The 57,671-nt window shown below is 50.3% G+C and carries 47 protein-coding genes (1 of these 47 running past the window's edge); 24 read left to right on the forward strand and 23 right to left on the reverse strand.

Features of this window, described 5'->3' with window-relative positions; translation table 11 throughout:
* Positions 1-63 precede the first annotated feature (63 nt).
* Complete coding sequence (locus tag P0Y67_RS06565) at positions 64-1,278, forward strand: penicillin-binding transpeptidase domain-containing protein (protein WP_342391225.1); 1,215 nt, start codon at positions 64-66, stop codon at positions 1,276-1,278.
* 79 nt (positions 1,279-1,357) lie between these two features.
* Here the strand turns inward: P0Y67_RS06565 and P0Y67_RS06570 are convergent, their stop codons facing one another.
* The 5 genes from P0Y67_RS06570 to P0Y67_RS06590 form a co-directional block, all read right to left on the reverse strand.
* Positions 1,358-2,254 carry a glycosyltransferase family A protein gene (locus tag P0Y67_RS06570; protein ID WP_342391226.1) on the reverse strand — a complete coding sequence of 299 codons (897 nt, stop codon included), beginning with the start codon at positions 2,252-2,254 and terminating at the stop codon, positions 1,358-1,360.
* A gap of 636 nt (positions 2,255-2,890) precedes the next feature.
* Positions 2,891-3,880, reverse strand: coding sequence for a hypothetical protein (locus P0Y67_RS06575; RefSeq protein ID WP_342391227.1), 990 nt, complete (start codon positions 3,878-3,880; stop codon positions 2,891-2,893).
* 296 nt (positions 3,881-4,176) lie between these two features.
* Positions 4,177-5,448 carry an ABC transporter substrate-binding protein gene (locus P0Y67_RS06580; protein WP_342391228.1) on the reverse strand — a complete coding sequence of 424 codons (1,272 nt, stop codon included), beginning with the start codon at positions 5,446-5,448 and terminating at the stop codon, positions 4,177-4,179.
* Positions 5,445-6,908 carry a HAMP domain-containing sensor histidine kinase gene (locus P0Y67_RS06585; RefSeq protein ID WP_342391229.1) on the reverse strand — a complete coding sequence of 488 codons (1,464 nt, stop codon included), beginning with the start codon at positions 6,906-6,908 and terminating at the stop codon, positions 5,445-5,447. Before P0Y67_RS06585 ends, P0Y67_RS06580 begins: the two co-directional genes overlap by 4 nt.
* A complete protein-coding gene (locus P0Y67_RS06590) occupies positions 6,905-7,618 on the reverse strand; it encodes a response regulator transcription factor (protein WP_342391230.1) in 714 nt (237 codons plus the stop codon). Before P0Y67_RS06590 ends, P0Y67_RS06585 begins: the two co-directional genes overlap by 4 nt.
* Positions 7,619-7,826: 208 nt before the next feature.
* On the opposite strand from P0Y67_RS06590, the gene ptsG reads away from it, so the two are divergent.
* Positions 7,827-9,269 (forward strand): glucose-specific PTS transporter subunit IIBC, encoded by a 1,443-nt coding sequence (gene ptsG, locus P0Y67_RS06595; RefSeq protein ID WP_342391231.1) that lies wholly within the window; start codon positions 7,827-7,829, stop codon positions 9,267-9,269.
* 64 nt (positions 9,270-9,333) lie between these two features.
* Positions 9,334-10,251, forward strand: coding sequence for a PIG-L family deacetylase (locus P0Y67_RS06600; protein WP_342391232.1), 918 nt, complete (start codon positions 9,334-9,336; stop codon positions 10,249-10,251).
* 123 nt (positions 10,252-10,374) lie between these two features.
* Here the strand turns inward: P0Y67_RS06600 and P0Y67_RS06605 are convergent, their stop codons facing one another.
* Positions 10,375-12,690, reverse strand: a complete 2,316-nt coding sequence (locus P0Y67_RS06605; RefSeq protein WP_342391233.1) for an FdhF/YdeP family oxidoreductase — start codon at positions 12,688-12,690, stop codon at positions 10,375-10,377.
* 369 nt (positions 12,691-13,059) lie between these two features.
* Here P0Y67_RS06605 and P0Y67_RS06610 point away from each other — a divergent pair, with 369 nt between their 5' ends.
* The 4 genes from P0Y67_RS06610 to P0Y67_RS06625 all read left to right on the forward strand — a co-directional run bounded on the left by P0Y67_RS06610 (position 13,060) and on the right by P0Y67_RS06625 (position 17,209).
* Positions 13,060-13,797, forward strand: coding sequence for a response regulator (locus tag P0Y67_RS06610; protein ID WP_192016420.1), 738 nt, complete (start codon positions 13,060-13,062; stop codon positions 13,795-13,797).
* A gap of 19 nt (positions 13,798-13,816) precedes the next feature.
* A complete protein-coding gene (locus P0Y67_RS06615; protein WP_342391304.1) occupies positions 13,817-15,256 on the forward strand; it encodes an ATP-binding protein in 1,440 nt (479 codons plus the stop codon).
* A 147-nt stretch (positions 15,257-15,403) separates the two neighbouring features.
* Positions 15,404-16,621: an ABC transporter substrate-binding protein gene (locus tag P0Y67_RS06620; RefSeq protein ID WP_342391305.1), complete on the forward strand. Its 1,218-nt coding sequence runs from the start codon at positions 15,404-15,406 to the stop codon at positions 16,619-16,621.
* 93 nt (positions 16,622-16,714) lie between these two features.
* On the forward strand, positions 16,715-17,209 hold the full coding sequence (locus tag P0Y67_RS06625) for a SixA phosphatase family protein (RefSeq protein WP_161444924.1): 495 nt from the start codon (positions 16,715-16,717) through the stop codon (positions 17,207-17,209).
* A gap of 126 nt (positions 17,210-17,335) precedes the next feature.
* Here the strand turns inward: P0Y67_RS06625 and P0Y67_RS06630 are convergent, their stop codons facing one another.
* From P0Y67_RS06630 to P0Y67_RS06655, 6 genes are all read right to left on the reverse strand, one after another.
* Positions 17,336-18,652 (reverse strand): methyl-accepting chemotaxis protein, encoded by a 1,317-nt coding sequence (locus P0Y67_RS06630; RefSeq protein ID WP_342391234.1) that lies wholly within the window; start codon positions 18,650-18,652, stop codon positions 17,336-17,338.
* Positions 18,653-19,195: 543 nt separating this feature from the next.
* Positions 19,196-20,347, reverse strand: a complete 1,152-nt coding sequence (locus tag P0Y67_RS06635) for a hypothetical protein (protein ID WP_342391235.1) — start codon at positions 20,345-20,347, stop codon at positions 19,196-19,198.
* An 18-nt stretch (positions 20,348-20,365) separates the two neighbouring features.
* On the reverse strand, positions 20,366-21,130 hold the full coding sequence (locus P0Y67_RS06640) for an outer membrane lipoprotein-sorting protein (RefSeq protein ID WP_342391306.1): 765 nt from the start codon (positions 21,128-21,130) through the stop codon (positions 20,366-20,368).
* 78 nt (positions 21,131-21,208) lie between these two features.
* Complete coding sequence (locus P0Y67_RS06645) at positions 21,209-23,563, reverse strand: efflux RND transporter permease subunit (RefSeq protein WP_342391236.1); 2,355 nt, start codon at positions 23,561-23,563, stop codon at positions 21,209-21,211.
* Between the two features lie 221 nt (positions 23,564-23,784).
* Positions 23,785-24,573 (reverse strand): TetR/AcrR family transcriptional regulator, encoded by a 789-nt coding sequence (locus P0Y67_RS06650; RefSeq protein ID WP_342391237.1) that lies wholly within the window; start codon positions 24,571-24,573, stop codon positions 23,785-23,787.
* 315 nt (positions 24,574-24,888) lie between these two features.
* Positions 24,889-26,040 carry an iron-containing alcohol dehydrogenase gene (locus P0Y67_RS06655; RefSeq protein ID WP_342391307.1) on the reverse strand — a complete coding sequence of 384 codons (1,152 nt, stop codon included), beginning with the start codon at positions 26,038-26,040 and terminating at the stop codon, positions 24,889-24,891.
* Positions 26,041-26,210: 170 nt separating this feature from the next.
* Between P0Y67_RS06655 and P0Y67_RS06660 the strand changes: the two genes are divergently transcribed.
* Positions 26,211-27,092, forward strand: a complete 882-nt coding sequence (locus tag P0Y67_RS06660) for an AraC family transcriptional regulator (RefSeq protein WP_342391238.1) — start codon at positions 26,211-26,213, stop codon at positions 27,090-27,092.
* Positions 27,093-27,103: 11 nt separating this feature from the next.
* On the opposite strand, the gene murQ is transcribed toward P0Y67_RS06660, so the two are convergent.
* Positions 27,104-28,012, reverse strand: a complete 909-nt coding sequence (gene murQ, locus P0Y67_RS06665) for an N-acetylmuramic acid 6-phosphate etherase (RefSeq protein WP_342391240.1) — start codon at positions 28,010-28,012, stop codon at positions 27,104-27,106.
* Between the two features lie 238 nt (positions 28,013-28,250).
* On the opposite strand from murQ, the gene P0Y67_RS06670 reads away from it, so the two are divergent.
* From P0Y67_RS06670 to P0Y67_RS06685, 4 genes are all read left to right on the forward strand, one after another.
* On the forward strand, positions 28,251-28,619 hold the full coding sequence (locus tag P0Y67_RS06670; protein WP_237582813.1) for a hypothetical protein: 369 nt from the start codon (positions 28,251-28,253) through the stop codon (positions 28,617-28,619).
* 88 nt (positions 28,620-28,707) lie between these two features.
* Positions 28,708-29,364 carry a DsbA family oxidoreductase gene (locus tag P0Y67_RS06675; RefSeq protein ID WP_342391242.1) on the forward strand — a complete coding sequence of 219 codons (657 nt, stop codon included), beginning with the start codon at positions 28,708-28,710 and terminating at the stop codon, positions 29,362-29,364.
* Between the two features lie 298 nt (positions 29,365-29,662).
* A complete protein-coding gene (locus P0Y67_RS06680; RefSeq protein ID WP_027250893.1) occupies positions 29,663-30,409 on the forward strand; it encodes a metallophosphoesterase family protein in 747 nt (248 codons plus the stop codon).
* Between the two features lie 100 nt (positions 30,410-30,509).
* Positions 30,510-30,992 (forward strand): VOC family protein, encoded by a 483-nt coding sequence (locus P0Y67_RS06685; RefSeq protein ID WP_342391243.1) that lies wholly within the window; start codon positions 30,510-30,512, stop codon positions 30,990-30,992.
* A gap of 72 nt (positions 30,993-31,064) precedes the next feature.
* Here the strand turns inward: P0Y67_RS06685 and P0Y67_RS06690 are convergent, their stop codons facing one another.
* Complete coding sequence (locus P0Y67_RS06690; RefSeq protein ID WP_051287734.1) at positions 31,065-31,979, reverse strand: DMT family transporter; 915 nt, start codon at positions 31,977-31,979, stop codon at positions 31,065-31,067.
* Positions 31,980-32,107: 128 nt separating this feature from the next.
* Between P0Y67_RS06690 and P0Y67_RS06695 the strand changes: the two genes are divergently transcribed.
* Complete coding sequence (locus P0Y67_RS06695; RefSeq protein WP_342391244.1) at positions 32,108-33,028, forward strand: LysR substrate-binding domain-containing protein; 921 nt, start codon at positions 32,108-32,110, stop codon at positions 33,026-33,028.
* Here the strand turns inward: P0Y67_RS06695 and P0Y67_RS06700 are convergent.
* The 5 genes from P0Y67_RS06700 to P0Y67_RS06720 form a co-directional block, all read right to left on the reverse strand.
* The gene (locus P0Y67_RS06700; protein ID WP_342391245.1) at positions 33,019-34,578 is read right to left on the reverse strand and encodes a cryptochrome/photolyase family protein; all 1,560 of its coding nucleotides are present in this window, start codon (positions 34,576-34,578) and stop codon (positions 33,019-33,021) included. The two genes, P0Y67_RS06695 and P0Y67_RS06700, sit on opposite strands and share 10 nt — an antisense overlap.
* Entirely contained in the window at positions 34,559-35,869 is a 1,311-nt protein-coding gene (locus tag P0Y67_RS06705) for a DASH family cryptochrome (RefSeq protein WP_036758549.1), read from the reverse strand. The genes P0Y67_RS06700 and P0Y67_RS06705 overlap by 20 nt, the downstream gene beginning before the upstream one ends.
* 132 nt (positions 35,870-36,001) lie before the next feature.
* On the reverse strand, positions 36,002-36,994 hold the full coding sequence (araH, locus tag P0Y67_RS06710) for an L-arabinose ABC transporter permease AraH (RefSeq protein ID WP_161455325.1): 993 nt from the start codon (positions 36,992-36,994) through the stop codon (positions 36,002-36,004).
* Positions 36,995-37,011: 17 nt separating this feature from the next.
* Entirely contained in the window at positions 37,012-38,526 is a 1,515-nt protein-coding gene (gene araG / locus P0Y67_RS06715; RefSeq protein ID WP_342391246.1) for an L-arabinose ABC transporter ATP-binding protein AraG, read from the reverse strand.
* A gap of 58 nt (positions 38,527-38,584) precedes the next feature.
* Positions 38,585-39,589, reverse strand: a complete 1,005-nt coding sequence (locus P0Y67_RS06720; protein WP_342391247.1) for an arabinose ABC transporter substrate-binding protein — start codon at positions 39,587-39,589, stop codon at positions 38,585-38,587.
* Positions 39,590-39,961: 372 nt separating this feature from the next.
* Between P0Y67_RS06720 and P0Y67_RS06725 the strand changes: the two genes are divergently transcribed.
* From P0Y67_RS06725 to araC, 5 genes are read left to right on the forward strand one after another with little or no spacing between them, the layout of a single operon-like run.
* The gene (locus P0Y67_RS06725) at positions 39,962-41,668 is read left to right on the forward strand and encodes a ribulokinase (protein ID WP_342391248.1); all 1,707 of its coding nucleotides are present in this window, start codon (positions 39,962-39,964) and stop codon (positions 41,666-41,668) included.
* Positions 41,658-42,416, forward strand: coding sequence for an L-ribulose-5-phosphate 4-epimerase (locus P0Y67_RS06730; protein ID WP_342391249.1), 759 nt, complete (start codon positions 41,658-41,660; stop codon positions 42,414-42,416). The genes P0Y67_RS06725 and P0Y67_RS06730 overlap by 11 nt, the downstream gene beginning before the upstream one ends.
* A 9-nt stretch (positions 42,417-42,425) precedes the next feature.
* Positions 42,426-43,928, forward strand: a complete 1,503-nt coding sequence (araA, locus tag P0Y67_RS06735) for an L-arabinose isomerase (protein ID WP_342391250.1) — start codon at positions 42,426-42,428, stop codon at positions 43,926-43,928.
* Positions 43,929-43,978: 50 nt separating this feature from the next.
* Entirely contained in the window at positions 43,979-44,512 is a 534-nt protein-coding gene (locus tag P0Y67_RS06740; protein WP_342391251.1) for a hypothetical protein, read from the forward strand.
* A 51-nt stretch (positions 44,513-44,563) separates the two neighbouring features.
* Positions 44,564-45,403: an arabinose operon transcriptional regulator AraC gene (gene araC, locus P0Y67_RS06745; RefSeq protein ID WP_446728803.1), complete on the forward strand. Its 840-nt coding sequence runs from the start codon at positions 44,564-44,566 to the stop codon at positions 45,401-45,403.
* A gap of 4 nt (positions 45,404-45,407) precedes the next feature.
* Here araC and P0Y67_RS06750 read toward each other — a convergent pair whose 3' ends face one another.
* The gene (locus P0Y67_RS06750; protein WP_342391252.1) at positions 45,408-46,388 is read right to left on the reverse strand and encodes a LysR family transcriptional regulator; all 981 of its coding nucleotides are present in this window, start codon (positions 46,386-46,388) and stop codon (positions 45,408-45,410) included.
* Positions 46,389-46,490: 102 nt separating this feature from the next.
* Between P0Y67_RS06750 and P0Y67_RS06755 the strand changes: the two genes are divergently transcribed.
* From P0Y67_RS06755 to P0Y67_RS06770, 4 genes are all read left to right on the forward strand, one after another.
* A complete protein-coding gene (locus P0Y67_RS06755) occupies positions 46,491-47,747 on the forward strand; it encodes an MFS transporter (RefSeq protein ID WP_342391253.1) in 1,257 nt (418 codons plus the stop codon).
* 299 nt (positions 47,748-48,046) lie between these two features.
* The gene (gene cspE, locus P0Y67_RS06760; protein WP_027250907.1) at positions 48,047-48,259 is read left to right on the forward strand and encodes a transcription antiterminator/RNA stability regulator CspE; all 213 of its coding nucleotides are present in this window, start codon (positions 48,047-48,049) and stop codon (positions 48,257-48,259) included.
* 952 nt (positions 48,260-49,211) lie between these two features.
* Positions 49,212-49,673 carry a carboxymuconolactone decarboxylase family protein gene (locus P0Y67_RS06765; RefSeq protein WP_342391254.1) on the forward strand — a complete coding sequence of 154 codons (462 nt, stop codon included), beginning with the start codon at positions 49,212-49,214 and terminating at the stop codon, positions 49,671-49,673.
* Between the two features lie 15 nt (positions 49,674-49,688).
* The gene (locus P0Y67_RS06770; protein WP_342391255.1) at positions 49,689-50,459 is read left to right on the forward strand and encodes a helix-turn-helix domain-containing protein; all 771 of its coding nucleotides are present in this window, start codon (positions 49,689-49,691) and stop codon (positions 50,457-50,459) included.
* A 114-nt stretch (positions 50,460-50,573) separates the two neighbouring features.
* Here P0Y67_RS06770 and P0Y67_RS06775 read toward each other — a convergent pair whose 3' ends face one another.
* The 3 genes from P0Y67_RS06775 to P0Y67_RS06785 form a co-directional block, all read right to left on the reverse strand.
* On the reverse strand, positions 50,574-51,488 hold the full coding sequence (locus P0Y67_RS06775) for a pirin family protein (RefSeq protein WP_342391256.1): 915 nt from the start codon (positions 51,486-51,488) through the stop codon (positions 50,574-50,576).
* A gap of 283 nt (positions 51,489-51,771) precedes the next feature.
* Positions 51,772-54,201 carry a M9 family metallopeptidase gene (locus tag P0Y67_RS06780; protein WP_342391257.1) on the reverse strand — a complete coding sequence of 810 codons (2,430 nt, stop codon included), beginning with the start codon at positions 54,199-54,201 and terminating at the stop codon, positions 51,772-51,774.
* Positions 54,202-54,471: 270 nt separating this feature from the next.
* Positions 54,472-54,789, reverse strand: coding sequence for a hypothetical protein (locus P0Y67_RS06785; protein WP_342391258.1), 318 nt, complete (start codon positions 54,787-54,789; stop codon positions 54,472-54,474).
* A gap of 191 nt (positions 54,790-54,980) precedes the next feature.
* Here P0Y67_RS06785 and P0Y67_RS06790 point away from each other — a divergent pair, with 191 nt between their 5' ends.
* Both P0Y67_RS06790 and P0Y67_RS06795 read left to right on the forward strand, forming a co-directional pair.
* Positions 54,981-55,460 (forward strand): GNAT family N-acetyltransferase, encoded by a 480-nt coding sequence (locus P0Y67_RS06790; RefSeq protein ID WP_342391259.1) that lies wholly within the window; start codon positions 54,981-54,983, stop codon positions 55,458-55,460.
* 417 nt (positions 55,461-55,877) lie between these two features.
* Positions 55,878-57,671 carry the 5' portion of a 3-dehydroquinate synthase gene (locus P0Y67_RS06795; protein WP_342391260.1) on the forward strand. Its footprint extends 123 nt past the window's final position, so 1,794 of the gene's 1,917 nt are visible here — the first part of the coding sequence; its start codon is at positions 55,878-55,880; its stop codon lies beyond the right edge, outside the window.

Here is a 57,671-nt window from a genome sequence, read left to right on the forward strand (position 1 = left end):
ACGCTGTCGCATTCTCTGGCAGGCCGGCAGAAACTGTATTAAAGCCGCTTTGCCCATGTTGACATGACTCAGGCAGTCCGGTCTCCAGGTTCAACACTCAAGCCCTTTATCTATGGCATGGCGATCGATCGCGGCATCATTCATACCGAAAGTCTGCTGAGTGATATCCCAACCCACTTTTCTGATTACAAGCCGCAGAATTTGAATGAGCGGTTTCAGGGCGCCATCAGTGTGAGTGATGCGCTGAAGCAATCACTGAATGTACCTTTGATTCAGGTATTTAATGCGCTGACGCCAGCTGTCTTTGAGCAGGGTTTACATCAGGCAGGGGTGCAGTTGCATCACCAGCAGGCCAATCTGACGGTAGGATTAGGCGGGACAGGAACTAACCTGCAGACACTGGCTGAAATGTATCGCTCTCTGGCCACAGAGGGAAAATTCAGAGCGCTGAATATGGTGAGAGATCAGCAGAGAGCGCCAGAGCCCGATAAAATGCTCCTCAGTGCTGAAAGCAGCTGGATGGTATTTAACACCCTGAGCGCGATCAGCGCGTCGGACAGGGTAGTACCGCGGGTGCGCCGTGAAATCGCCTGGAAAACAGGCACCAGTTATGGATACCGCGATTTTTGGTCGGTCGGCGTCAGCGCCGATTACACAGTGGCGGTGTGGGTCGGTCGCCCGGATTCATCGCCTGTGGTTGGTTATCTGGGGGCCACACAGGCCGCGCCGATCATGTTTGATGTGTTTGATCAGTTACCTGAGGACGCCAGTCGGGTCCATCAGCCGGCAACGGTGAAGCGGCAGTTGATCTGCTGGCCCGGAGGCCGGGCCAAATCAGTATCAGACGATGCCAGCTGTGCTTATCAGAAATATGCCTATACCCGTAATGGCCTGACGCCGCCTACCCTGGAAAGTGATGGTGATTTTGTCGTAACGGATAACTGGCCCGAAGCGCTTAGTGTATGGCAGCAACAGCAGCATATGACGAGTCAGGGGCAAGCTGAGCAGGGACGATCTGATCAGGAGCAGTCTGAGCATAAGCAGCCAGAGGCCGGCATTAGGATTTTGTCTGTCAACAATGGCCAGCACTATTACCTGTCACAAATAGACTCTATCGCACTGAAAAGTAACAAAAAACCGTCTGAGGTATTCTGGTATGTCAATCACCAGCCGTTTCATGGCCGCCAGCTCGATCTTACGCACTATCAGGGAGAGCTGACTCTGACCGCATGCCAGGGGCTGCAATGTGACAAGAGGGTGATAGTGGTTCATCGTTGAGAAGCGTAGATATGACATATGGACTGTGAGCGGATGGTTCAGACGCTGGCCGGCAGTTCATTGCGAGGTAAACCGACGGTTAGCTGAGAGACTTACTGGTATTATCTGACTCCGGGTGTAATCGCATTTTTTGTCTGTCGATCATCCATTTGGAGATCAGGTCAAAAATCAGATTACTGCTTCGCCAGCGAACCTGATGCAGGGATGCAGACGTACCATGAATGGCGACTGCCGGCATGGCGGAAATACCTTGCTGTTTGAGATCACTGACAATACTGAGTTGTTGAAAGTAACGCAGCGAGTAGCGAACCCGGCGTCTGAAATAGAGCTTGTAGTCTTGCCAGCGTAGCGGGCTGAGATGGGAGTAAATGAACACGGCTTTGACGCAAACGCCAATGCGTTGTTTGGGCAAATCAGTACCGCTGCAAATATTGGTTGCTGAGAGAAACCCCAGCATGCTGTCGTCACCGATCAATCCGACGGGCAATTTGACGTGATTGTTTGTTAATGTCCGAATAAATAAAGGTGAAAGCAGGTATAAACCACCGGCCAGGTCATGATTCTGCTGCATCCTGTTTTGCATCTGCTTACTGCTTCTTCCCCGATCACAAGGAAAACCTGTAATGGCATTGTAGTGCGGCTGTGAGATGTGGCAGTCAACAATATGTTTAAAGGCGTTGTGACCAAATGTCAGATCACCATCGGCAAAAACGGCGACTGAACGGCCATCATAATATTGGTAGATAAAGGTATTCCAGGCGTTTGATTTGTCACCAATCTCAATCAAAACCGGGTGAAGATTGGGATGTGTATCAGCGATACCAGACACAATGTCATATGTCAGATCGGTACAGCCGTTTATCATGACAAACAGTTCATACTGATAACTGCCGCAGTTTTCCATCACGCTTTCAATACAGCTGGCAATGCTTTCCTCCAGGTTGTATGCAAAAAGACAAATTTGAACATTGATCATCTTACCATTCCCGGCAACGGCTATCCCTTATTGGAATAACTATATACGGGTTTTTGAACACAGCCCAAATCCCAGGGCGTGATTATGCTTTCTCGTTCTGTCTTTTATCACCAGACTCCACCCAAAAAACATCTCCATTCGGAAGTCGTCACTCCAGCAGGAAGACTTTATTTTTCGGCGTTTGCTGATTGCTTTCGGGTATAGTGGCTGGTCAATCCTTCTCCATCACATGCCCTGTAAGGCTCAAATTGTTGCTGGATTGCCGTGAGCAACTGCTCACTAAGGAATGAATACCGATCAGATCGCTGTAAAATCAGAAAGCTCCATTAAAATTCAAAGTATGATCCCTCCCTGTGTGAAAGACGGGAGTGAACAGGCTGAGAAAGTCATCGTTCAGGCAGAACAGGAATCGAGCGCTTCAGCAATCGCTGGAGAGTTAAGATGTAAAGCAGAGATTTCATCTTCTTTAGAAGACACATAAGAATAAAACATCCGAGTACATTGAATGGACTCGGATGTTGACTCGCTGAGAAGATCTTTTAATCGATCAATCAAGACTTAATTGATTGGTACTACCTAATTTCTATCTTCATTCACATGAACATGAATAACAGTGAAAACACGATATTTCATCCTTTATTCGTTAAGGAAAACCTTCATAGCTTTGTCATTTTCTAACAGAATTGATCGAATGTCGATAAACGATGTTACATTTTCTTCGATAAACGGCTTTGATAGTACTTGGTCATAATTAATTGTGAAAATATAGAGTTTGTTTTCATTTTCATTTATTACAAGAAAGTCTTCATTTTTATCCCCGTTTATATCTACATTCTGAGTTGAAAAATTATCGCTGTGTAAATCAATACCAAAATCTAATAATGAAGAGTAATGATAATTTAAAAAGTCTGACTGAAGATTAGATGAACGTACGATTTGAGCATTTTCCTTCGATGAGAATCTAGCATTTGGTCTAGGTACGTACAGGCTCTTTCTTGCTGTCATAGTACCTTTGCTACAAGCCAAATTGAAGGTAGCGCCATTGGAAGGAATGGTCACAGGATAACCGATAGCATTCGATTTAAGGACGCTTTCTGTTTTACCCTTTGACTCCAAAGTACAACGGTCGACATTTCTGGTGCCCCAGTAGAGCTTTGTCGCACCGTTTATAACATTGCTGTTCATGAATGATGTGATAGTTGGATTATTATTGCCTGACGTTCGCTTAAGCACTGAAAAGTTGTGAGTTATTGTCGTTGCTCCTGCGCTTCCATTGCAAGTCACTTTTGCCTGATATGACGTCGGATTCTGATTCTGTCTTATAAAGAATGTGGCACCTTTGATCGTATAGTTACCGGTGAAAGTTATTGGGGATGTGGCATACTGTGTGATCCATAATTTACATTGGTTGGCGTATTTAGTTGTAATTTTAAAATCGCGTGAGTCTCCATGATATACACCGCTTGGAAAATTAATTGAAATCTGAGGTTTTGCTGCACTAATTGCACTGATTCCTATTTTTGTATCTGTACTTGTATTTATCTCTTTATCAATGGTTACTTCTGCGTTAGATTTAAGTGATAGAAGTAATAATGGAAGTGTGAAAAGTGTTAATCTGCGAAGCATAATATATGTATTCCCATGAAAAATTATTAGTAAAGTGCAAGGTCAGAAAGATAATGTTTTCTATGGGAAAGGAAAGTGTTTTTCTTATAATTTATTATTATTTGCGATTGACATTGATTATCATTTTTATTTATTGCAGAGGTATACATGGTTTGTGTAAACATGAACTACTTTGGAAAGAAATGTTAATATTGTCATTTATAATTTGATTGCTCGGGATAACCATTATTGTTGGTTGTTATCCTGAATCGTTTATTTTTCATAATATTAGTTCAGTAGCTGAGCAGTTGTATTATTTACTCACCGCGCGGAATATTCTGCAGGTGAAGGATAAAATCTTCCGGTGCCATTGTTTCGTCATTAAAGAAGCGAAAAATTTCGCTGGATGTGGCGCGCTGGGCTATTGGGCTGACGGCCATAGAATCTACGATGCTGGGAATTAACTGACCAGATTTTGACGCTTTCTCCATGTCGGCTTTGGCATTGACTGAGCAGCTGTTGTAGCCCTTAAGGCTGATATCGTGTCGTGCCGGAATGGCACCTTTCAGTGCATTAAAGGATTGCTGAAATTCCGGTGAAGACAGTGTTTTGCTGACGATTTGAGCTGTGTCGGCATTGGTGCGCGGGCTGTCGAACAGTGCGAAGCTGTCCATATTATAAATAAAGCCTGTCTGTTTTGATGGGGTCGGGTAGCAGCCAATGGCGGAAGGCACTGCGATGTTATTGGCCAGCAAATCACCCAGAACCCAGTCACCAGAGATCTGGAACGCCCGCTCGCCTTCTATGAGTAATTGTGTTCCCTCATCCCAGCGCATGTGAGACATGCCAGGTTTGACCAATTGGCTGATAGCGCGGAAACGCGCAAGGATGTCGTATGTGGTCTGGCTGTTGAGTGCCTGCGGATCCATCTTGATAAAGGCGCGCCGGTAGTAATCCGCTCCGCCATAGCCAAAGGCGAGATTCTCAAACAGCAGTGCAACCTGCCACTGGTCTTTACCGAGCGCCAGTGGCTCTACGCCGTTTTGTTTTAACCGGCTGAATACGTCAATCAATGCATCCCAGCTGGTGGGAACGGCTAAACCGTATTGGCGCAGCACTTTGCGATTTATCCACATCCAGTTCAGCCGGTGGACTGTGATGGGAATCGCCACATAGTGTCCCTGATACTGGTTGATGTCTTGTGCAATGGGCAGCAGGTTTTGCTGCCAGTTTTCGTCAACAGCCACCTGGTCCAGTTTATGGAGAAACCCCAACGCGGCCCAGGATTTAATCGACGGGCCTTCTAACTGCACGATATCGGGTGGGGTGCCTGCAATCGCACGGGCCTGGAGGATAGACATTGCCGTGTCCCCCCCACCACCTTGTACGGGCAGATCCAGAATAGACACGCCGGCATCTTGCAGTGCCTTTGTCGCCAGATTGAAAGCGGCGACTTCACCTTTGGCTGTCCACCAATGCAGAAATTCCACTTCCTGAAAAGCAGTGGCGGGTGGTGTCTGGGCTTTCGCCTGCGATCCAGCGCCGGATACAGTGAGTACCAGCAGGCTAATGAAAAAGAAAAACTTCATTGGTCTCTCATCAATTGAATATGAACAATCAGTCCCTGAACAGGGTGGTTTTGCAGGGTGAGATCGCCGCCGTGGCTGCGAGCAATACTGCGGGATATGGTGAGCCCAAGACCGGAACCCAGCTCATCTTGCGGATTAACACGGAAATAAGGTTCGAACACTTTTTCTGTCCACTTTTTATCGAGTCCCGGACCGTAATCTCTGAACGTGAGCAGAATACTGTCGGTTGTTGATTTCAGTTCGATATCGACTTTTTCGCCGTATTTCACGCCATTGTCCACTATGTTATACAGACAACGTTTGACCGCCAGAGGTTTACCCAGGTAATGCACCGGCTCGCCGGGACTTAACTGAACTTTGGCAGTGTTCCGGTTGTAGTAACTGGCGCATTGTTCAACCATCTGGGTAACATCGATCCACTCAGGTTCTTCGTGAATGTCTGTGTCCCGAATACATTGCAAGGCACCTTTCAACATCAAATCAAACTCATCCAGTATTTTTTCGAATCTGGCTTTTGCTTGTTCATCATCGAGCATTTCAGTGCGTAATTTCAGACAAGCCAGGGGCGTTTTCAGATCGTGGGAAATTGCGCCAAACAGCATTTCTCTGTCCCGGATATAGGCGCGGACCCGACGGTTCATTTTGTTGAATGCGCGAACTGCAGTCCGGGTTTCCTTACTGCCTTCTTCTTTGACTTCCTGCACATAGAGCTGCCCGCTCATCAGAGTCGCTGCTTTCGCCAGCCGGCGAATAGGGCGAATTTCCAGACGCAGTAACCAGACGGTACAAAGCACAAGTAGCAGAGAGGAAATACCGAGGAACATCAGCTGTTTTTGATCGATAAACTGCGGTGATAATGCAGAGAAGGGGACAGGTAAAGTGGCGGCCAGATAGAACCATTCCTGTTCCGACATCTGGATTTGCATGACGACAATAGGTAAATCCATATCACCCAGTGCCAGGCTGTAGCCCGCCCAAATTTCCGGCAGGGCATCGAGTTTGATGCCTGAGTTAAAAACACGCAGATCCTGACGGCGGCTGAGAGAGATAGTGACCTGCTCAGCATGGGAAATTTTTTTGTTCAGCACGTCATGCGCAGCAGACAGCAGAATGTCAGTGCGTGCATTATTGGCGGGAGGAACAACAGATAATTGGTGCTGATTGATCGAGATGAAGAAACGGGTCCCGCCCATTTCACGGATCTGGTTCAGAATAAGGTAGCGATAATTGACCGGCAGCGCGTGAAAATAGTTGTAAGTGTCGGCCGCATTCGACATCAGGCTGACGATCGTTTTATGCAGGTTTTCAACTTCCTTTTTGGCGCTGGACTGATACCAGATAAGCCCGGCAATCAGCTCGGCAATCATAATGATGATCAGCAAGGTCGCCCCAATCCGAAACGTAATGGATGAACAGAGCGATTGCAGGGTTGTCAGCTTCAGAAACGACGGCGTATTCATACAGTATGGACATCGCTTGCCAGCATATAGCCTTTGTTTCTGACCGTCAGAATCAGCGAGCGTTCTTCGTCGTGAAGGTGTTTTCTCAGGCGGCTGATTTGTACATCAATACCACGTTCAAACGGGTCAGCATCCCGGCCCCAGATACAACGTGCGATATCGTCCCGGCTCAGCAACTGGTGGGGTTTTTCCAGCATCAGGCTGATCAGATTAAAATCTGCGCCTGAAAGCGGAACCACTTCGCCATTCGGGCTGATGAGTCGTCGTTTGATCAGATCGCAAGTCCAGCCAGAGAACTGCAACTGGTGCGCCACTGTTTCACCCTGTGCGGGTTGAGTACGTCGCAACAAGGCTTTAATGCGCGCGAGCAGCTCCCTCGGGCTAAAGGTTTTGGTGATGTAATCATCAGCGCCGATTTCAAGACCCGCAATGCGATCAATTTCGTCGGTCACCGCTGTGAGCATGATGATAGGTACATTCGATCGCTGGCGGATTTGCCGGCATAAGGTGAGTCCATCATCGCCGGGCATCATGATATCGAGGATAATCAGGTTAGGCTCGGCACGATGAAAATGTTCCCACATTTCTTCACCGTCACTGGCGGTCAATACATGGAATTCAGATCGCCCCAGATATTCTGTGAGTGCATCGCGGAGTTCCTGATTATCGTCGACGACGAGTATGGTTTTCATTTCCCTGAGGTTTTTCATACCTTACCAAGTTGCCTACTTTCAATAATCTATCTGATACATCATTTCTTATGGGATGGCTACTGGTATAGCGCAAAACTCACGCACTGTGCAATCTGCGTATGTAACAGGCTACTTACAAACTCATAGGCTTTTGTAACCTTCAGCACGCTGCTTTTCATTACCTTGTATCTGTACCCCTACCAATAACATCAAGAAGGATCGAGAAATGATTAGTAGCACCTTTGGGTTATTACAACGGATAGGCAGGTCGCTGATGCTGCCTGTTGCCGTCCTGCCTGTCGCCGGTTTACTGCTGGGGATAGGTTCAGCTAACTTCTCCTGGATGCCGGGCCTGGTGTCAGACATCATGGCGATGTCAGGCGATGCCGTGTTCAGCAATCTGGCGCTGATCTTTGCGATTGGCGTGGCGCTGGGCCTGTCAGATAATGACGGCGCTGCGGGCCTGGCAGCAACTGTGGGCTTTGCCATCATGACAGCGACAATGGGCGTGATGGCAAAACTTCACGGCATCGAACCGGCAACCATCATAGGGATTCCAAGCCTGAACACCGGGGTGTTTGGCGGGATCATGATAGGTGCCGTTGCTGCTTATCTGTTTAATCGTTTTCATAATATCAGGCTCCCTGAGTACCTTGGTTTTTTTGCCGGCAAACGTTCTGTTCCCATTATCACCGGTATCACAGCCATATTTTTGGGTATTTTCCTGAGTTATGTCTGGCCGCCAATCGGCAACGCGATTAACAGTTTCTCGCACTGGGCGGCATACCAGAGCCCGACCACGGCATTTGGCCTTTATGGTTTGGTGGAGCGTTCGCTGATCCCATTCGGTCTGCACCATATCTGGAATGTCCCATTCTTCTTCGAAGTGGGCGAGTATGTCGATCCTGAAACCGGTAAAGTCATTAAGGGTGAGATTCAGCGCTATCTGGCTGGCGATCCTACTGCGGGCAATCTGGCAGGTGGTTACCTGTATTCCATGTGGGCGCTGCCTGCTGTTGGTCTGGCGATTTACCACTCCGCACGTCCTGAAAAGCGCGCGCTGGTTGGCGGTATCATGGCATCGGCAGCATTAACCTCCTGGCTGACGGGTATCACAGAGCCGATGGAATTCTCGTTCCTGTTCGCGGCACCTGTGCTGTATGTCATCCACTGTATTCTGACCGGCCTGGGTTTTGCGCTGGTGACCAGCCTGGATATTCACCACAGTGTGACTTTTGCCCACGGTGCGATCGACTTTCTGATTTACTACCCGCTGTCGCAAAATGCGTGGCTGTTTATCCTCATTGGCCCTCTGTGGGCGCTGATGTACTACACCATTTTCCGTGTGCTGATTGCCGGGCTTAATCTCATGACTCCTGGTCGGGAAAACGAAGAATCTAAGGTCAGCAGCTTATCGGAAATCGGTAATGAGCTGGCGCAAACTCTGGTCCAGGCGCTGGGTGGTAAAGACAATATTAAGAATGTCGATGCTTGTATTACCCGTCTGCGCGTCAGTCTGCGCGATATTAATGGCGCAGACATTCCGAAAATCAAACAACTGGGGGCACGAGAAGTGCTGGTGGTAGGCGATAACCTGCAGGCTATCTTTGGTACCCAGTCAGACAACATCAAAACTGAGATTAATGCCGTTCTCGTTGCTTCAAACTGATACAAGTCTGGGCGGTTTACTCCGCCCTTTTTTATTTTTGTTCGTTGAAGAAAAGGAATAGAAAATGCGTTTCAATTCTATCTCATTGGTGGCTGGATTACTGGCGACAGCAAGCTGCATGGTCCCGGTTGCTCAGGCGGCGCCACTGGATGTCAATCAGGACAATCTGTATTTTCTCAGTCCGCATCCGGATGATATTTTGCTGACCTTTGGAGGCTTGATAAATAAATTGTCTAAAGAAGGTACGCTGGCACAAAAAACCAATGTCACCGAGGTGTACTTTTCACTTTCTAACTATACGACCAACCATTTGAATGAACTGACAAACAAGCGCGTATTTGATGTTTCTACCATGCGTTACAAAGAAGACTTTGAAGCGCACATGAAGATGTTTACTCAATGGGATCACTTCCGCTACAAGACCGCGGGTTTTTATGATGCGCCATTGCGTAAATATGAAGGTTCTCCGACCGCAGGCGGCGGCCCTGCTGGTACTTTTGCCGATTTCCGTCAGGATGAAACTGGTATTTATGAACGCATTGCCGCAGATGTCACCCCTATTCTTAAGCAGGATAACTGCGCCGCCTTTGTGCTGCTGGCCAATGGCAGCCATATCGACCATTTCATCGTACGTGAAGCGGTAATGAAAGCGGCGCATGATCTGGGGGCAGAGGCGAAGTGTCAGATTTATTTTGGTGAAGATCAGCCCTACACAGGCGCGAATCCAGGTAATGCCATGGATGAAGTGAATAGCATTCAGGCTCGTCTGCCGGCAAACTCAATCACGCCAATGACGTTCTGGATTGATAAGCAACATAAAATTGATGCGTTTAAGGAATTTTATCTCAGCCAGTATGACCTGGGTTATATCCCGCCACTGGAAAGCGCCGATTACGAAACCATTTATAAATGGGATAAGACGACATACAGCGCCCTGCAGCCGCATGCGCATTGCCAGTCGGCTTATTGTAACTTGCAGTAACGGACGTGTTCAGTTCCCCCTGACACATCCGAGCAAAAACAGACCGGGCCATCGTTATGCGCCCGGTTTATTGATCACCTATCCTGTATTTTGTTGCCGTTAAGCTATGGCTGATACTGCTGATCAGTAAGGTGATAAATCTATACGCTCTTCACTGATTTGGCTGGGTGTGAGGACAATGGGGATAGCCTTAGAGATCGGGGTATCACTCAGGTCACCGACACTGTCTAATGCCACCAAGGGATTGGTTTCCGGGAAATAGGCGGCAATATTGCCAGCGGGAATGTCATAACTCACCAATTTAAAACCATAAACAGTGCGCTTTACGCCATCGGCTGACAATGATGTCACATCGACCCGGTCACCCGGCGTCATGCCGAGAGCGTCGATATCGGCCGGGTTGATCATCAAGACTTTTCGCTCGCCGGAGATCCCGCGGTATCTGTCTTCAAAACCATAAATTGTGGTGTTGTACTGATCGTGCGAACGGACAGTCTGCAGCACAAAAACAGGATCGTCGCTGAGTGAACGCAGATTGGCCGGCAGCAGGTGAGTCGGCAGCGGATGCGCGATGAAGGTGGCTTTTTGAGAATCGGTATGCCAGATACGCTCTGCCGCGCTGTTGCCCAGATAAAACCCGCCCGGCTGTTTCAGTTTCTGGTTCATGTCGGTAAAGCCAGGGATAGTTTGGGCGATAAGATCGCGAATTCTGTCATAGTCATCAATTAACGAATCCCAGTCGACCGGATGATTGCCCAGGGTCGCTTTGGCGATCCCGGCAATAATGGCAGGCTCTGAGCGCATTTCTCCTGTGTCACTTTCAACCACACCGCCTGAGGCATGCACCATGCTGAACGAGTCTTCAACTGTCACCGATTGCGGCCCGGATTGTTGAAGATCGACATCTGTGCGGCCAAAACACGGCAGAATCAAACTGTCTTTACCTGTGATCAAGTGGCTGCGGTTCAGCTTGGTAGCGATGTTGACCGTGAGATCGCAGCTCGCCAACGCCTGCTGAGTCAGCCGGGTATCCGGTGTTGCAGAAGCAAAGTTGCCACCCAGTCCGATAAAGACTTTGCTCTCGCCGGCCAGCATGGCTTTGATGGCCTGCACCGTGTTGTGACCGTGCGCCGCCGGTGGGGTGAATCCAAAGGTTGCTTCTATCGTCTGATTAAAAGCAGGGGTGGGCTTCTCATTGATGCCCATGGTACGGTCACCCTGCACATTACTGTGGCCGCGCACCGGACAAAGACCGGCACCGGGCTTACCTAATTGCCCGAAAAGAAGCTGTAAGTTGGCAATTTCCTGAATGGTATTGACTGAGTGTTTGTGCTGAGTGATCCCCATCGCCCAGGTGATGATCACACGCTCAGAATGCCGGTACAGGCTTGCTGCGTATTCTAAGTCTTGTTGCGACAGACCTGATTGCTCTGTGATAAGAGACCAGTCAGTGGCTGCCACTTCCGCCAGATACGCCTCAAGGCCCTGGGTGTGGGCCTGAATGAAACTGTGGTCAAAAATAGAGCCCTTGCCCTGTTCAATTGAGCTGTGATCCATAGCGATCAGTGCTTTAACCATGCCGCGTATCACCGCCATATCACCACCGAGTTTTGGCGTGAAGTAATGACTGCTGATTGTCGTGGCCCCGCCGGTCAGCATTTCTGCCGGTGACTGCGGGTTGGTAAAGCGCTCTAAACCGCGTTCTTTCAGTGTATTGAAAGTGACGATAGCGGCTCCGCGTCTGGCGGCATTTCGTAAGGTATCTAGCATGCGGGGGTGATTGGTGCCCGGATTTTGTCCGAACACAAATATCGCATCGGCTTTTTCGAAATCATCAATACGCACTGTGCCTTTGCCAATCCCAATTGATTGCTTGAGCGCGACCCCGCTTGCTTCGTGACACATGTTGGAGCAATCCGGGAAGTTGTTGGTGCCAAAAGCCCGAACAAAAAGCTGATACAGGAAAGCCGCTTCGTTGCTGGCACGGCCAGAGGTGTAGAACTCAGCCTGATTCGGGCTGTCCAGAGCTTGCAGATGCTCTGCAATCAGTGAAAAAGCCTCGTCCCAACTGACGGACTCATAATGATCCGTTTGCGAGTTATAACGCACCGGATGGCTGAGGCGGCCCTGATATTCAAGGAAATAATCACTTTGCTGACGTAACCAGCCGACAGGGTACTGGGCAAAGAAATCCGGCGTCACCCGACGGCTGGTTGCCTCCCAGTTGACGGCTTTGGCCCCGTTCTCGCAAAAGCGGAAATGCCCCGGCTCTTCGGTTTCGCCCCAGGCACAGCCCGGACAGTCGAAACCCTGGTCCTGATTGGTTTTCAGCAGATTACGTATGTTGCGGGTGATATTTTCACTTTTCACCAAGTGACGGGTGGTGCTTGCTAGCGCTCCCCAGCCACCGGCTGAGCCTTTATATTTTTTCACTGTCATGGTGATTGACTTCCTGCATGGCCTGGGCGACGAATTAAAACAGAACATATCCATAAAGATACCGGTTTCTATAGTATGACGGCAGGCCAGACAAAAATGTAACCTTATCCACAAAATATGTATGGGTAGCCTGTTAGTTTATGAATTTTCAACCATTTCGGGTAAAGGGATATATTCAACTGGTGCAACGTACTGTGATGAGCCGGTAATCATGGTGCCCGTTACTTTAGCGTTACATTGAACCCCAAGCGTTTTGGGCCGGAGTCTGGTATCTTACATTTTTGAATCGTATATGTGTAAAGATGCTGCCTTTATCTGTCATGAGTACCTGTTTACCATGCCGGACAGGGCCGCAGTGAGGAAATCAGAATGGTTGCGGACAAGTCAGTACTGGTCGTGGATGATGATCAGGAGATTCGTGAACTGTTGGGCGAATATTTGGGGAAGCAGGGCTTCCGGGTTGTTACCGCAGAAGACGGTGTGGCAATGAAACGGGAGCTGACCATCAGTGAGCCGGATTTGATATTGCTGGATATTATGCTGCCCGGTGAAGATGGCTTCACTTTGTGTCAGCATGTCCGGAAAACGTCTGCCGTGCCTATTATTATGCTGACTGCCGTATCAGACGAGATGGATCAGATTGTCGGGCTGGAGCTCGGCGCCGATGACTATATTGCCAAGCCATTCAGCCCCCGCCAGCTAATGGCGCGAATTAAAGCGCTGCTGCGAAGAGTGCAGCCAACTGAGTCAAACCAGCCGGTGAACCCGTCGTTGCCAAAAGCCTTTTTGTTCGATCACTGGCGTCTGGATACGGCTGCTCAGTCTCTGCAGGATACCCAGACTCAGCGCACCTATGAAATGACCAACAGTGACTACGCGTTGCTTCTGCTGTTTCTCAGCCGTCCCAATGAAGTGCTCGACCGGGATACGATTTTCTTTGCGACACGCGGGCGTGATGCGCAGCCGTCTGAGCGCGCGGTAGATGTCCAGCTGAGCCGGCTACGCCAGCGCCTGGGTGACAAAGGGCGTCAGCAGCGGTTAATCAAAACAGTGCGGGGAAACGGCTATCTGTTTAATGCAGATGTCACTTACGAAACGGATAACTGACCGGAAAGCTCAGCAGATGATCAACTGGAAAAAATGGTGGCCGAAATCACTGATGGCCCGCACTTTGTGGTTTACCTTGCTGGCTGTGTTTCTGGCACAAATGATTGCGACCCTGATTTGGTACGGGCAATCTAAACGCCGGGATCTGGCCGGGCTGGAATCGGCGGCCACCAGTATGGCCACCATGTTTGCTTCCACTGTCACTTTTTTTGAATCCCTGCCTTTACAGTACCGGCACATCGTTTTGGATCAGATCCGGAACATGGGCGGCACCCGTTTTTTTGTTTCATTCAACGAAGAAGAAATCCGGATCGATCCTATCCCCGGTTCCAGTATGAAAAACACCGCGGTCAAAGCGATACAGGAAGTATTGCATGACAAACTGCCGCGCCTGGATGTGATCCGGGTGGAGTTTTCACGCCCCGAAACCCTGCATGTACTGAAAAATGACATTCTGCTGAGTGACTTACCCCGTTCCTGGGCGCATTACACGCTGAGCCTGGAGCCGCTGAATCCGCCGATTCTGGTGGTGCAGCTGGAACTGGCGGACAACGAGTGGCTGTATATCGCCGCTTTGTTGCCGGCGCCGTACTCCACGCTGGAAGATGAGATTATCACTAAGCAACAAGTGCTGTTTCTGCTGTTCATCACCGCCTTGCTGCTGTTCTTCACCTATACAATGATCCGGCGCCAAACGAAACCGCTCAAGCAGTTAGCGGATGCGGCGAATGCCCTGAGCATGGATATTTATCAGCCGCAGCTCAAAGAAGAAGGGGCCAGTGAACTGGTCACTGCGACCCGGGCCTTTAACCGGATGCAGCAGCGCCTGCGCCGTTATATTGATGACAGGGAACATTTGTTTTCCGCCATTTCCCATGATTTAAAAACCCCGATCACCCGTCTTCGGTTGCGTGCAGAACTGCTGGAAGATGACACCAAAATCGACAAATTCAATAAAGATCTCGATGAGCTGGAAATGATGGTCAAAGGGGCGCTGCAGACAGTACGCGATACCGATCTGCATGAAAATCTGGCCCAGGTGGACGTGGCAGAAGTGATGCGCAGTATTGCCGAAGGGCATAACAGAAACAGTATTAAAGTGCATTTGCCTGTTGCAGACATTGCGCCTCTTATGGGTAAGCCGCTGGCCCTTAAACGATGTTTAAGCAACATCATTGATAACGGGGTGAAATACGGTCAGGAAGTCTGGGTACTGACCGAAGACACAGCAGAGAGTCTGGTTATTCGGGTACAGGACAGAGGGCCGGGTATTCCAGAGGATAAAATGGACAGTGTGTATGAACCCTATGTCAGATTAGCGACCGATGACGAAGGCCATGGCCTCGGCATGGGGATAACGCGCAACATTTTACATGCCCACGGCGGCGAAATGTCTATCCGCAATATGGAGCAAGGGGGGCTGGAAGTGACGATGATCCTGCCTCGCCTGATGGACTGATGATAGTCGCCTCTGCTCACAGCAGGTGCGGCGTAAAGTAAGAGAACCTAAATGAACATGAGTTTTTCAGCGGGGCGTTATCGCTCACTGTCGCTGGCAGCAGTGTTAATTACTGCTTCGATATCGGCATTTTTGTCTGCGCCTGTCATGAGTGCCTCTGATGCTGGTCAGCAGTCAGAGCAAGAGGTTGAAGTGCTGCACTGGTGGACCGCGAGAGGTGAAATGAAAGCCGCGCAAGTGCTGCAGGATAGCCTTGAGCAGCAGAGTATCGGCTGGAAGAATTTTGCCATTGCCGGTGGCGGTGGTGAAAGTGCCATGACAGTGCTGAAAAGCCGTGCGGTGTCGGGGAATCCCCCTTCGGCGGCACAGCTCAAAGGCTATGACTTGCAAGAGTGGGGCATGCTGGGTTTTCTGACCAGTCTTGATGAGGTGGCAGATGTTCAGCGCTGGGATCAGCTATTGCCGCCGGTTATCAGCCAGATCATGAAATATCAGGGGCATTATGTGGCCGTGCCGGTGAATATTCACCGTGTTAACTGGTTATGGATTAACCCGGACCTGCTGGAGAAAGCCGGTGCGACTGTGCCGGATTCGCTTGAGTCGTTTTTTGTTGCGGCAGAGAAACTCAAGCAGGCCAATATTGTGCCTGTGGCCTTGGGCAGCGATCCCTGGCAGGAAGTGACCTTGTTTGAATCCGTGGCGCTGGCGGTACTGGGTCCTCAGGGTTACCGCCGTGCCTTTGTTGACTTAGATTCAGACATGCTGGCCGGTGAGCAGATGGTGGATGTTTTCCGTCAGTTTGAGCATATGCGGCAATACATTGATGTGAAAACCAAGGCCATGGAATGGAGCGACGCCAGTGCCATGCTGGTGGAAGGGAAAGCCGCGATGCAGTTCATGGGAGACTGGGCGAAGGGCGAATTTTCTGCGTTGGGGAAAACGCCGGGTAAAGAGATTCTGTGTGTGCCTGCACCGGGTACCCAGGGGTTCTTTACTTACAACATCGACAGTTTTGCTTTTTTTAAGCATAGCGATGAGCTGAGTATTCAGGCGCAGGAATCGATGGCACATACCATTCTGACACCTGATTTTCAGCGACAATTCAATCTAGCGAAAGGCTCCATTCCTGTGCGTACCGATGTGGACATGGCAGGCTTTGACAACTGTTCGCTAGCCTCAGCGGCCGCTTTTCAATTAAATCAGCAGAATAATACCCTGGTACCCAGTATTTCTCAGGGGCTGGCCAGCACCAGTTATGTGCAGGCGGCAATTTTTGACGTAGTGACCGATTTTTTCCACAGTAAGCAGGCTGATCCGGAAAAAGCCGCGAATCAGCTGGCCAGGGCTGTTAAATCCGCCCGCTAGAGCGTTTCGCCATGCCTGTGTTAAGCCGCTTTGTTTGCGCTAGGATTAGTACAAATAAGATGGGTGCAAAAGACTAACGGGGAGTTTGCGGCTATGAAACTGCTTTATATTGTTCGTCACGCCAAGTCATCCTGGGATGACCCGGAATTGGATGATCATGATCGCCCGCTGAATGAGCGCGGCCTGAAAAACGCGGCTGAGATGGCAACCCGGTTCGCCGCCTGGCAGGCGCTGCCGCAGCGCATTCTATGCAGTACCGCTGAGCGGGCATTCCAGACCGCGCAATTTTTTGAACAGGCGCTGCATCCGCATCCTACTGAGCTGGCCACCACAGTGGGCTTGTATACCGACTCTGCCCATGAAGTGGTCAGCATTATTCAGTCGGTGCCTGATGAGGTCGAACGGCTTATGGTGGTCTGCCATAATCCCGCCATCAATGAACTGGTGGTCCGTCTTGGTTTAAAGACAGACAATGTCCCGACCTGTGGTCTGGTAGTTTTTGCTATTGAGGCGGAAACATGGCAAGCGTTCGGGCCGGAAAATTGCCAGTTGCTGTATTTTGATTTTCCGAAACGCCTGACTCACTGACACGTTACGCTGACAGGGATTGGCTTTTTCTTTCAAAGAGAATATCTCTTGAACACTTGTCGCTTATGAATCTGACTCTTGAGCATGGAAAGACGCTCAAGAGACAGGTTCTCGGCGGGGCAGGAGTTAACTGGCTTCTGACATTTTTTGCACCGCCATAACGACATCGTTAATACTGTCTTCAATGTCTTGAATAGATGTGCTGGCTTCTTTGACTTTGGCCATACTGCTTTCAGCGCGGGCAATAATTTCAGACATTGAAGATACCGCCTGTGTCGTAAATTGACTGTTTTGTTTAACCACATTATCAATTTTCACGGTCGACTCATTGGTGCGCGAAGCTAACTGGCGAACTTCGTCGGCAACAACGGCAAAGCCTCGTCCCTGATCGCCTGCTCTGGCCGCTTCAATGGCCGCATTGAGCGCCAGCAGATTGGTTTGATCGGCAATGGCGGAAATAGTGTCCACCATGTTGGTGATGGTTTTTGACTGTTCCTCAAGCTGGGATATCACATCAGAGGTTGAATTTAAAGCCTCAACCATTTGCGCCATCTGTTCAATAGCCTGATTACCTGAGTTACTTCCCTCGGCGGATAACTGCCGGGTTTTAACTGACAAGTCATAAGCCAGCTGACTGTTTTCCTGGCCAAGAATGACGGTCTGTGTAATGTCTGTGGCAAATTTTATGACTTTATACAGCTTGCCATTGGTATCAAAAATAGGGTTGTAGGTGGCTTCCAGCCACAGAGGTTGGCCCGCTTTGTTCACCCGTTCAAACTTACCGCCCATGAATTGCCCCTGATTGAGCTGGTACCAGAAATTCTGGTACTCACTGGTTTGCGCATAGGAGGGGGGGACGAACAGGCGATGATGTTTTCCTTTGATTTCATCAAATGTGTAGCCGACCGTCGCTAAAAAGTTTTCATTGGCGTGCAAGATATTGCCATTGAGATCAAACTCGATAACCGCCATAGAACGGGAAACCGCCTGTGTCTGGCTGGCCAGCTCATGGTGGTCAGCGACTCTGGCTGAGGTGTCAGAAGCAATTTTAATGACTTTGCAAATGCTCCCTTCATCGTCGAAAACCGGGCAATAACTGGCTTCCAGCCAAATGTCTTTCCCGCTTTTGGTAATGCGCTGGAACAGTCCCTTAATCTGCTTACCCTGGCTTAGCTGATACCAGAATTGTTGGTATTCCTGACTTTGTTTAGTTTCATCGGTACAAAACATCCGGTGATGTTTACCCTGAATGTCATTCAGGCTGTATCCCATGGTATTAAGGAAATGTTGGTTGGCGCTAATGATTTCTCCTGATGGTGTAAATTCAATCGATGCAAACGCATCACTGATTGCCGCTAAGGTATTGGTGGCTTCCTGGAGTTGTTGTTGAAGTGTGTTGTACGCGTCTTGAGTTACGTTATTCTTGTTAGATAACCCGAACATGTCACAGTCCTTGTTGATATATGCCCTCTAGCTGAATATAGAACAGAGAAATATGTTTAAAAGAGATATTTTTCGGTTGGTTGAAAAATTAGTGAAAGCTAAATAGTGCGGCTATTATTCTGCGGAGGTGTGACTTCAATGACTTATCTGCTATTAACAAGTTCATTTATTATAAAAAATATCGTTAAGGTTGAAATCAAAAAGGTAAAATGGTCAATTTTGACCTTGAAATGAAGTTTGACTGCCTCTGCTATTTTCAGTTCTTGTGATCCTACTTCAATTAATATCATTCATTATTGTTTTCTGATTTCTCTGAGTAATTAGGGTGTTGAATGTATAGGTTGTTTTTTAGTCACAGTTCACTTTTTTATTCAGGCAGGCGATAAATAAAAGGTTGGGCTGCACGAGGTTAGTCTTGCAGATGCCGCCGTGATGCACGGGTCAGGGCATGCTCAGCCGGGAAAGAATGACAGGTCTCTGGTAAAGGCCGGAACTCAGGCAGTCACAGTTCCGGCAAGTTTTTGAATGAAATGGCAAATTGGCTCAGAAGTAATATTCCAGTGCCAGTTCAATGAAGTCGTCTTTACGGACAAAATACAGTGGACTGTCAAGCTGGCTGGCGTTGAACCACCAGGCGTTAGCCCGCCATTTCCAGTTGTTGTTTATCCGCGCGGAGGCTTCAATTCTGCCGGTAGATTCCTGACTGCTGTCCAGATCCTGATTAATCCCGAATAAAATTTCTGTACCGTCTATGTCATTGAGCGCAAATCGGGTCCCCAGAAACAGGTCATTCTGATTCAGACTCAGTGAGCGGGAGTCGTACTGGTACTCGGCAATCAGGCCAAGATCCCAATAGGTATCGAAAACACCGACCAGCGTATATTCAAACCCTGTGACCACGGCGGAGTGGTTTTCCAGGCTGTCACGGTAAAGCGCTTCAAGTTTTAATAACCAGCTGCCAAAAATGCCCTGAACATCCACGCTGGTCTGGTCCATCTGGGCGTAGTATGGCGTCAGGCTGGTACGTCCCGGCAGAAAGTAGGGATCTCTGTTGGTGCCCTGAAAAAAGCTGGCGCCGACATCCCAGTCGCCAAAATAGTGGCTGTAGCGCAATGACCAGTCGATATGCTCCTGCTCAGCTGAAGATTCATACAATGCATCGTCATTCACCGGCAGTGGCGGCCGCAGCCGTCCGTCTTTACCGGCGAAAGTACGTTCACGAAAATAGGGGAGGATGAATGCATTCACTGTGCCCCAGTCTTTGACGGCTGCAACATTGATCATAGGTTGCCCGAGTTTTTGCTCGCCGTCGACAGATTCGACGTTATCGGTCTGGTTAATCACATCCACCAGGTGAATAGACTCAGTCACGCCCCAGAAAACTTTCCCGACGCCCATTCTGAGCTCATAGTCATCGATCAGCTGCAGATACATGAATTCGCGAAGATCGAAATGGGTACGTTCATCGTCCATGCTGTCCCAGCGGTAGAATGGCTGAATGGTCAGCCTGGCGTCACCGTCCTGCCACTCTGTGTACCATTCGGGTTCTATCACCACTGAGGTCTGGCTTTTGTCCTGGCCCTCAAGACCAGGGTGCAGAAACTGACGTTGTTCAAGGTTTATCTGGCCGCTGATACCAGCTGCCTCTACCGAGGCAGCCAGAAACAGGGGCAATGCAGAAAATCGGTATACCATGCTTGCTCCTGCCTGAGATTATTTGACGCGTTTGAGGCTGGACTTATTGAAATCGCTCTCATCCAGGCCATTGTTAAACGTCAGTTCATGGGTGGTCAGTACCGTTGTCTTGCCGGTCTGGCTGTTATTCATTGTCATCGTATGTGCGCGCCAGTATTTGCCCAGATACTGTTGATAGTCGTTAAAAGTCAGTGTCTTCAGCAGGCTGTCTTTCCGGTCATAGAATTCCACCTTCAAAGGACGGTAATGGTCTTTATCCAGCCATAGCAACTGCTTGGTATAACCTGAGTATTCATCCGTCGGTACTTGCCGGATCTTGAAGACGGCTTCACCTTGAACGGTGTCATCACCCAGATAGGTAAAGTCGTATTTTTCCAGTTCAAATGAACTTAAATCTTCGTAGGCGAACTCGCTGCCCATGAAAGGGCCCGATTTATTGCGCGAAGCAATACGCTTAACCCGCTTTAGTGCCGGCAGATAAAGCCATTGATCGTCAGGCTTGGTGGTGTGGGCGAAATTCAGAAAGGCTGTGCCTTGTACATCACGGGGCTGGTCGAAAATAGTCAGGCCTTTATCACCATCATCAGCCACTTCCAGTGTCTTGATACGCATTTTTCGGGTGCTGCTTTCTCCTTGTGCGTTGGATAGCAGCATGGTCATTACTGCCACGCTGTCGCCCCAACCGGTATCACGCAGTTTTCGCTCCTTGGCAATCTCTAACCCTTGTTCGTTACCCGCATGGCATACCGCCGGTATGATCGCCATACCCAGTGCGGTAATCATGCCTATAGACGCTAGCCATTGTGTGATTCGGGCTGTTTTATCTGTCATGAGCTTTCTCCTTAATCTTTGGCTAAATGGTTATTGTGCCAATGGTTTTGGGTTAATCGGGTTCTTGGTATCCGGCATGGCTGTCTTAAGGTCAGCCTGCTCCACCGGCTTACGGTCAAAGAGCATCAACATGCAGGGCAGCAGCAAGAAGTCCACCACCAGGGCAATGAAAATGATCAGGGCGCTGAGTTGGCCCATATCGCTGTTCAGGCGGAAACTGGAGCTGGCCAGTACCGAGAAGCCGGCAACCAGAACGACGGTTGTGATCCATAACGCGCGACCAACAGTGCTGAACGCATAACGAACCGCTTCTTCGGCATTTCGGTCTTCTTTGCGTGCGATTTGATACTTGCTGAGGAAATGCACGGCGTCATCGACCACGATACCGAGCGTAAGAGTGACCACCACTGACAGCCCAAGGTTGATTTCACCGGACCAGAGTGACCAGAGTCCGAATCCGAGAATCGCCGGGGCGATGTTGGGAATAAGGCTGATCACACCCAGTCGCAGTGAACGCAGAGCGAAAATCATCAGTGCGGAGATCAGCACCAGCGTAACCGGCAGTGTCGATAACATACTGGCCATGTTGGTTTCGCCAATATGGGCGAACATCAGGTTCGGGCTGGACGCCATAATGGCGTAACCCGGCGCATTAGCATCAAACCAGTCATTAATACGGGTTTCCAGAGCCACCAGTTCTTTACTGCCGACATTCTTGGTGGTCAGCGTCAGTTTGACGGATGATTTATCTACATTGAGCTGGTTGTTCAGATCCAGGCCGTATGGCAAAGACATCTCATACAGCAGCAGATATTGTGCCGCCAGTTCTCTGTCGTTCGGCAGGCGATACCAGCTGTCATCATCACCATGCATGTTTTTGTTCAGGCGTTTGTAAACATCACTCAGGCTGGCGACATGGTCGGTTTCAGGTTGCTCGCGCAGCCAGTTTGTAAACTGATTCAGAATGTTCAGGAAGCCAGGATCCGCGATCCCCTGAGGCTGGCCTGAGTCAATCGCAATGCTGATGGTGGTCATGCCGCTGATATTTTCAGCCATGAAATCGGCAGCCTGACGGAATTGGCTGTCTGTGGCGAAGTATTTGACTGGCTCGTCGTTGACCACATTACGAGGCAGAAGCAGGGTAGTGCCGGCCAGAACGATCACCGACAAAGGCAGGATAATTTTGCGGTGATTCACCACAAGATTGCCTAATTGATCGGTCCAGCTGTGCTGGCCGGCCGGTTTGACGGCCGGGGCACGCAAAGGCAGCACAGCCAGTAGCGCGGGCAGCAGTGTAACCGACAGGAAACAGGCGATCATTATTCCCAGAGCGGCCAGATTGCCCAAATCACGCAGAATCGGGGAATCAGAGGCATTCATCATCAAAAAGCCAAGCGCTGTTGTTACCGAGGTAATCAGTACCGGCATAGCATTGAGTTTGATGCTGTAGCCAATGGCTTCGTTTTTGAGCATGCCCCGCTGCATGCCCTGGCGCATAGTGGCAATAACATGTACGCAGTCAGCAACGGCGAGTGTGAGAACCAGGGTGGGTACATTGACTGTGGCTGTGCTGAGGAACATGCCCGCCCAGCCGGACAGGCCCATAGTGGCTGCCACTGAACCGATAATCACAATAAGCGTGGCGAGCACACCGGTCACAGTGCGCAGCATTAGCACCAGGAAAACCAGCACAATCAGCAGCATGGTCGGCACGAGTGTGCTGCTGTCTTTCATCGCCATGTCCATGAAAGTCCGGTTCATCGCGACAATGCCGGCCTGATAGAAATCAACGTCAGGAAAGTCGGCCCGGTACTTCGCCAGCAAGGTCTGGGAATAATCGGTAACCGTGGTAATTTCTGTCGTTTCGTCAACTTTGGGCATTTGTAAAGTGACGTTCACCACAGCAACATCACCGTTGGATGAAATAAGTGAATCACGCAGCAAAGGTTCTTGTAAGGCGACCGACTTCACTTTCGCGATACGCGCCGCATCAAGCGGGTACTCATCTAACAGCAAATCTTCCACCAGCAGATCATCTTCAATGGCCTCTGTGTGCTGATAGTTTGCCAGCGAGTCGACGCGGCTGGAAAAGGGAACCTGCCAGCTGTCATTGGTCAGATCCCGGATAAGTGACAAGGTGTCCGGCGTAAAGACATTGCCGTTTTTGGGCGCAACAACAAAGCTGATGTTGTCTGTTTTACTGAATGTGTTTTGGATCGTGTTGAAGGCTTGCAGCTGGGGGTTATTTCCGTCAAAGAAGATGTTGTAATCGCCGCGAAAATAAAGGTTTTTGGCGCCGATAGTCGCGGCGATCAGCAGTGCTGTCATTGTCGCCAGGACGACATAAGCACGTTTGATCGGTAAAGCGTAGATACTGTCTTTCATCACAATCTCCATGAGTGACGTTTCGTCAATACTTGGTGCTTTAAAGCCAGCGTGTAGGCTGGCCGGGCATGAGTAAGCTACTTATTGATAGCGAATTTTCATTATTCAGCTACTTATGAGCGTTAACCTCTCCAGTGTTCGCTGCAGAGAAAAATCAAATTGTGACAAATCGTCAAACATGGTGTGAAAATAACCCGCCTGAAAGCGGGTTTTTACAGGAACTAACGACCCAGTTGCGCCAGAAGTTCGATCTCTTCGGCAAAAAAGGTCTGTTCAATGTGTTTCCACAGCCTTTTGTAATCCCTTTCGCTGGACAGTGGTTTCCAGTTCATCCCGTCCAATAACATATTGATGTTATTGAGAATGGTGAACGGATCCTGCAGGCGATGTATACAGCGACTGTTGGTTGCATTGGTAATCAACGCATTTGATCCCACTGCCAGTGACCAGTTTGCAAAAACTACCGCATCGGTACTGACGGCCGCAGACATAGCCAGACTGCCTTCCTCGAGAGCGCGATTGACGATTGCATCAGCATTATCAATCATTTGCTCCTCAAGTTGATTCAATATTTCCACGCGTGTATTGGATGCTTTGTCGATAACCCAGGGGGTTTTCGCTGTCAGCAGACAGGTCGACAGTATGGGTTCGAGTCGGGCAAAGATATGGTATGCAACGTGGACACCCATCAGAATATCCCGGCTGCTGCCTTCCATATCTAACACCCGGTTGAACAGAGTCATTTCAACCTTTATAGCGTGGCTGCATAACGCCACGATGACGTCTTCTTTACTGCAGAAATGGTTATACACCGTTCCTTTAGAGTAAGGACTGATTGACGCCAGCCTGTCCATGGTCAGGTTCGCAAAGCCTTCTTTGTTAACCAGATCTTTGGCAAGCATGATCAGCTCGTGATCGCGTTCTGCAATCGCTAGCTGTTTTTTGGTTTTGGGCGCACGCTCTCCTGAGAAGAGGGCACCTCTCTCTTTATTACAGTTCAACCCGAACATAACTTCCGACTTTTAAGTTGTCAGTTGCGTGAATACATTGCAACTCCTTCTGTGAGATGCTGGCACTCCTGTAAGTTTCTGCTTTACAAGAAGCAAGCATCCCTTAATCAGTTTAACACGAATACGAAAAGGGTAAATCTCTGTAAAAATGACGATTAGTCAAAGTTGACTTATCGTCATAATAGCTGCTTATGCACAGAGATCAATACCATTGCTGAGAATTATTTGTCCGGTCACATAAATAGCGTTTGTGGCAGGCAATAAAAAACCGCCAGAGCTGGCGGTTTTAGGTGTGTCTGTGTTGGCTCAAAGAAATTAAAGCGCAGTGCGAAGGATGGCTTCACTGTCGGCAATACCAATCTTGCCGTGTTCGCCCAATGCGGTCATACCGTGCTTTTCCAGGCCGCTGAGCAGGACGCGAATATCGCTTTCATCCAGTTCGACATCTTTTAAGCGAGTGGGTACTTGCATGGCTTTGAAGAAAGCTTCGGTTTTGGCAATGGCGGCATAGATACGCTCGTCGGCGTTGCCTTCAGTGATACCGAAAATACGTTCGGCATATTGCAGCAGTTTGGCTTCTTTTTCCTGGCGTCGCTCTTTCATGACGGCCGGAAGCACGATACTCAGCGTGCGGGCATGATCAATGCCGTAGTTGCCGGTCAGCTCGTGACCAATCATGTGCGTGGCCCAGTCTTGCGGGACACCGACACCAATGAGTCCGTTCAGTGCCTGTGTGGCTGACCACATAATATTGGCACGAACCGCCAGATCTTTAGGATTAGTCAGCGCTTTCGGGCCTTCTTCAATCAGGGTTAACAGCAAGCCTTCAGCGAACCGATCCTGCACTTTGGCATTCACTGGAAAAGTCAGATATTGCTCCATCACATGGACGTATGCGTCAACCACACCGTTACTGATCTGGCGAGGAGACAGGCTCAGAGTGGTTGCCGGATCCAAGACAGCGAAAGCAGGCTGGATCTTAGAGGACATATAACCAATCTTGTCGTTACCGCGTGAGACCACAGAAGCTTTATTACTTTCAGAACCCGTTGCCGGCAGTGTCAGAATGCAGCCAATAGGCAGCGCATTATCCACTTTGAGCCCTTTGGCCCACATATCCCACGGGTCCTGGCCTTGATAGCAGGCTGCTGCCGCGACAAATTTGGTGCCGTCAACCACTGAGCCGCCACCTACTGCCAGCAGGTAGTCGACGCCTTCTGCTTTGACTGTGTCGACCGCTTTCATCAGCGTGTCGTATTGCGGGTTAGGCTCAATGCCAGAGAATTCAGTCCATTGGTGTTCACTCAGCGCCTTAGCAACCTGATCGTAGACACCGTTAGCTTTGATAGAGCCACCACCGTACAGCACCAGCACCTTGCTGCTTTTAGGAATTTCGTTGGTGATGGCAGCAATCTGGCCTTCACCAAAATGAATGCGGGTAGGGTTGTGATAGCTAAATGGGTTCATCATTGCTCTCCAGGTTTGCCTGTAAGATATAGTGTGCTGCAAAGTGTAGGCGACAACATGCTTTGCGGTAATACACGATTCTGCTTAATTCTTGCCTGATTCTGCTTTACACTTTTCTTCGTACGGTTATTCATCAACACTAAGCCATCTTGAACAACTGAGTTTCGACTATGAATACTACCCTGGAACTGGCCACTTCTTTATGCTGCCAACTGGGTTTGGCGAGCGGTCAAGGTAAGGTAAATACGGCACTAAAAGGTGTCAGCCTGTTTAAAATTACCCAGTATCATCATGTTACCCCGCAGATGTACCAACAAGGCGTGGTCGTTATTTTTCAGGGCAATAAAATTGGCCATCTGAATGACTATCGATTTGAGTACGACACAGAACATTGCCTGATTGTGTCAGCACCATACCCCATTGCCTGTGAAACCTTTGCGTCGGAAGAGACGCCGCTGATCGGTATTGATATCGGGTTCGACCACAGCGTGATTCGCCAGCTGGTCGATGATATGGAAGCGGATCTGGGGGCCGATTATTTCGCCTCTCAGCAGCAGCACAAAGGCGTGGCCGCCTCGCCTGTCACACCTGAGATTAATGATTGTATGCAGCGATTATTATCGGTTCTGCATACCCCTATTGATGCAAAATTACTGGGGCCGCAGATACTCAGAGAGTTTTTTTACCGCCTGCTGCAAAGTGATCAGCGATCCCTGCTTGCCCAGTATGTGAAGCAAGACAGCGCGTTGGCCCGCGTATCAGGTGTGATAGAGCATGTGCAGCTGCACTATGCGGATAAGCTGGCGGTGGATGATCTGGCTGACATGGCAGGCATGAGCACTTCTGCCTTTCACCGTGCATTTAAGCAAGTTGTCACGGATCCGCCGTTGCAATACATTAAAAAAATCCGGCTCAATAACGCCAAGCAACTCATGGTGCAGGACGGCGTGTCAGCCAGCGTGGCAGCAAGCAAAGTAGGGTATGAAAGCGCCGCGCAGTTCAGCCGGGAGTTTAAACGCTATTTTGGGTTGCCGCCCAGTAAGGCGGGGTAAGTAGCGTGCGCTTACTGACCTGCCTGTTGGATAGCTTGCCGGGTAAATCCCTGCGAGCTATTCAGCAGCGCACGCGCTTCTTCAGCCGTTGAACCGGTCAGAATCATCACAATGGCTGTTTTGCAGTGGCCGCCACAGGCTGCCAGCGCAGATTCGGCCTGTTCGCGTGTTGCGCCGGTCGCAGCGGTGACAATGTTTTTCTGGCGCTCGACCAGCTTGGCATTGGTTGCTTCAACGTCCACCATCAGGTTCCCGTACACTTTGCCGGTTCGTATCATGGCGCCTGTTGTCAGCATATTGAGGATCATTTTCTGCGCAGTACCGGCTTTCATGCGGGATGAGCCGGTCACCACTTCGGGTCCGACAATGGGCGTCATGGCAATATCGGCCAATTGAGTCATGGCACTGTCCGGATTGCAGCTGATGCTTCCGACGGTCGCACCGATTGATTTGGCGTATGTCATGGCACCGATCACATAAGGCGTACGACCACTGGCAGCAATGCCGACTAACACATCTTTGTCTGAAAAATTCAGGGCTTTCAGGTCTGCTGCACCCAGTTCGCTGTTGTCTTCTGCATTTTCTACGGCGCGGAAAATCGCTTCGCGGCCACCGGCAATCAAACCGATAACCTGAGACGGGTCGCTGCCATAAGTGGGCGGGCATTCACTGGCATCCAGAATGCCTAAGCGGCCTGATGTCCCTGCGCCTGAGTAAATTAAGCGGCCACCTTGCTGAAAAGCAATCGCGATAGCATCAACAGCCTGAGCCACTTGCGGCAAGGTGCGCTCAACAGCCAGCGCCACTTGCTTGTCTTCGTCATTGATGACCTTCAGCATGTCGACGGTCGACAGGGTGTCTATCACCTGGCTGGCAGGGTTGCGGCTTTCAGTGATCAGCGTGTTTAAATCAATTTTCATCAGGGATGACCTTAGGGTTCGTTATCTGATGAGAATTGTAGGGAATAACATATGGCGTAGCAAACGGCGCCATCTTAACGGCCCCTTCTTGCCTGTCCTGATTCAAAAACGCGATAAACAGGCAAATCATCGAATTCAGACGATGTCGGCGCTTATCAGCGACCTGAGTGTCTGAATCAGCGTGCTACACTCATACCGACACTGACTTCGTGGAATTGGGTTCGTCGCGGAGGCAAGTATGGTCAGTTTGTTGTGGAAATGGTGTGCGACTCTTTTTCTCCTTGCTTTGTTCTGGGCAGGTTCTGTCCTGCCTGTGCAGGCCGACATCGTTGATGCCCGCTGCGATATATACCCCAAAGGTGCAGATAAACCCTCAGGCCGTTACTTGTGCGTGCTGTCTCAGCATCATGGCTATATCACCATAGACAGAGCAGATGGCGTTTATTACGATTTTCATCCGGCACGGGGAGAGCCGGGTCAATACCGCGATGACCGCAATCAGCCTGTTTACAGAAGAAGCGGATTAGGCGCAAAAGGCATGATTTTTGAGATGAGCGACAAGTCGATTTATGTCCATTGGGATACCTCTGTGTTAGCTGAGCCTTAATTTTAAGATCTCATTTTTAGGGATTATGGGTTGATTTTTTACGCCACGCTAACCACTATCAGCCCACCTGAACTAAGAGACGAAATGCATGTCAACGCATACCCACTTAACCATTGATATCGTATCTGATGTCGTCTGTCCCTGGTGCTACATTGGTTACAAACGACTGGAGCAGGCTATGGCGGCCTATAAAGATCAGGTACAGTTTACTGTGCGCTGGCATCCTTTCGAACTGAATCCGGCGATGCAGGAAGACGGCCAGCTGCTGAGTGAGCATCTGGCCGAGAAATATCAGATCACAGCCGAACAAAGTGAACAGAACCGAGCCAGGATCATCGCTTTAGGTGAAGAGTGCGGTATTCGGTTCCATTTCACCCCACTCTCCCGTATCTACAATACGTTCAAAGCCCATCAGCTGTTGCATTGGGCCGCGAGCTACGGCCGGCAGACAGAGCTGAAGCTGGCGCTTTTTGAAGCTTATTTCACCGAGCAGGATGATCCGGGTGCTTTGCCTGTGCTGCTGGATGCCGCTGAGGCCGCCGGCCTGGATCGCAAAGAAGCCGAGCTGGTGCTGAAACAGGGCAATTTTGCTGAAGCCGTGAGAGCTGAAGAGCAAACCTGGACCGGGCAGGGGATCACCGCCGTTCCTGCTTTTGTCTTTAATGAAAAGTACCTGCTTTCCGGTGCGCAGGATACAGACACCTTGAAGCAGGTTATCGATACGCTGTTAGCTGAGACGGCTTAATAAACATTACTCCGGCAATGTTAACGACCCGCATGAGCCATGATCAATTGATCAATGACGCATGCGGGTCTGAACGCTGCTGGGGCCGAGGGTGAGTTTTGATCACTGTGCAATCTGACAAGGAGAACGGATGAAAGGGCTCTGGCTAAAACTGATTCTGACTGTCGTGATATTCGCTGCCTTGTTTGGCTATGTTTTTTACACGGTGCAAAGTGGGGTGCAGTAGGACATTGTTGGCAGGGAAAAGATAATCGGAGAAGGTCAACGGTAAGCACAGAATCATCACAAGGAGTGTGAGTTGGAAAAATATGCCGTGTTATCGGACATTCACAGTAATGTCTTTGCGCTGGAGGCTGTGGTTGAGGATGCGCTCAGCAAGGGGGTGACCCGGCTGGTGAATCTGGGTGACATTTTATACGGCCCGATAGCCCCTCGTGCTACCTTTGATTATTTGCAGCAGCAAGAGATGCTGACCATTTCAGGTAATCAGGATCGGCAAATTTACCAGTCGAGTGCAGCAGAAGTGGCTGCCAATCCCACGCTGCAGTTTATCCTCAATGATTTAGGACAGGCCCCGCTGGACTGGATGCAGCAACTGCCTTTTGATGCCCGGATATCCGATGAGATTTACGCCTGCCATGGCACGCCGGACGATGATCTGGTGTATCTGCTGGAAGAGGTCAGCTCGGGCCATCCGCTGGTCAAAGCAGATGCTGAGATAGCCGCGCATCTTAAAAACATCCGTTCACCCATTATTCTCTGTGGTCATACCCATATTCCCCGTTGTGTCCGGCTGTCGACGGGACAGACAGTGATTAACCCAGGCAGTGTGGGCCTTCAGGCTTATGCTGATGAACTGCCGTTGGCTCATGCGATGCAAAATCACACTCCGCAAGCGTCGTATGCGGTGCTGACTTTACAGGACAAGGGGGATTGGGATGTCGCCTTTCACCGCGTTGATTACGATGTGCAGGCGGCTGTGCAGGCAGCCACAGCCAACGGTCGCGCAGACTGGGCGCAGTACCTGATGACAGGCCGATGTTAACTCAGTAATAGTCAGCTCAAAACGCCGCGTCTTCATCTACACTTGGTCGATACAGTATGCCGTTTTTCTTTGTGTTCCTGTCCAGTTTCCCGGAGGTTCTATGGCATCGTTTCAGCAGGCGAAAATCTCCCCTCACTTGTGGTTTGATCAAGAAGCGGTTGAAGCCGCCGACTTTTATACGCAAGTTTTTGACAACTCAAAAATTGTCAATGTCACCAAGATTGAAGACACCCCTTCAGGCAGTGTTGATGTAGTGAACTTTGAATTGTTCGGACAGCCATTCACCGCGATCAGTGCCGGGCCATTTTTCACTTTTAATGAATCGATCTCTTTTGTTATTCATTGTGACGATCAGGCCGAAATCGATCGTTACTGGACGGCTTTATCTCAGGATGGCGGTGAGGAAGGGCAGTGCGGCTGGCTGAAAGATAAATTTGGTTTGTCATGGCAGATTGTGCCGAAATCTATGGATACGATGATGCGAAGTGATGATCCCGTTAAGCTGGCGCGGTTAACACAATGCTTTCTGACCATGACCAGGCTGGAGATTGCCGCCCTGGAGCGGGCGTTCAGAGGCGAATAAGAAGGCCAAATAAAAAAAAAGCGACAGGGCGGGCAGGCGCTCCCACTCTGTCGCACAACGGATAGTTAATTGTCAGGCTTTGGTTTCGTCTGCAGTATCTGTAGCGACTGCTGCTTCCAGGGGTTTGAGCCCCGCGGCTTTTTTGGCACGCTTTTCTTTTTGTGCCAGCCAGATCAGGGGCGCGATGATCATCATGGTGCCAAGAATCATTGGCAAGTCAGGTACTTCGTCAAACCACAGCATGCCGATGATCACAGCGCCAATCAGCCCGCTGTATTCGGCGCTCGCTATCTTGTTTGATTCCGCCGAGCGGTAAGCCAGTACGCAGGCGCCGGCATAAATCATAATGAAAGTGCTTGAACCGGCCGCTGTCAGCAGCGGCGACCAGTCCCAGGGCTGTCCTTCCCAAAGCGCCAGGCCCAGTGCTGCCGGCATACCTGCCAGGTTGGTCAGCATCAGGGTTTGTGCCACAGTCTGGTGTTTTGGCAGCTTACGTACCAGCAGGTTGTTCCAGGCCAGCGTAAACGCGACAATCAGAGCCGCAATGGCAGCCCAGTTGATTTCAGTCGGGCGGATAATCACCAGCACACCAATGAAACCAATCACCGCCACGCCGACAGAATATTTGGTCAGCTTTTCCTGAAACAGCATCATGGCCATAGGCAGCATGATCAGCGGGGCGGCATAGAAGATGGCATTCGCTGTTGCCAGTGGCAGGCTGGTAATGGAGATGATCATAAAGACCATGCCCAGCAACCAAATGTGTCCGCGCAGCGCATGCCACTTAAACCCGGCAAAAAAATCGGCTTTTTTGGTGCCGATACAGAAGGGGGCAAGAATAGCGACGGCGGTTAACTGGCGGAAAAAAACAAACTGAAAAATAGCCGTTTCATCACCCAATGATTTAATCATGGCATCGGAGCACACAGCAATTAAGTTGCCAACAATCAGCAATATCATGGCTAAACCGACAGACATTTGAGGCATGGGCTGCTCCTTCTTTTTTTGGGGTTAATGAAATGTCAACGAGACAACAAACTGTGATCCAAAGCATAAACCAGCGGTAGTGATGAAGTATAATGATATAAATTTTTTTGGTATGAGTTTTTTAGATAGTGAAGCTGCCACCACTTCGCGCTGTTCATTACTTTGAGGCTGTCGCCCGTCTGAACAGTTTTTCCCGTGCGGCGGAATTTTTGAGTGTGACGCAAAGTGCGGTCAGCCATCAGGTTCGTCTTTTAGAAGATTATTTGGGCGAAGAACTGTTCCAGCGCCAGGGTCGTCAGTTGTCTCTGACGCCCGTCGGTGAAAAGTATTACGAGCAGATCAGCCATGCTCTGGCTGATATCTCCGAAGCCAGCCAGCAGATCCGGGAAGGCGAAGGCGGCAAGATTCGCCTGGCACTTTACAGCTCATTGGCGGTGAAATGGCTGATCCCACGGCTGGAAAACCTGCGTCAGCTGCACCCTGAAATAGAGCTCACGTTAAATATGGTGAGTAACGACCCGAATTTCAGTGACGAACTGGCCGATTGTTTTATTACTGTCTCGCCACCCAAGCGCAATAATTTCATCTCAGAGTTGCTGTATCATGAGCAGCTGTATCCGGTGTGCAGCCATAAGCTCTGGCTGCAAATGCGGGACAAACCGCTGCCGGACGCCCTGTGGGAACATCCGCTGCTCACTACGCGATCTATTTTTAAAGATGCCAAACACGGTGAAGACTGGCACCGCTGGTGTATGCTGGGTGGTTTTGAGCTGCCTGAACAGGCGAGATTTCAGTTGTTCAGCCATATGTTGCTGGCGGCAGAAGCGGCCCGCTATGATCAGGGCATTACTTTTCTCAATGACTACCTGATGAATGACATCGACAGGCAACAGCACTTCGTGCGGATCCCCATGCACGAGCTGCCGACCGGCGACAGTTTTTACTTTGTGTATAAAAAATCCCGCGCCACGCAAACCGCCATTATCACCCTGGGGCGCTGGTTGAAACAGCAGTGTGATGAACTGGACCGAAGAGGCAGTCAGAGCTGATCCAGGTTATTGAGGCAGAATTCGGCTCGGCTGAGTATTGCCTGCCGTTCCTTGTCCGCTAAGTTATCCCAGCTGCGATAAATCATACCGATTCTTGGGTTTACGGCCAGACGCTGTTGGTGCTTGTCCATGAAACGCCAGTACAAGCTGTTAATGGGACAGGCATCCGCGCCGGTTTTCTTTTTCACAGAGTATTGGCAGGACTGACAGTAGTCACTCATCTTATTGATGTAGTTGCCACTTGCCGCATAGGGTTTAGTGGCAATAATGCCATTATCAGCAAACTGAGACATCCCCCGGGTGTTGGGCATTTCAACCCACTCAATGGCATCGACATAGATACCCAGATACCAGGCATCGACCTGATCGGGATCAGTTTCCGTGAGCAGACAAAAGTTGCCTGTGACCATCAGTCTTTGAATATGGTGCGCATAGGCGTAATCCAATGACTGCGAGACGGCTGCCTTCAGGCAGGCCATGCCTGTTTTCCCCGTCCAGAAAAAATCCGGCAACTGCCGGTTAGCGCCAAGGGTGTTGCTGCTGGCGTAGTCAGGCATATTGGCCCAGTAAATTCCCCGCACGTATTCGCGCCAGCCCAGTATCTGGCGTATGAAACCTTCCACTTGTGCCAGAGATATCCTGCCATCGGCCTGTTGATAGTGGGTCAATACTGTCTGAATGACCTGCATCGGGTGCAGCATTTTCGTGTTAAGGGAAAAAGATAACCGCGAATGATAGAGACTCCACTGGTGCTGGCTCTGATCTGTCATGGCATCTTGAAAATAGCCGAAACACTGAAGTTGGTGCTGGCAAAAATAGTTCAGCAATTCAATGGCCTGTCGGCGTGTCACCGGCCATAGCAGTGAATCAGAGGCTTGACCAAAATGCGGAATACGGTGTTTTTTCAGCCGGGACAGGATATCACTGACCGGGTTGTTGAAACGCAGCGGTGCCGGAATGGCCGCAAGATCCACGCTGGTCAGCTTATGCCGGTTCTCTTTGTCGTAGTTCCATTTGCCTCCCTCAGGTTTTTCGCCCTGCATCAGGATAGCAAAGCGACGTCTCATCATTCGGTAAAAATGTTCCATCAGGACATGTTTGCCCTGGGCAAAGTGGCGGGGAATCTCGTTAAATGGCAACAGGAAGTGTTCGGTATCGACTTCTTTGCACGATACGCTGGCAGGCAGGGCTAAGGTTCGCAGCTGTTGCAGCAGGCGGTATTCATCAGGTCGCTGGTATTCGAACACTTCTATCTGATGATCTGACACCAGTTTGTGAAGCAGTTCCGGCAGGCTTTTGTATGCCTCGGTGTCGTCCAGCGTCAGGTGGCAGACATGAAAGCCGGCTTGATTGAGGGCGCCTGCAAAGGCTTTCATGGCGGCAAAAAAGGCGCAGATTTTCTGCACATGGTGCTTGGTATAAGTCGCTTCCTGATGCAATTCGGCAATCAGATATAACGTACTGTCGTCCTTTGACTGAAACCAGGAATGTTGCGCATTGAGCTGATCGCCCAGGATCAGCCTTAAGGTTTTATAGTGAGTGGCTGCCATGATTTAACCAGCGATGAATGAAGTCGCCATCAGGATCGTACATTTTCGTCTGTTTCTCCAGATCAAAATAGCGCCAGCCCCGCGGGTCGGCACCCACTCCGGCCAGATACTGCCAATTGCCCCAGTTAGACGCGACATCATAGTCGATCAACTGCTGCTCAAAGTAAGCGGCACCGTAGCGCCAGTCGAGGGCCAGTTCGTGGACAAAACAACTGGCAACCAGCTGGCGGCCACGGTTAGACATATAGCCGGTCTGATTGAGCTGTCGCATGCAGGCATCAACAATCGGATAACCTGTCTTGCCGTTGCACCATTGCTGAAAACGCGCCTCATCATGGCGGTTGATTGGCCCCTGTTTTTTAATGCCATGATAATAGAACAACTTTTGGCGGTAGGCATGGGCATACCACTGAAAGTATTCACGCCATAACAGCTCGAACCGAATCCACTCGGTTGAGTCATTTCTGATGACCTTGTTCTGATAATCGTCCAGATAGCGCAGCACAGTGACCGGGGACAGACACCCCAGCGCCAGCCAGGGTGAAAACTTGGTCGAATTGTCCCAGCCATCCAGCGCATTACGTGTCTCTTTGTAACGGGCAGGTAAATCGCCGGAGAAATAGCGCTGAATATGCTCAAAAGCTGCCGTTTCGCCGCCGGTGAAGCCGCGGGAGAGGGAAGGTTGCTCCGGCATTCTGTTCAGTTGGGTGCGCGCCAGATTGATCGGGTGGAGCGGAGCGGTTTGCGGCAAAGCGGGCGGCGGCGGCAGCTCTAGATCACCCACAGACTCTGAACGGCAATCCAGTTTTTCTGTCATCAGCCTAAACTGGGTGAAACTGACGGGCAGTTCATTGAGTGTAAAAGGCAGCAGTGCCCGCGTGAACAGGGTATGAGTTGGAATGGTCAGAAAAGTGACGTCCGGGTATTGGGCCTCAATATACGCCCAGCTCTGGTTTTCGTAATAGCCAGCCTGTTCACTGCGGCCGATGACGGAAATCGGGTATTGATCCAGCAGCTCGTCAATTGTTGCTTCCAGCGGCGTGTCGCGCACGAGAAGGCATTGGTGCTGATGCTGCTCGGCAAGCTGGTGATTCAGATCCGCCAGCGAAGCCAGCAAAAACGCTTGCCGCGGCTTGCCCCACTGCGTCCTGTGTGCCGGATACGGATCCATCCCTTGCTGCGGCAGACAGTAGAGACACAACAGATTATCCACCTGCTCAGCCGTTTGCTTCAACGCTGGGTTATCGTGCAGGCGCAAATCGTAACTGAAGACAAATAATCCCGTTGTCATGGCTCACCTTCTGTGCAAAAGGAGTTACCACAAGTGTAGGCGGCGAAACCGTGATACGAAGGAGCAGGGCAATGATTTCTGTTTGTGCGCCCCTCCCGTTGCAAAGAGGGGCGCGCGACAGGATGGCCGATATCAGGCTTTGCGGGAGGTTTGCTTATAACGGTCGAAGATGACAGCTGCCAGCAGAATGGACCCGCGCACCACGTATTGCGCAAAGGGGGACATATTCAGCAGGTTCATGGCGTTTTCGACTGTGCCAAGAATCAGCACACCGGCAATCACATAAGACACTTTGCCTATCCCGCCTTTCAGGGACACACCGCCTAAAACACACGCTGAAATCACCACCAGTTCGAAGCCGACTGAGGTCATGGGCTGGCCACTGGTCATGCGCGCCGCGAGTATCACCCCGGCCAGTGCGGAGATGAAGCCGGAGACAGTGAAAATGATCATCTTGGTTTTGACGACATTGACCCCGGCCAGCCGGGCTGCTTCTTCATTGCCGCCGATGGCCAGCGTATTGCGGCCATAAACAGTGCGGTTCAGCAGAAAAGCAAACACCGCGAAGGTCATCAGGGTCAGCCAGACAGGCGTCGGGATCCCAAGCAGCGAGGAATTACCTAAGGCGAAGAAGCTTTCCTCCGTGATACCCACGGCTTTACCGTCCGAGATGATATAGCCCAAACCACGCGCAATCTGCATCGTGGCCAGTGTGGTGATCAGGGCATTGACCTGCAGTTTGGCAATGACAAAACCGTTCAGTAAGCCAAACAGCACACCGGACAGCAAACCTGCGCCCACACCCAGCACCACACTGCCGGTGGCATTGATCGCCACGGCGGTGACCACCCCTGAACAGGCGATCACTGAGGCAACGGACAGATCAAGGTCGCCACACGCCAGACAGAACAACATGGCGCAGGCCACCATGCCGCTCATTGAAATGGCCAGTCCCAATCCTTTCATATTCACCAGGGTGGCAAAATAAGGGACAAAAAACGCACAGAGTAAAAACAGGCCGGCGAACACCATCAGCATCCCGTATTTATCCCAGACAGCGGACATGTTCAGGGTGCCGGAGCTGTGCTCAGATTCGATTAATTTCGTCGTACTACTCGTAGCCATGAGAAGGTTCCTTTTCATCAAGCGGCAATCGGGGCGTCGCCAAGCATGGCCAGGCGAAGCGCGGTTTGTTCATCAAAGGCATCACGGGTCAGTTCGCCTGTTATCCTGCCTTCCTTCATGACCAGAAGGCGGTCAGAGATCCCCAGCACTTCGGGTAAATCACTGGAGACAACCAGGACAGTGACCCCGTTTTCAGCCAGCTTGAAAATCAGCTCATAAATTTCCGATTTCGCGCCAACGTCAATGCCTCTGGTGGGTTCATCCAGTAAAATCACGCTCATGTCGGTCGACAGCCAGCGGCCAAGGATCACTTTCTGTTGATTGCCCCCGGACAGTTGGCCGATAGCCTGCTCCAGGTTAGCGGCTTTGACATTGAGCGCCTGACTTTGCGTCTCGGCATTTTTGCGCTCCCACACACGGTTAATCACACCGCCCAGTTTGAGATGCCAGGGACGGGCGCTGATGTTGGTATTTTCTTCGACCGAGAGAATCGGCACTATGCCGTGCGCTTTGCGATCTTCAGGACACAGGGTAATGCCCGCTTTGATGGCGTCTTTAGGGCTGCGGATCTGCATTTTCTGGTTGTGCAGGTAAATGTCGCCGGAATCCGGTTTTTCGGCACCAAAGATCAGCCGTGTCAGTTCAGTGCGCCCCGCGCCAACCAGGCCAAACAGCCCCAGAATTTCCCCCTGGCGAATGTCCATCGAAACGGGTGCACTCAAACCGGTTCCCGTCAGCTTATCCAGCTTCAGGCCACTCTCACCCAGGGGGCGGGAGCGATAGTTGTAGATGTCGTTGATCTCACGTCCCACCATCAGCTCGACGAGCTTGTCGTGGGTCAGATGGGCCATGTCATCACAGGTCTGCACATGGCTACCGTCTTTAAATATCGTAATGGCATCACACAGCGAGAAGATTTCCTCCATTCGGTGAGAGACGTACAAAATGATTTTGCCGTCATCGCGCAGCTCGCGGATCACTTTGAACAGGTTATCGATCTCACGTTGTGACAGGCTGCTGGTCGGCTCATCAAAGGCAATAATGGTGGCGTTGCGGCTCAGGGCTTTGGCAATTTCCACCATTTGCCACTGACCGATGGAAAAGGTCTTCAAAGGCAGCGACGGGTCAAAATCTTCGCCCAGTCGTGCCAGCTGCGCGCTGGCATTGCGATTTAAGGTCTCGGTGTCCACTTTGCCGTTTTTGGTGGGCAGTTGACCGAGATAAATGTTTTCCGCGACACTGAGCTCAGGAACCAGGTTCAATTCCTGATAGATAATGGCGATGCCTTGCTCCAGCGCATCGACAGTGGAAGAAAGGCGAACGGCTTTATCATTGATCACCAGTTCGCCACTGGTAGGCTGGTAAAGGCCGCTCAGGGTTTTCAGTAAGGTCGATTTACCGGCACCGTTCTCGCCCATAAGCGCATGCACACTGCCGCTGCTGACCCGAAAGCTGATGTCAGACAGGGCTTTGACACCGGGAAAATGCTTCGAAATCTGGCGAAATTCCAGGCTGGAAGGGGACGTAGCCATAATGCGTACTCCTGTAGAATCATTGGGCGGCAATGTTGCACTGCCGCCCGGTTCGGGCTTACAGACCTTTCTTCTGCAGTTCGGCTTTGTAGTTGTCGCGCGTGATCAGTACCACGTCGGTGACTTCCACAAATTTCTGTGGCTGAACGTCTTCTTTCACCCATTTGTACAGGGATTCAATACTCTTATAGCCATGAACATCCGGGCTTGGCAGGAGTGAGCCATAAAAGCCGGTGGCCTGAGACTTCGCCAGCTCGTTGACGGCATCGACACCATTGATGCCGATGCCAATGACTTCTGAAGCGGCAAAACCTTGTCCTTCAGTGGCACGGATACCGCCCAGCACCGTATTGTCATTCATCCCCACGACCAGCCAGTGTTTCACATCCGGATACTGCACCAGCAGAGAGTTAGCCGCATCAAGGGCGCCTGGAATGTCATTGGATTTGGTTGGCACGCGGTAAATCTGAGCGGCCGGGAAACCGGATTCCGTCAGTGCTTTTACTGCGCCGTCCACCCGGCGGCGTGCAGTATCCAGCTCATCGGCAGTAATGGCCATGACGCCCGTTGTTTTGGCATCCCAGCCACGTTTTGTCATTTCCTGGTACAACTCGCTGCCCTGACGATAGCCAATTTCGCTGGCGGCCATCATTACCAGGGGCACGCTTGTCATAGGTTGCCCTTTGGCATTGAGGAACTGGTCATCAACAGTAATGACTTTCATGTCGTAGCTGTTGGCTTTTGCCATGATTGCCGGCCCGAGTTTGGGGTCCGGGGTGCAGATAACAAAGCCTTTCGCGCCGCTGGCCGCCAGCGTATCAATGGCATTGAGGGTTTTTTCTCCGTCAGGTACGGCCATTTTGATGACTTCAAAGCCATAATCTTTGCCGGCTTTCTCGGCAAAATTCCACTCGGTCTGGAACCAGGGTTCTTCCGGTTGTTTCACCAGATAACCCAGCTTGAGGGTGTCATCGTCACTTCCCCAGAATGCATTCGCGGAAGCACTGAGTAATGTCGCACCTGTCAGTGCGACCGCAGCAAGCGTATGTGTGATTTTTTTCATATTGTAATTCCGTCTACGTGTAGGATTTTTTGTTTCACCGGGAATCATTATTTGAGCAAGAAACGGAGAATTGGCGTGATGAAAATCACAGCAGAAAAAGGCAGCGATTTTGTCCATGCATATAGCGTGAATGGCTATGATGTGATTCGCATTTTTTCATTAATATAAAACCTATTGCGCATTAATTTGCGGCAATTATGAATTTGTAAACGTTTTACACGCCTGTTTGATTAGCCGGGTGGCCATTTTGTTCTTTGCACACAAATTGGAGTCACTGACGAATTTATCCATATTTATAGCGGTTAGATTCATGGCTGAAAACGTGCGCCCTGGTTATAAAAGAAAAAGATCAGGACGACGAGTGGAGCAGTCATGGACAAGATCAGTGCAGAACAGCGGTGTGTTATCGGTCTCGATTTTGGATCGGACTCGGTAAGGGCGCTGCTGGTGGATACCCGGAACGGCAAAGAGATTGCCTCAGGGGTGGCTTATTATTCCCGTTGGATGGCCGGAGAATACTGTGAGCCAGGTCAGTCGCAGTTTCGCCATCACCCGCTGGATTATACCGAGTCTATGACTCAGGCCATTGCCGAGACACTCAGCCAGGTGCCGCCAGCGGTCGCTCAATCTGTGGTGGGGATTGGTGTGGACAGCACGGGGTCAACCCCGGCGCCCATTGATGCGCAAGGCAATGTGCTTGCGCTGCGGCCAGAGTTTGCGCACAACCCCAACGCCATGTTCATTTTGTGGAAAGACCACACCTCGGTCAGCAAGGCGGAGCGGATCAATGCACTGGCGCATTCGCATGATTTTCCCGATTACACCCGTTATGTCGGTGGTATTTACTCCTCGGAATGGTTCTGGGCAAAAGCTGCCTGGGTGGCGGAACAGGCACCGGAGCTTGTTGAACATATCCATAGCTGGGTGGAGCTTTGCGACTGGGTGCCGGCTTTGTTATCGGGTAATGAACACCCTGACCGCTTACGCCGCAGTATCTGCGCTGCCGGCCATAAAGCCATGTGGCATGACAGCTGGGGCGGTCTGCCTGATCAGGCTTTTCTGTCTGCAATTTCCCCGACATTAGACGGCATGAGAGAGCGGCTGTTCACTGAGGTGTTCACATCGGACGAACGGGCAGGTCAGCTGTCTGCGACCTGGGCCGGTAAGCTGGGATTGCCGGAGGGGATTGCCATTGCCATCGGCGGTTTTGACTGCCACATGGGAGCGGTCGGTGCCGGTGCGGGTGAGCATGATCTGGTCAAGGTGATTGGCACATCGACCTGCGACATCCTGATGGTCAATAACCAGATGCTGGGTGAAAAAACCGTACACGGGATCTGTGGTCAGGTGAAAGGCAGTGCCATGCCGGAGCTGGTGGCACTGGAAGCCGGTCAGTCTGCTTTTGGTGATATTTACGCCTGGTATAAGCGGCTGCTGATGTGGCCGTTAGTGGCGTATGCCCGGCAGCATCCGCAAACCCACCTGCCGCTTGATGACATCGAAAAACAGCTGATCCCAGCGTTGAGCCAGGCCGCACTTGGCACAGAGCGCGATCTCAGTTTGCCTGTGGCAATGGACTGGCATAACGGGCGCCGCACTCCCAATGCCAATCAACGCCTTAAAGGTGCGCTCACCGGCATCAATCTGGGCTCGGATGCACCGGAACTGTTTCTGTCGCTGGTGGAATCTACCGCCCACGGGGCCAAAGCCATAGTGGATTGTTTTACCGGGCAGGGCATTGACGTTAAACGCGTGATTGCCATTGGCGGTATTTCGCAAAAATCCCCGCTGGTAATGCAAACCTGTGCTGACGTGCTGGGACGGGAGATTGCTGTGGTTGAGTCAGAGCAGTGCTGCGCGCTTGGCGCCGCTATCTTTGCGGCAGTGGCCGCCGGTGTGTACCCGTCGGCGGGTGTTGCACAGTCACAGATGGCCAGCCCGATCAGCCGGGTTTACTCGCCGCTGACAGGTACAGAAAAAATGAATCAACAACGTTATCAAAGCTATCAGCAACTCGGGCAGCAACTGGAAGCCCTGTTCGAGTTCCAACTGTCACAGGAGCGCAATCATGACCACTGATGTTTCGTTACAGCTTGCTGCGCAGGGCAGTGGTGCGGGAGCACGGCGACAGGCGCTGCGCCATCAGGTCTGGCAGGCGAACATGGACTTGCAGCGCCATAAGCTGGTGACTTTTACCTGGGGCAATGTCTCCGGCATTGATCGTCAGCAGGGCATAGTGGTGATCAAGCCCAGTGGTGTCGCCTATGACGCGCTGAGCGCCGAAAACATGGTGGTACTGGATCTTGAGGGCAATGTGCTGGAAGGCGACCTGAAGCCCTCCTCAGATACGGCAACCCATCTGGCCCTGTATCAGGCCTTTCCGGATATCGGGGGGATAGTGCATACCCACTCACCGCAAGCCACAGCCTGGGCGCAGGCCGGGAAAGCGATTCCGGCATTAGGGACGACGCACGCTGATTATTTCTACGGCAACATCCCCTGCACCAGGGCATTGACCGATGAAGAGATCGCCACGGACTACGAACACAATACCGGCCTGGTGATAGTGGAAACCATAGGCAGCCAGGATGCCATGGCGATCCCGGGCATTATCGTCAAAGAACACGCTCCTTTCAGCTGGGGCAGCGATGCCGATCAGGCGGTCCATAACGCTGTTGTGCTGGAAACCGTTGCCGCGATGGCCACACAGACGTTGCAAATTAACCCGGCTGTTTGTGCCGTTAACCCGGCATTACTGGATAAACACTACCTGCGTAAGCATGGCACAAACGCCTATTACGGACAGGGTGAAACGGATAAGAACTAAGGAATAACGATGAAAGTTTTCAGCGATAAACACGTTTGGTTTGTAACCGGGTCACAGCACCTTTACGGGCCTGCAGTATTAAACAGCGTGGCACAGAACAGTCAGCAGATAGTGCACAGCCTCAACCAGTCGCCGGCTATTTCTGTACCTGTGGTGAACAAAGGTACCGTCAAAACACCGGATGAAATTCTGGCGGTCTGCCGTCTGGCTAACAACGACCCGGACTGTGTCGGACTGGTGCTCTGGATGCACACTTTCTCACCCGCCAAAATGTGGATTGCCGGTCTGAGCCAGCTCAGTAAACCTTTCCTGCACTTGCACACTCAGTTCAATGCGGCATTGCCGTGGGATGAGATTGACATGCATTTTATGAACCTGAACCAGAGTGCTCACGGGTGCCGCGAGTTCGGTTTCATTGGCACACGTCTGAATATCGACCGCAAAGTGGTGGTCGGCCACTGGGAAAACCCGTCGGTTCATCAGCAGATTGATGACTGGTGCCGGGCGGCGGTGGGGATCCATGCCGGGCAGCAGCTCAAAGTGGCTCGTTTTGGCGATAACATGCGGCAGGTGGCGGTCACCGAAGGCAACAAGGTCTCCGCCCAGATCCAGTTTGGCTACGAGGTGCATGGCTATGGGCTGGGTGAGCTGAGCGACAATGTGAATGCCGTCAGCGAGGGGGAGGTTTCAGCCTTACTGGATGAGTATGCCTCACGCTATACCCTTGATCCGGCTTTGCTGTCGAATCCGGATACCTTGTCGATCCTGCGTCAGGAAGCGCGTCTGGAGCGGGGAATGGAGCGTTTTCTCGAATCAGTCGGCGCAACGGCATTTACCAACACCTTTGAAAACCTGAGCGGCCTGAGCAATCTGCCGGGCTTGGCGACTCAGCGTTTGATGGAAAAAGGCTACGGCTACGGCGGCGAAGGAGACTGGAAAACCGCCGCGATGACCAGAATCATGAAAGTGATGGGTCAGGGCCGCAGTGGCGGGACGTCTTTCATGGAAGACTACACCTATAACTTTGGTGTGAAGGATCAGGTACTGGGCGCGCACATGCTGGAAGTGTGCCCGTCTATTGCCGATGCAAAGCCAGCGATTGAAATTCACCGCCATACCATTGGCTGCCGTTGTGATATTGCCCGGATGATGTTCAGGGGCAAAGCCGGCCAGGCGGTGAATGTGTCTGTGATTGATCTGGGTAACCGTTTTCGCATGCTGGTCAATACCGTCGAAGCCGTGACCCCGCCACAGGCACTGCCGCATCTGCCCGTCGCCCATGCTCTTTGGGAGCCGCAGCCTGATCTGGCTACCGCTGCCGCCGCCTGGATTCACGCCGGAGGGGCTCACCACACTGTATACAGCCAGTCGGTAACCGTCGATATGCTGGCTGATTACGCCGAAATGGCCGGTATTGAAATGGTGCTGATTGATCAGGATACCCGGATTCGTCCGTTCAAATCCGAGCTGAAAAACAACAGCGTCTACTATCGGTTAGCATCGGGTATTTAAACTTTATTTTGCTCCCTCTTCGTGATGAAGAGGGAGTTAACGGATCACTTGTGAAAGAAGACAACGCCATAGCAGCATGGTTGCAAAATGAGACGACTGGCTATCAGGACTGGCGGGTGGAAGTCTCTGCCGCTGAACCTGGAATCTTTATTCTCTACTTTCGGGATCAGCCGCAGTGCCAGGCCGTGTTAACGCTAAACATTAATGGCCGGGCTTTGTCTTTGCATGACATTCGCTGGCAATTTCGCCGTAAAGCGCATCAGCTGGAGCAGTGGTGCAATCTGACTTTAGGTGACACCCTGTCTGTCAGCATGACCTATCGGTTTTGTGGCGGCAGGCTGGAAATTGATTATCTGGCCCGTAATCCAATTCCCTCCCGGCTTGAATTAGGGCATCAGATCAGGCCACCCGCGTTGCAGGGGTCGCAATCGGATGTTGAACCTGCTGTCAGCTGGCTGTTTAAACGAAATGGTCAGCCAAGCGAATATTTAATCGAGCAGGCCAGTCATGGTTTCTGCGAAGCATTTTCGGCCTCTCTGTGGCTGGTGTTAGGTCAAAACTGTGATGAGAACATTCGTACTTAATGCGCCGCCTGCATACACTAGTGAGCTGCGTACAGCTGGTACAGAATACTGATGATGCAAAACGATCCACTCAAACCCGGATACAATTTTGACGCCCACCTGGTTGCCGGGCTGACACCGATTATCGAAGGGGATGAGCTCGACTTCACGATTGATCGCCCCAGCGGGATGAAAGGTTTTATCATCAATTTCACCAGCAAAGGGGAAGGGACCATTTTCCACGGCAAGGATGCGTTTGATGTCCAGCCCGGGGATCTCCTGCTATTCCCGCCTTCTGCGGCACATTACTACCAACGCAAAGAAGATTGCTCCTCCTGGTTCCACCGTTGGGTGTATTTTCGGCCTCGTGCATTCTGGCATGACTGGCTGAACTGGCAGGAAGAAAAGAATGGCGTATACATCACCAGGGGGTTAGATGAAGAGGCGATTCGTCATATCGAACATTTATTTATCGATATTGAATACACCTCTAAGTCGGATGTGCCGTATCGCAACGACCTGGCTGTAAACCTGCTGGAGCAGTTACTGATTCGCTGTAAGAGCCTGCAACCGGATGTGGTGAGCAAGCCGCTTGATCCGCGTGTGATCGAAGCGATGAATTATATGACGCAGCATTTGAATCAAGATTTCAGCATTGAAGATATATCCGCCCATATCTGCCTGTCGCCTTCACGTCTCGGGCATTTGTTTCGTGATGAAATGGAGATGACCATCACTCAATGGAGGGATGATCAGCGAATCAGTCGTGCCAAGCAATTGCTGGTCACCACTAACTATTCCATCAATCATATCGGTCGCATTGTCGGCTATACCGACCCTTTGTACTTCTCACGCGTTTTTAAGCGTAAATCGGGCGTCAGCCCTAAGCTGTATCGTGAGCAGGTCACCTGAGGCGTTACTCGTCCAGAATCCGTTCTGCCGTTTTCTGGGCTGGTTGTTCTGTTACTGAAGACTCGGCTTCATGGCCCGGTAACAGGTCAGCGGCAAGGGTGGCATCGTAAAGCCGCTGGCGGATCATTTCCGCGATTTCGACGATCAGTTCGACCATGCCCGGCTGCCTGACCTTTTTCTTGCTGCACATGATGTAAAGGGACTCACTCAGCCGTGGTGCGTATTGCGGTAACACAGGCACTAACTGGCTATTGGGCGAATACAGGTAGGTGGGTAACACGGCAATGCCCATACCTCTTTCGGCGGCATGCTGTTTGGTCAGGTTGTTATCAAAATACTGGCTGCGCTCAGGCAGCGAAAATTTACTTTGCTGAGCATAGATGTTCGGCCAGTCTAATTTCCCCTTAGCCTGAATCAGCAAGCGGTGCTCACCGAGATCTGAGAGTGAGGCAGGCGTACCATAATGTTTCAGGTATGCGTGGCTGGCCACAATCACTTTATCGACATCAGCCACCCGCTGGTAATAAAAGGCCGGTTCGGGCTGAGAGAAATTCAGGGCGATATCCAAATCGTCGTCAAAGAACGCTTTCTCAAGACTGGTTTCAATCAGGTTGATAACCAGCTGCGGGTAAGTCTCCATGAGTTGTTCGATCACGGGCAGCACAACCTGATTGCCCAGTGCGACGGAACAGGCCAGGTTAATGGCACCTGCCATAGTCTCTGTCTGGCTGAGTGACATCATACAGTGACGCAACCCGTTCAGGCTGGTCTGGCACTCTGCCAGCAGCTTCATGCCTTCGCGGCTTAACTTGAAGTGATGTTTGTTCTCACGAATAAACAGCTCACAGCCGAGCTGCGACTCCAGCTTCTTGATTTGAGCACTGATGGTGGACTGCGAAATGTTCAGCTTAATCGCCGCACGGGAAAAGCTGTTGTATTCCGCTACCGCCTGAAAGTAGTGCAACAAGGCAAATGACTTATCCATGTTCATAGTTGTTTATCTATAAATAAATCCGTTTTTATGAATTATCACTGAAAGTGAAGGCAAATTACACTGGCTTTCCTGACATAACTATAGGTAAGCAAAGTGAATCTTGATACCCGATATGCTTTTCATCTGGCGCTGGACATCAGTGCAGCAGGCGTGTTCATGGCGGTTTCTGGTTTGTACTGTCTTGCAGAGGGTATGACACTTCAGCAATTGGGTTGGTTCTTTGCCGCCTTTTTTATCGTCATGGTTGTGTTGGAAGTGCCGAGTGGTTTTCTGGCTGATCGATTTGGACACCTGGCCGTTTATCGGCTGGCGAAAGGTTTTGATATGCTTAATTTTGTGCTGTTGGTGTTGGCTCCGAGTATTACGACTGTGATTATAGCATCGGCAATCGGCGGCATCGGGCGAGCTTTGGGCTCAGGGTGTTTAGAGGCATGGTATGTTAATCAGCGCTATAAAGAAGGGCGCCATGCAAATATCAAAGCGGCGCTGTCACGTGCGAACCTGTGGCTGTTATCAGGCCTGGGTATTGGTGCTGCAATAGGTGGACTATTACCCGCTCAGGTGCCATATACGTTCAGCCAGGCGTATCTGAATGGCAATCCATACAAGGTGGCGTTAATACTGAGCATGGCAATCCACTTCGCAGCCCTGGGGATCAGCTTTCTGACTTTTCATGAAGGCGAAAATGTGCAGTCACGAAAAGACCACAAGCATGAATCACTGCTGTCGATGGGCAGTAACTTACTCTCGCATTTCATGGCAAATCCAGTATTGATCATGCTTCTTGCCTGGCAAATGCTGATGGGCTATGCCCTGGCGAACCACAGTGTGTACTGGCAGCCCGTGTTCGCCATGCTAGAGGGCGGGAACAGCATGCTTGAATGGGTTGGATTTATAGTGGCCTCTAACTATTTGCTCGCAGCTCTTCTTGGCAGGTTGCTGGGCGCTTCTGCTAATTCTTTTTCAGCTGTAGCAATTTTGCCTGCTTATACAGTGTGCGCAGCGACGGCGCTGATTGGCATGTCGCTTGTGAGTAATCCCTGGGGTTTTTTATTGGCGAACTGGGTGTTTATCTCCGCTGTGTTTCTGTCTCGTCCTGTTGTTGCGGCAGAGTTACATCGGCATGTCGGCTCATCGTACCGGAGTGCGTCGGTATCTTTACTATCACTGAGTCTGAATCTCGGTGGGGTGATGACAGGCGGTTTGCTGTCATGGCTGACTCAAATATTTTCTGTGCCAGTAGCCTGGCAGGTGAGCGCATTGGTTATGACGCTATCGGCGTGCGGTTTGAGTGTCTGGCAGGCGATGGCAGGCAGAGGCAGACAAGCCCCGGGTAATGAGACGGATTAGCGTAATTGAAGAAAGAATGTGCGGACGGAGGGGTTTTCAGGCGGTCAGCGATATTATTTTTAGATCAATCTCAAATAAACCTTTACAAAGGGGGAGAGTAGCGTATGATTCATCTTGCTCTGTCGCTCAGATTAATTAATGCAACTTCAAGTCAAAGTAAAACCTCAGAATTTCTTCGTAACTGTCGTTATCCTCAGTGTTTCCCTTAGCTTCATTGTGACATTCAATAATTTAGGCTCTCAGCGCATCGCATGAATGCGGTAAATATTTTGAATTCATCTATATAAAAGGGACAAATTATGTCTAACAAATCAACTGGTCTGGTTAAGTGGTTTAACGAAGAGAAAGGTTTCGGTTTTATTACTCAAGACAACGGTGGTGCTGACGTATTCGTTCACTTCCGTGCAATCGCTTCAGAAGGCTTCAAAACTCTGGCTGAAGGTCAGAAAGTGTCTTTTGACGTAGAGCAGGGCGCTAAAGGCCCTCAAGCTGCTAACGTAGTAGCGCTGTAATTTTTTCATTGGCGTAAAAGGTATTTTGCCTTTTACGCCAATGTATCTACAACGAAAATTATGCCTCTCCTGCCTTAAAAGCACGTCAGCTGTAAGCTTCCAAACGCCTTCGTAACATACCATCAAACACCAGCATTTGCTTTGTCATCAAACTGCAAATAAATTCCATTAGCATATTTATCATAAGCAAGTTTCAGATTACGTTTTATTACGTAATAGTTTTGCTTATATGAAAGAAAAAATAAGGAGATATTATGTCTCGTTCAATCGGTCGTCATCGATTTTGGTTTCATCAAAGTCGCACTAGTAATACACCCGTAAATAAGAGGGTAGCCATTAAGTGATAGTTAATTTTACGCTTTATAAAGAAGAAAAATCCTGGAGTTCACGTCTTCATCAGTTAAATGATGATGTCCTGCTCCGACATGTACACCTTCAGGGTAAGATTGCCCGCAGAGATATAGATTTTTCCTACTGTGAAAGGTCACATTCGGGACATATTCTGAACAGTGACAATCAAGTGATTGGTCATTTCAGCGTTTTTTCGTCATAACACCCCCAATCATTCATTTCATGGCTACCGCCGCCAGGCCATGCAGTGAGCGATGATTGAGTCATTTCCCTCTGGTTTTACTTCACCTGTACTCGTCTCTGTTTTGCCGGACAGGCAACAGTCTGAAAGCTCCTTATGCTGCCAACGCCATATAAATAACGAGAACTCATGTGTGTTGGTCAACAAAACGTTTATTCACAACAGCTTAGTCATACTGTATTCATCGTATTTTCCGTATTAATCAGCGTGACTGCTGTTTGTTGCTCGTTATCAACAGGTCGCTTCGTTTTCATCGTGTGGTGATGATATGACTGAGCGAATGTGGCCTTGTGTCGGAAATATTCAATAAATCACACGCCCCGGTGAGTATCTTCATGTTTCAGACAGAGGAGATATCACATGACGAAACGCGTAAACTACTTCAGTATTGCCCCGCAAGCGATAGAGATTCTGGTACAGCAGGAAAACTATTTCCATCAGCAGTTCAGTGAATCACAAACCATGTCGATGATCATTTGGGAGCTGGTGAAACTGCGTGTATCACAGATCAACCAATGTGCTTTTTGTATCGACATGCACAGCAAAGATGCACTCAAACTGGGTGAGCAACCGGAACGTATCTGGGGATTGAACGCCTGGCGCGACATGCCGTTTTATACCGCGCAGGAAAAAGTCGCTTTGGCATTTGCAGAACACCTCAGCGCTTGCAAACCAGTGGACGATGTTATGTATCAGCAGGTGCTGGACACCTTTGGTGAACAGGCTATGGTTGATCTGACGTTCGCCATCAATGCAATTAACAGCTGGAATCGAGTGGTAAAAACCTTTAAACCCAAAGTAGGGAGTTTTACCGCAGCATAGGGTAGTGACTGTTAAATGGATTTCAGGATCTTTAAACCGCAAGGTGTGTTGAAAGACCATGTTCAGGGAATATGGTCACTTTCTGTGCCGCTTGATCGGGTTGGTGAAGAGAAAAAACTGCTGTTCAGTGATGCCGGAAGCGGCATCATGTTCAATCTGGGTGGCGAGGTCTGCTTTGGCAATCACAGTCAACCGGAAGGCGTGATGATCATGCCTAACAGCAAAGAAGCCCAGTATGTGACTCTGCCTCCCGGTAGTGTCCTGGCCGGGATTCGTTTCCATCCGGGCATGGGCTACAGCGTGCTGGGCAAGCGTTTTGACCATCCGGTTTCCATTGCCGATGAACCGGAATATTTATGTTTTCTTGCCCCCTTGCAAGAGCAGCTCCGTCATTGCCGCCGCCATCAGTCGCGTATAGCAACAATGTATCGCTGGATGACACACAATCTGGATATTGACGATGCTGCCCGCCATACCATTACTGAGATAGTGAAAGCCGTTCAGCCTCACAGCCGCTATCATCCCATTCCGGTAAGTACCCGACAGATAGAAAGGCATTTCCAGAAATGGATGGGCATGACGCCGAAATACTATCAGCGAATTCTTCGGGTTAAACAGTCGCTGGAGCTGATACAGCTCTCGCCTGACATCCCGCTGGCGGATCTGGCCGCTGAGCAAGGGTTTGCCGATCAGGCACATATGACCCGAGAGTTCAGCCACATCGCTAAAATTACCCCTAAGCAATACAGCTTGCTGGTGAAGAAGAAGCAGGTGCAGGGCAGATAGCCCTTCTGTCAGCCAGTGTCAGTGCCCAGAATGCCAATATAAACTGCTAAAACAGACGCTTATGTTATCAGCTGCAAGCGCCTGTTAAATCAAGACTCTTGTTACTCATTGCCGTTAGTCAGGTAAAGGAATGAATTCTGTCTCATCTCCGGGCACCAGTGGAAAGTCTTGATTCCGCCAGTCGGTTTTGGCTTGTTCAATGCGCGCTTTACGGCTGGACACAAAGTTCCATTCAATGAAACGCGGCCCGAGATGCTCACCCCCGATAATGGCGATGCGGGAGGGCACTTTCGCTTCAATGGTGATGCCTTCCTGCTGCGACACTATGGCCATACTGTGTTCCGGTAAGTCGCTGTCTTTTGCTGTGACCTGGCCTTTGGCAATGTAAATGGCGCGTTCATCAGCCATCGGCAGGGTGAAGCGCTGCCCCGGCTGGAGATCCGCTTCTACGTACAGCGTTTCTGCGAATGTTTGAACAGGTGATGTCACGCCAAAAGCGGTTCCCATCAATACTCTGACAGGTACGCCGTCAATATTTAGGGATGGAATAGTGTCATCCGGATAGTGATAAAAAGCCGGTTCACATTCTTCGTCGGCCAGAGGGAGCGCTAACCAGAGCTGCAGGCCATGCAGAATATGATCAACAGCGGTAACCTCATAACGTTCACGCTCAGAATGCACAATCCCCTTGCCTGCGACCATCAGATTGATGTCGCCGGGTTTGATGGGCTGCAGGCTTCCCAGCGAGTCGCGGTGCAGAATTTCGCCCTCAAATAAATAGGTGACGGTCGCTATGCCGATATGCGGATGGGGGCGCACGTTAATACCTTCGCCTGCCGGAAAATTCGCCGGGCCCATATGGTCGAAAAAAATCCACGGACCAACCATTTTCTGTTGTGCTGTCGGCAGCAGCCGGCGAACGGAAAACCCCCCTAAGTCTTTGTCTTTTGCCATCAGAATGCGTTCGATCGCTCCGCAGCTGTCTTTACAGTCGCATGGCTGCTCAACCTCTTTAAACGTATTGCTCATTGATCTCTCCTGCACGTCGTTTTGCTTTAAGTATGGAGTAGTGGCAGCTATTCGTGAACAATCATGTCCGTGAACAAGCATGGTCGTGAAAAAATATGGAAAAAGCCTGTGCAGGAAAAAGAAATTACCGGTTTAAGGATGATGCATGAAAGGTATTTACGTCTGAGAGAGTTCTCAACGGGTAAAGAACAAAAAACAGCGCAGTGTCGGTACTGCGCTGTTTGAGTGACGCTTATGTTGTAAAACGCGTTCTGATTTCGACGATCAGATCCCGCCTGTCAGGTCAGAGAGTAGCTGCGTACACCTCAACATTGGCGGTGTCTCCTTCATTGGTCAGCAGCAAATGCATGTACCCGGCTTTTTCTGCCGTGATTTCTATGAACGCCTGATTACCTGGATAGGCCGAAGCGGTTTCATACTTTTCGGCTGTCGGCCAGTGAGCGCGGGCGGCAAAGAGGCTGACATTACCTTTCTGATCTTGCTTGGTGGGTGTCACCCAGACCCTCAGGGTTTGCCCCGCTTCAGGAACATAAAACGCCAGATAACGCTGCGCTGACACGCTCAGGGTCTGAGGTTTGTCGGCTTCCAATACGACAGGTGTCAGATCATCCGCGGGCTGTGAACCGGTATGCTCACCAGGCTCACCAGGTTCGACGTTGTCCGCCGTGGCTTTCAGCGTGATCTGATTGAAAGCTTCACGCCCGGCAATGCTCAGATAATAACGGCCAGGCTTGATGTTGCCATTGGCGTCGGGGGTAATAGTCAGGGTTTCATTACTGCCGGCCGTAAAGGCTGTGAAATCATAGTCGTAGTAATGGGCGGTGCGATCATAGCTCGCGTATAGATCCGCATCGCCATCACCTGTGATCGCAAAGGCAAGGTTACGGGTGTTGGCGGGCACATCAATATAGAAAAGTTGCTCGCTGTAAGCAGCGCCGGAAAGCGTGACAGCGCTGTTTAATGCCAGTGATCTCGCCTCATCCGGGTTTGGCTGCGGTTCTCCCGGCTGTTCCCTGTCAGCTGTTACTGTCAGTAACCAGTTATTGAACTCGCCCGCATAGCGGGTGCCCAGCGTTTTTGCGGTTTCGGTCCATTGTGTGTAATCACCCTGACGAGCGTAAGAGAGCAAAGTGTCGACCTCATTCGGATGGTTTTCCATCAGGAAACGTACGGCCAGATAACCCCAGCGATAGATGCGGTCCAGATCGTGCTCGTAGGTGGTGCTCAGTATGTCAGACAAGGAGTAAGTTTGTTTGCGAGCCAGTTCAACGGCAGCGTCATACCCTTGCTTGTAATGCATGTACTCGGCAAAACCTTCCAGCCACCACACTGTGTGTCCCGGGCTTAACACATCGTTGAAATCCCCGTAGAGATTGAAGCGGCCATCGAGATAATGCACATATTCATGTTCGAGATTGAGAATACTGTAACCTTCAGCATATTCGTTGCGGTAGGCCACAAAACGGGCTTGATTGTCAGGGTTGGCCGGATTGCCTTCCAGGTATTGCCCGCCATTATTGGTGGTATTGCCAAACAGGAAGTTAGAGTAGCTGACATAATCGGCATTGGTGTTGAAAACGATCACCTCAACACTGTCGTTATAATCGCCGGCCACCGGCTGATAGCCGCTGTTTACGACCTGATGGAAATCGGCTTCTTTATCAGCAAGGATATTGCAGGCCTCTGCAGCCTGTTCCTGCGTCATTGCCTGAGCCCGTATAATCGCCGGTCCGTCACAGTGATGGCGCAGCGGCATCACTCTGGCTTCAAGCTGATTCTTGGCATCTTTCAGCCCGAGCGCTTCTGCCTTCTCGGGGGCAAAGTAATTGATCATTTCTGCAATACCTACCCACATTTTGTCGCTCTTGCCGCCCAGCGGATAGCGCTGAAGCAGTGACTCCAGAATGGCGAGCACCTGAGTTCGGGTAGATTCGTGAGGTGTCACCAGCAGACGGCCCATTTCACGTGCAGCATTGGTCACAATGAAATCCGCATCAGTGCCCAGCGCCCATTCGCTATCGAGAATAAACCGGTGCAACTGTTCCAGGTACTCAGGGTGCTGTGCCAGATCATCATAGAAACTGTCCACGCTGATATGCCCGCTCATGGCACGGAACAGGTTATTGAGGGTGTCAACAAATTGTAGATCCTGTGCTTTTTCCGCGGTGAAATGATTCAGCAGCTGCAATTGGTTGGCCATGGTCAGAGGCAACTGACGGATGTTGTCTACCATGGTTGTCATGCTTTTTAACGCCGCGACCTGTTCTTTGCCACCTTGGCTGGCGTAGGGCGAGGTGAGAAAAGTATTAATGGTATGCGCCAGGGACACATCTAATGCATCTGAAAAATCGCCGTACTGCCCTTTCTGCGGATAACGCACGTAATACGCGGCACGGATAAATTCACCGAGGTTTTCGATGACACTGGCTTGCTGGGCTTCTCCCTGATAATTGCTGACATGCAGCATTAACTGCTGTTGTATCTGACGGATGTTGTTCTCGCTGAACAGCGTGTTCAATGTATCAGAAGACGCAGAGAACCAGGCAATTCTGCATTCGAGATCGGCCTGTTCAATCGTCTTGATCGGCGAAGGTGAAGATGACAAGGCATCTATCTCGCAGGCCGGAGCGGCTGAGGCTGTGTTTGCGTATAACGTTGTTGAGATGAGCAGCGCCAGTGCTGAACGCTGACATCCAGAATGAAGGTATTTCATATGGCCAACCATTTGATTTATCAGTATTAAGGTAAGCCGCCTGTTATACCAGCAGGAAATAATAGTGCACCACGTTGAATATTAAACTAAGAGGTCGGTCCACAAATAAACGAAAAAGGAAACAGCCTGACATTGTTGCCAGGCAAGTACAAAAAAGCAGGGCAGAGATTAACTCTCACCAGCAGAAAGGGGCGGAGTGGCAGGGCGCAGGATAGCAAAAGGCGCGCATAAACGCGCCTGTGTCAGTAGAAAGTAGTGGCAGCTGCTGAATTATCGGCTTGATGGAATCAGACGTTGAACCGCAAATGTCTCGCCACCTTGTTCAGAAATGTTGATGGTGAGCGTGTGGGCCGCTTCTCTGTGGCTGTAAACAAACACACGCCCGTCTTTTTTGGTTTTGTAATGGGATTTCTGGTTTGGCACAGAGACATCAACATTGGCCTGCGGTACGCCCTCTTTTTCAACGAACACCCACGCCCCGCCTTTTAAAGGCGTAACTTGTACCGTGAGTGACTCTTTTAAATCGGCGAATGCTGAACCGGAAAATGCGATGGCGGCTGTGAACAGGGCTGCAATAAAGGTTTTCATAGTGTGACTCCGACAATTGATTCAGATGAAGAAGGATGTTTTAAAGCATGCAGCTATACTAAGTGTGATTTTGGTCACGTTACAGTGTGTTTTTTCTTCCATCTTGTTCGGTTTTTTCGAATGAGTGATGTGTGTATGATCTGGATTGATTTTAAGTGTTTGATACTATGCTACTTATTATCAAGATGAAGATGAAACAGGATGAAGTAAGCATGGACATTTACCCGGTTCGACTCAGAAAAGCGACATGGGCAGATATGGACTTTTTGTTGGAATTGCGTGATCAGACTATGCGGCAGCATTTGCAAAAGGCAGGTGCACCGACAGACAAAGATGCCTATAAAAACCGAATTCTCTATCATTTTGATGACGCGCAAATTGTGGAAATAGCCGATAAGCGTGTTGGCTTGTTTAAAGCATTTTATCAGGCAGATTTGAACCAGTGGTATCTGGCTCAGATTCAAATCCTTCCCGAGTATCAGAGTCATAATATAGGCTGGGCACTCATCACTGAGCTGATAACTAAAGCGACGGACAATAATGAGTCTATAGCCTTAAGCGTATTAAAAGGCAGCCCAGCCCGGCGTTTATATGAACGTCTTGGCTTCCAGTGTGTGAGCGAATCTGAACTTGAATTCAATATGCTTTTTCACTCAGTTGACAGGGAGTAACTATGGTGGCGATACGAATGATAGGTTACCTGAGATCTTCAGGTGAGTGAAAATCCAAGTCTTTATATCCTGTATCGTCTTAATTTATTGATTTTAAATTGTTACTTGATTATTTGTCCATTCACTAAAATGTAACTGACTTTATTGTTTTTTACATTTCTTTTCCTAATCAGCTCGCAATATAAACCTTTGGTTGAGTACAAGCCGTGTTCTTCCATTAGCCCTTATTCTGGCAGGGCTATATTCAACTCAAACAACAATTATTCCTTTATGGAAACTATGTGGTGTGATTCTTGACTCAGCGTTGAGTGACCAGAGTGCCTTTTTGCTTTCTGTTGACAGGGATAAGTCAGTAAGCGAGTGCGAAGTACCCGGTTGGTGAGTCACCCATTTTCAGTTGGGCAAGGTTGGGACATTATGGATACATTTCAACGAACAGGCACTGGCTTGCTGCTTTACTGTGCAAGTGTAATGGCCTTGATCATCGTCAGCTTTTTATTATTTGAACAGGATGCAATGCGGTGGGTGTCATCAGCCATCTCTGAACTGTCCGGCTATCACGGTACCGGGCTCTTTCTGCTCTTTCTCTTTGTTGTCGCTATGCTGGCATTTGACATTATTTTGCCTGTCCCTTCGAGCGTTGTGGCAATGTCTGCTGTGGCCGTTTTAGGCCCGTTACCCGGTGCGGCTTCTGTCTGGTTAGGGCTGACTCTGGGTTGCTGTATTGGATACTGGCTCGGCGACTGCTCTGAAAAATGGATTGGTACGCGCTGGTTATCTGTTAAAGAACGCCAAAAGGCACGGCAATTAGCGGAGAAAATGGGGAGCGGTGCGCTCATCATGATGCGGGGTGTGCCCGTACTTGCTGAAACCTCAGTGATTGCGGCTGGTATGGTTCAGTACCCCTTTATCAGATTCCTTGCGTTAACGTCGCTGGCCAACAGTTGGTTGGCGGGGGCTTATGCGTATGTCGGCCTTTATAGTGACAAGAGTGATCCTTTCTTGTTGGTGGTAGCCGGCAGTGTGCTGATTCCGGTGATTGGCTGGCTGCTGCAGAGACTTTGGCGCCGTGTGACTTTTACAGCTGGCGCATCGACATCAGACATTCAGCCGTCAGCAACAGAAATCCAGACAATCAAAGCCCGCTTCACGGTTCAGTATCAATACCCCATCTGTTTTACTCACGATGTATTTTCCCTCAGCAACTCTGATTTATTGACACTCTTGCTCAGAGCCCGCCGGGAAGAGGCGGCTCAAGGCTGTGTGTTGATTGTTGATCAGGGCGTAGTGAATGAAAGTCCTGACTGGCTGGAACGGGCGCAGGCTTATTTTCAGCAGCATCACCAATACATACACCTGAAAGGGCAACCATTGGTAGTGAGAGGCGGGGAGGCGATAAAACAGGCATCGCAAACAGACAAGCTTTATCAGTATCTGCTGAAACACCAGGTTGACAGACACAATGTGGTTATTGCGGTGGGCGGCGGCGCTGTGCTCGACACTGTGGGTTATGTGTGCGCTACGTTTCACCGCGGCATTAAATTACTGCGTATGCCAAGTACAGTGCTGGCCCAGAATGACGCGGGTGTCGGAGTGAAAAATGGCGTGAACGGTTATGGGGCAAAGAACCTTATCGGTACATTTTGTCCGCCGTTCGCGGTTCTTAACGACTTTTCGCTGCTCAATACCTTGTCATACCGTGATCGTCGTGCTGGTCTGGCGGAAGCGGTGAAAGTGGCCGCCATTCGCAGTGCTGAATTTTTCGACTGGCTGGAAAACAACGCGCATTCGCTGAATACCTTTGACAATCAGGCCACCCAATTTGCCATCGCGCGTTGTGCCGAACTGCACATTAACCAGATTACGCTTGCCGGTGATCCCTTTGAAACAGGAAACGCCCGCCCGCTGGATTATGGTCACTGGGCCGCACATAAACTGGAAGCCATGAGCCACTATGAATGTCGTCACGGTGAAGCCGTTGCGATAGGCATGGCACTGGATGCGTATTATGCGACAGAGATCGGTCTGTTGAGCCAGAGTGACCAGCAAAGGCTGATTCAGCTGCTGACAGCACTCGGTTTTTCCTTGTGGCACCCGGCACTGGATCAGTGTGATAAACAGGGGCAGCCTGTGGTGTTTCAGGGGCTGGAGGATTTCCGGCAACACCTCGGCGGCCAGTTATGTGTCACGCTTTTGTCGTCTGTCGGGGTG

Source organism: Photobacterium sp. SP02, assembly GCF_038519165.1.
Taxonomy (GTDB): domain Bacteria; phylum Pseudomonadota; class Gammaproteobacteria; order Enterobacterales; family Vibrionaceae; genus Photobacterium; species Photobacterium halotolerans.

Bases quoted from the DNA above. Each gene is read 5' to 3' on its own strand.
- P0Y67_RS06660 (WP_342391238.1), top strand. From the start codon at position 26,211: ATGAATACTACCCTGGAACTGGCCACTTCTTTATGCTGCCAACTGGGT.
- P0Y67_RS06610 (WP_192016420.1), top strand. From the start codon at position 13,060: ATGGTTGCGGACAAGTCAGTACTGGTCGTGGATGATGATCAGGAGATT.
- P0Y67_RS06750 (WP_342391252.1), bottom strand. From the start codon at position 46,388: ATGGATAAGTCATTTGCCTTGTTGCACTACTTTCAGGCGGTAGCGGAA.
- P0Y67_RS06720 (WP_342391247.1), bottom strand. From the start codon at position 39,589: ATGAAAAAAATCACACATACGCTTGCTGCGGTCGCACTGACAGGTGCG.
- P0Y67_RS06575 (WP_342391227.1), bottom strand. From the start codon at position 3,880: ATGCTTCGCAGATTAACACTTTTCACACTTCCATTATTACTTCTATCA.
- araC (WP_446728803.1), top strand. From the start codon at position 44,564: ATGATGCAAAACGATCCACTCAAACCCGGATACAATTTTGACGCCCAC.
- P0Y67_RS06700 (WP_342391245.1), bottom strand. From the start codon at position 34,578: ATGGCAGCCACTCACTATAAAACCTTAAGGCTGATCCTGGGCGATCAG.
- P0Y67_RS06670 (WP_237582813.1), top strand. From the start codon at position 28,251: ATGGTCAGTTTGTTGTGGAAATGGTGTGCGACTCTTTTTCTCCTTGCT.
- murQ (WP_342391240.1), bottom strand. From the start codon at position 28,012: ATGAAAATTGATTTAAACACGCTGATCACTGAAAGCCGCAACCCTGCC.
- P0Y67_RS06600 (WP_342391232.1), top strand. From the start codon at position 9,334: ATGCGTTTCAATTCTATCTCATTGGTGGCTGGATTACTGGCGACAGCA.
- P0Y67_RS06570 (WP_342391226.1), bottom strand. From the start codon at position 2,254: ATGATCAATGTTCAAATTTGTCTTTTTGCATACAACCTGGAGGAAAGC.
- P0Y67_RS06785 (WP_342391258.1), bottom strand. From the start codon at position 54,789: ATGAAAACCTTTATTGCAGCCCTGTTCACAGCCGCCATCGCATTTTCC.
- P0Y67_RS06730 (WP_342391249.1), top strand. From the start codon at position 41,658: ATGACCACTGATGTTTCGTTACAGCTTGCTGCGCAGGGCAGTGGTGCG.
- P0Y67_RS06690 (WP_051287734.1), bottom strand. From the start codon at position 31,979: ATGCCTCAAATGTCTGTCGGTTTAGCCATGATATTGCTGATTGTTGGC.
- P0Y67_RS06765 (WP_342391254.1), top strand. From the start codon at position 49,212: ATGACGAAACGCGTAAACTACTTCAGTATTGCCCCGCAAGCGATAGAG.
- P0Y67_RS06625 (WP_161444924.1), top strand. From the start codon at position 16,715: ATGAAACTGCTTTATATTGTTCGTCACGCCAAGTCATCCTGGGATGAC.
- araH (WP_161455325.1), bottom strand. From the start codon at position 36,994: ATGGCTACGAGTAGTACGACGAAATTAATCGAATCTGAGCACAGCTCC.
- P0Y67_RS06705 (WP_036758549.1), bottom strand. From the start codon at position 35,869: ATGACAACGGGATTATTTGTCTTCAGTTACGATTTGCGCCTGCACGAT.
- P0Y67_RS06565 (WP_342391225.1), top strand. From the start codon at position 64: ATGACTCAGGCAGTCCGGTCTCCAGGTTCAACACTCAAGCCCTTTATC.
- P0Y67_RS06685 (WP_342391243.1), top strand. From the start codon at position 30,510: ATGGCATCGTTTCAGCAGGCGAAAATCTCCCCTCACTTGTGGTTTGAT.
- P0Y67_RS06580 (WP_342391228.1), bottom strand. From the start codon at position 5,448: ATGAAGTTTTTCTTTTTCATTAGCCTGCTGGTACTCACTGTATCCGGC.
- P0Y67_RS06780 (WP_342391257.1), bottom strand. From the start codon at position 54,201: ATGAAATACCTTCATTCTGGATGTCAGCGTTCAGCACTGGCGCTGCTC.
- P0Y67_RS06655 (WP_342391307.1), bottom strand. From the start codon at position 26,040: ATGAACCCATTTAGCTATCACAACCCTACCCGCATTCATTTTGGTGAA.
- P0Y67_RS06620 (WP_342391305.1), top strand. From the start codon at position 15,404: ATGAGTGCCTCTGATGCTGGTCAGCAGTCAGAGCAAGAGGTTGAAGTG.
- P0Y67_RS06675 (WP_342391242.1), top strand. From the start codon at position 28,708: ATGTCAACGCATACCCACTTAACCATTGATATCGTATCTGATGTCGTC.
- P0Y67_RS06605 (WP_342391233.1), bottom strand. From the start codon at position 12,690: ATGACAGTGAAAAAATATAAAGGCTCAGCCGGTGGCTGGGGAGCGCTA.
- P0Y67_RS06635 (WP_342391235.1), bottom strand. From the start codon at position 20,347: ATGGTATACCGATTTTCTGCATTGCCCCTGTTTCTGGCTGCCTCGGTA.
- cspE (WP_027250907.1), top strand. From the start codon at position 48,047: ATGTCTAACAAATCAACTGGTCTGGTTAAGTGGTTTAACGAAGAGAAA.
- P0Y67_RS06585 (WP_342391229.1), bottom strand. From the start codon at position 6,908: ATGAATACGCCGTCGTTTCTGAAGCTGACAACCCTGCAATCGCTCTGT.
- ptsG (WP_342391231.1), top strand. From the start codon at position 7,827: ATGATTAGTAGCACCTTTGGGTTATTACAACGGATAGGCAGGTCGCTG.
- P0Y67_RS06650 (WP_342391237.1), bottom strand. From the start codon at position 24,573: ATGTTCGGGTTGAACTGTAATAAAGAGAGAGGTGCCCTCTTCTCAGGA.
- P0Y67_RS06775 (WP_342391256.1), bottom strand. From the start codon at position 51,488: ATGAGCAATACGTTTAAAGAGGTTGAGCAGCCATGCGACTGTAAAGAC.
- P0Y67_RS06590 (WP_342391230.1), bottom strand. From the start codon at position 7,618: ATGAAAAACCTCAGGGAAATGAAAACCATACTCGTCGTCGACGATAAT.
- P0Y67_RS06630 (WP_342391234.1), bottom strand. From the start codon at position 18,652: ATGTTCGGGTTATCTAACAAGAATAACGTAACTCAAGACGCGTACAAC.
- P0Y67_RS06790 (WP_342391259.1), top strand. From the start codon at position 54,981: ATGAAACAGGATGAAGTAAGCATGGACATTTACCCGGTTCGACTCAGA.
- P0Y67_RS06770 (WP_342391255.1), top strand. From the start codon at position 49,689: ATGGATTTCAGGATCTTTAAACCGCAAGGTGTGTTGAAAGACCATGTT.
- araA (WP_342391250.1), top strand. From the start codon at position 42,426: ATGAAAGTTTTCAGCGATAAACACGTTTGGTTTGTAACCGGGTCACAG.
- P0Y67_RS06725 (WP_342391248.1), top strand. From the start codon at position 39,962: ATGGACAAGATCAGTGCAGAACAGCGGTGTGTTATCGGTCTCGATTTT.
- P0Y67_RS06640 (WP_342391306.1), bottom strand. From the start codon at position 21,130: ATGATTACCGCACTGGGTATGGCGATCATACCGGCGGTATGCCATGCG.
- P0Y67_RS06645 (WP_342391236.1), bottom strand. From the start codon at position 23,563: ATGAAAGACAGTATCTACGCTTTACCGATCAAACGTGCTTATGTCGTC.
- araG (WP_342391246.1), bottom strand. From the start codon at position 38,526: ATGGCTACGTCCCCTTCCAGCCTGGAATTTCGCCAGATTTCGAAGCAT.